Genomic DNA, 57,127 nt, shown 5'->3' on the forward strand with positions numbered 1-57,127 from the left:
TTCCGAACCCGGAAGTTAAGCCTACCAGCGCCGATGGTACTGCACCGGGGACGGTGTGGGAGAGTAGGACGCCGCCGGACAATTTTTTGAGGGGGGTCATCCCGTATGGGATGACCCCCCTTTTTTTGTGTCACCCGGGGATTGGAATGCCGCGATGACCGAGGAGATCCGCCGGTTGCTGGCCCGCCATCTGCCCGGGTACGAGGTCCGGGTGATCGACCGGCTGGGCGAGGGACAGGACAACGCCGCGTACGAGGTCAACGGCGAGCTGGTCGTGCGGCAGAGCAAGGCCGGCGACCCCGATGAACGCGGCGGGACGGTCGAGCGTGAGGCGGCGCTGCTCGCCGTCGTCGGTGAGGTGTCGACTATTCCGGTTCCGCGGCCGGTTCTCGTCGTCCCCGAGGCGGGGATGCTGGCGTATCCCAAGCTGCCGGGCCTGCCGCTGAACCGGCATCCGGTACCCGAGCCGGCCCGCCTGGCGGCACCCCTGGGCGCCTTCCTCAGCGCACTGCACCTGCTGCCCGTCCCGCGCGTGGAGGACCTGGTGCCGCGCGACGCCTACCCACTGCGCGACCTCAGGGAGGAGGCCGAGGGAGACTACGAGGAGATCGCCGGCCGTCTCCCCGCGGAGGAGCGCCGGCTGGTCGAGGAGTTCCTCGCCGCCGAGGCGCCCGCGGACCCCGAGACGCTGACGTTCTGCCACAACGACCTGGGCAGCGAGCATATGCTGGTGGACGTCGCGACGAGCGCGGTGACGGGGGTCATCGACTGGACGGACGCCGCCGTCGCCGACCCCGCGTACGACCTCGCGCTCGTCTACCGGGATCTCGGCCCCGCCGTCCTCGCCCGGACGCTGGAGCACTACCGGGGCGGGCTGGACGACGCGGGCCGTGAACGGATGCTCTTCTACGCCCGGTGCGCGCTGCTGGAGGACGTCGCGTACGGCCTGCGCACGGGCATCAGGCCGTACGCGGAGGCCGGCCTCGCGAACCTCGGCCGCACCTTCTCCTGAGCGGGTGGAACCGGCGGGCTCTCAGCCGCTGACGAGCCGGTAGCCGACTCCGCGCACCGTCTGGATCATTGTGTCCTCGACGTCGCCGAGCCGGGCGCGCAGGCGCTTCACGTGTACGGCGATCGTGTTCGTCGACATGCCGTCGGTCGAGTGCCAGACGTTGCGCATGATCTGTTCGCGGGTGACGGTCCTGTCCGCGTTCCGCATCAGGTAGTGCAGCAACTCGAACTCCCGCAGCGGCAGGTGGACGATGCTCCCGGCCACCTTCACCTGGTACGCCGTGACGTCGAGCTCGACCTCGCCGATCGTCAGCACGGTCCGGTGGTTGTCCTGGCGCCGGAAGGCGGCCTGGACGAGGGGGAGCAGTTCTGGCACCCGGTACGGCCGGGCCACGCAGGCCGTCGCCCCGGCCTCCAGGGCCCGCAACGCCTGCCCGGCATCGCTGCCTAGGTCGATGCCGAGCAGGACGGGCATGGTTCGCGCGAGCCGTACGGCCCGGACGAAGTCCACGGGCCCGACGATGGGGAGGGAGGCGCAGATCAGCACGGCGTCCGGCCGGAGCGCCCCGGCCTGCAGCAGTGCCTGGGCGCCGTCCGGCACGCCGGTGACGTCGACGCCCTCGGCCTGCATGGCGGCCGAGAGCTGCCGCACCAGTCCCGCGTCCGGATCGGCCACCAGGAGCATGGGCGCCGTCCGAGTGTCCCCCTCCACTGCGGGTGCCGTCACCCGGTCCCTCCAAAGCTCGTCGGCAGGAAGTGCGCGTCAGCCGAAGCGGCCGGTGATGTAGTCCTCGGTCGCCTTCTCGGCCGGGTTGGTGAAGATCTTCGAGGTCTCGTCCATCTCGACGAGCTTGCCGGGCTGTCCCTGGGCGGCGAGGTTGAAGAACGCCGTCCTGTCGCTGACCCGGGCCGCCTGCTGCATGTTGTGGGTCACGATCACGATCGTGTAGTCCTGCTTGAGCTTGGAGATCAGGTCCTCGATCGCGAGCGTCGAGATGGGGTCGAGGGCCGAGCACGGCTCGTCCATGAGCAGCACCTGCGGCCGTACGGCGATCGCGCGGGCGATGCACAGGCGCTGCTGCTGGCCGCCGGACAGGCCGGCGCCGGGCCGGGCGAGCCGGTCCTTGACCTCGTTCCACAGGTTGGCGCCCTTGAGGGACTCCTCGACGATCCCGTCCAGCTGGGAGCGGGACACCCGGCCGTTCAGCCGCAGCCCCGCCGCCACGTTGTCGTAGATCGACATCGTGGGGAAGGGGTTCGGCCGCTGGAACACCATGCCGATGGTCCGGCGGACCGACACCGGGTCGATCTCCGGGCCGTACAGGTCCTGGTCCTCCAGGCGGACCTTGCCCTCGACCCGGGCTCCGGGGATGACCTCGTGCATGCGGTTGAGCGTGCGCAGGAAGGTCGACTTGCCGCAGCCGGAAGGGCCGATGAACGCGGTCACCGAACGCGGCTCGATGGTCATCGAGATGCCCTCGATGGCCTTGTGCGAGCCGTAGTAGGCGTCGAGGCCGGCGACTTCGATCTGCTTGGCCATTCCTTACCTCCTCCTCGCGGGCGAACGCCACCAGGTGATGAGGCGCGCGACCAGGTTGAGCAGCATGACGATCAGGATCAGGGTCAGCGCCCCGGTCCAGGCGCGGGCGACGGCCACGTCGGTCGGCAGGATCGTCTGGTTGAAGACGTACAACGGCAGACCCATCTGGGGGCCGTTGAACGGGTCGTTGTTGATGGAGTCGGTGACGAAGACGGTGAGGAGCAGCGGGGCCGTCTCACCGGCGACCCGGGCGACGGCCAGCATGACGCCGGTCACGATGCCGGGGAGCGCCGTGGGCAGCACCACCTTGACGATCGTGCGCCACTTGGGCACGCCCAGCGCGTACGACGCCTCGCGCAGTTCGCGCGGGACGAGGCGGAGCATCTCCTCGGTGGCCCGGACCACCACCGGCATCATCAGGATCGACAGCGCGAGCGCGCCGGCGAAGCCCGAGAACGGCATGCCGAGCACCAGGATCCAGAAGGCCAGGACGAACAGGCCGGAAACCACGGAAGGGACGCCGGTCATGACGTCCACGAAGAAGCTGATGGTTCTCGACAGCCGGCCGCCCTCGCCGTACTCGACCAGGTAGACCGCGGTGAGCAGGCCGATCGGGACCGCGATGAGCGAGGCGAGCAGCACCTGTTCGAGCGTGCCGATGATCGCGTGGTAGGCCCCGCCGCCGGCGTCCCTCGCCCCGATGTTGCGCATCGAGTGGGTGAAGAACTCCATGTCGAACCGGCCGATGCCGTTCTTGACGACGAGCCACAGCACCGACACGAGCGGGATGACCGCGAGCGCGAACGCCAGATAGACGAGCACCTGGACCAGGCGGTCCTTCGCTCGCCGCGTCGCGGAGATGGGCTGGATTCCGGTCTGTACGGTCACGCTGCGGCCCTCGCGTACTCCTTGCGGCGGGCGATGATGAAGCGGGCGGCCATGTTCACCAGCAGGGTGATGAGGAACAGGACGAGACCCGAGGCGATCAGCGCGCCGCGGCCAACCTCGGTCGCCTCGCCGAAGCCGTTGGCGATGTTGGCGGCGATGCTGTTGCCGTACGGGCCGAGGATCTGGAACGAGATCTTGAACGTCGCCGGGAAGATGAGCGCGACGGCGATGGTCTCGCCCATGGCCCGGCCGAGGCCGAGCATCGCGGCGCTGATCACGCCGGGCCGGCCGAACGGCAGCACCGCCGTCCGGATCATCTCCCAGCGCGTCGCGCCGAGCGCCAGCGCCGCCTCCTCCTGCATCTTGGGGGCCTGCAGGAAGACCTCGCGGGAGATCGCGGCGATGATCGGCAGGATCATGATGGCGAGCACGAGAGAGGCGGTGAGCATGCTCTTGCCCACGATCGACTCTCCGCTGAACAGCGGGATCCAGCCGAAGTAGTCGTTCAGGAACTTCGACGGCCCGAGCATGAACGGGACGAGGAAGGCGACGCCCCACAGCCCGTACACCACGCTAGGCACCGCGGCGAGGAGGTCCACGACGTAGCCCAGCGCCGAGGCGAGCCGCCGGGGCGCGTAGTGGGAGATGAACAGCGCGACGCCCACGGCCACCGGAGTGGCGATCAGCAGCGCCAGCAGCGAGCTCAGCACGGTGCCGAACGCCAGCGCGCCGATGCCGAAGATCGGCTTGGTCGCGTTCGGCTGCCAGGTCAGCTCGGTCAGGAAGTGGGAGGTGTTCGCCTGGAGGGCGGGAAGGGCCTTGACGACCAGGAACAACCCGATCGCGGCCATGATCGCCAGCAGGACGACCCCGGCGCCGGTCGAGGCGAAGCGGAACGGGCCGTCGCCGCGGCTGCGCCGGAAGGCGGACCGGCGCACGGCCGGTCCGCTCTCCGTGGTTCTGGTTGGTGTGGCCATGTGGTTAGGAGATGGCCTCGACGGCGGTGCGGACCTTGGTCAGCAGGCTCGACGGCAGCGGCGCGTAGCCGAGGCTGGTCAGCGCCTGCTGGCCCTCGTCGCTGGAGGTGTAGCCCAGGAACGACTTGACCAGCTTCGCGTCGTCGGCCGACAGGCCCTTCTCGCAGGTGATCTCGTACGTCACCAGGACGATCGGGTAGGCGCCCGCGGCCTTGGTGGCGTAGTCGATCTTCAGCTTGAGGTCGTTGCCGGTGCCCTCGACCTGGGCGGCCTCGACGGTCTTGGCCGCGTTCTCCGGGGTGAGCTCGACGAACTCGCCCGAGCCGTTGGCCACCTTGGCCTTCTGCAGCTGCGAGTTCTCCGCGAAGGACAGCTCGACGTAGCTGATCGCGCCTTCGGTGCTCTTGATGCTGGAGGCGATGCCGTCGGAGCCCTTCGCGCCCTGGCCCTGCGCCTCGGCCGGCCACGCCTTCGCCGGCTCGTACGGCCACTCGGCGGTGGCCTTGAGGAACTTCGTGAAGTTGTCGCTGGTGCCGGACTCGTCCGAGCGGTGGAACGCCTGGATGGCGGTCGAGGGCAGCTTCGCGTCGGGGTTGTCGGCCTTGATGGCCGGGTCGTCCCACTTGGTGATCTTGCTGTTGAAGATGCCGCCGATGGTCTTCGGCGAGAGCTGCAGGCCGTCCACGCCCGGCAGGTTGTAGACGACGGCCACCGGGCCGGTCACCATCGGCAGGTTGATCGCCTTGCCGGTCTTGCAGCGGGCGTCGGCCTGGGCGGGCTCGCCCTTGTCCTCCTTCAGCGCGGAGTCGGAGCCGGCGAAGGCCACCGTCCCCTGGATGAACGCCTGGACACCGGCGCCGGAGCCGCTCGGGTTGTAGTTGACGCTGACGCCGGGGTTCGACGACTGGAAGTTCTTCTTCCACTCCGCGATGGCGTTCGCCTGGGCCGAGGAACCGGCGGCGTTGATGGTGCCCTTCAGGCTGTCGTCGCCCTGAGCGGGAGCGGCGGCGCCGGCGGTCGCCCCCGCGCCGCCGGAGTTGTCATCGGTCCCGCATGCGGCGAGCGAGAGCACGCCGGCGAGGGTGGCGGCTGCGAGCCGGCCTGCATACTTCACGGTTGTTCCTCCCCTTGTCTTCTCAACACCAGGGACGGTAGGGAGCCGAGGTGACCTAAAACCTTGGTAAAGGTGAACGCGTAGTGAACGCCCCTGGTCGCTCTTGTGCGGCTTCCAGGAGATAACGGGCAGGTCACGGGCGTTATGGGAGAGACTTGAGTTCATGAAGCGTGTATGTCTGGTCTGCATGGGCAACATCTGCCGCTCCCCGATGGCCGAGGTGGTGCTGCGCCGTACGCTCGCCGAACGCGGGCTCGGCGACGTCGAGGTGGACAGCGCCGGCACCGGCGGCTGGCACGCCGGGGAGCCGATGGACGAGCGGGCGCTGGCCACGCTGGCCGACCACGGGTACGACGGCTCGGCACACCGGGCCCGTCAGTTCGACCCCGCGTGGTTCGCCGAGCGCGACCTGATCCTCGTGATGGACCGCGACAACCTCCGTGCCGTACGGCGGCTCGCGCCGCCGGGAGCCGACGTGCGGCTGCTGCGCTCGTTCGACCCGGCGGCCCCCGAGGGCGCCGAGGTGCCCGACCCGTACTACGGGGGACGGCAGGGGTTCACCGACGTGCTGCGCATGGTCGAGGCCGCCTGCGAGGGGGTGGCGAAGCACCTTGAGGATCACTAGGGATCTGGGCGACGGCCACGCGTGGACTCTGCACGAGGGCCTTCTCGACGACGGCCGCCGCGTGTTCGTCAAGCAGGGCGCCGGTGACGTGGCCGCGGTGCTGGACAGCGAGGCGGCGGGCCTGCGGTGGCTCGCCGAGCCGCGGGCCGTGGCCGTGCCCGAGGTGATCGCCGTCGGCGGGGGGACGCTGGTGCTGGAGTGGATCGACACCGGGCCGGCGACCGCGGCGGCGGCCGAGCGGTTCGGGCGGGACCTCGCCGCCCTGCACGCGGCCGGGGCCGACGCCTTCGGCGCGCCCTGGCCCGGTCACATCGCCGAGTTGCCGATGGACAACGACCCCGCGCCGGACTGGCCGTCGTTCTACGTGTCCCGCCGGGTGCTCCCGTTCGTACGGCTGGCGCGCGACCGGGGGGCCCTGTCGGCGGCCGACGTGGCCCTGGTGGAGGAGGCGTGCGACCGGGTGGCGGAGGTGGCCGGGCCGCCCGAGCCGCCCAGCCGGATCCACGGCGACCTGTGGAGCGGGAACCTGCTGTGGTCCCACGGCGGCGGAGCCGTGCTGGTGGACCCGGCCGCGCACGGCGGCCACCGCGAGACGGACCTGGCGATGCTCGCGTTGTTCGGCGCGCCGCGCCTCGACACGATCCTCGGCGCCTACCGTGAGGCGGCGCCGCTCGCCGCCGGGTGGCGCGAGCGGGTGCCGCTGCACCAGCTTCACCCGCTGGCCGTGCACGTCTGCCTGTTCGGCGAGGCGTACCGCGGCAGCCTGCTCACCGCCGCCGGCGACGTGCTCGCCCTGTGACGGAGCACAGTGACGGGGAGCACAGTCGCCGGAGCACAGTGCTGTGAGCCCGGCGAGGTGAGCCCGGCGAGGTGAGCATGGCCGGTTGCGCCCGGCCGGTTGAGCACGGCCGGTTGCGCCCGGCCGGTTGAGCACGGCCGGTTGAGCACGGCCGGTTGAGCACGGCCGGTTGAGCACGGCCGGTTACGGCCGGTTGAGCACGGTGATTTGAGTACGGCCCTACTCATGCGGCGCCCGGCTCCCCGCGCGCACGCTCGTCTGCGGACGAACGTTGACGAACGGCGGGAGCCTTGCTGTGACGACCGACATCGGAGGGGTGTCCTTCGCGTTCAACGCCGGCGACGGTGATCTCGACCTGGCCGGAATGTTGCCCGAGCTGCCCGGGCTCGACCGGATCCGCGGCGCGCGGATCGGGGACCTCTTCCAGGCTCCGGACAGGCTCGCCGGTGCCGACCGGCTGGGCGTCGGCGTCTCCCTCGGTGAGCTCGACCAGGTCGGCACGGACCTCGGCCACCAGGACCTGGGCCACCAGGACCTGGGCCGCCTGGGCCTGGGCCGCCTCGGCGTGGGCACCGACGAGCCGGGCATCGACGAGCCGGGCATCGACGAGCTGGGCACCGACGAGCCGGACATTGACGAGCTGGGCCTTCACCCCGGCGTCGACGGGCGGGAGCCGCCCGACAAGCCGGGCCTCGCCACCGACCCGCCCATCTTCGTGGACCCGAATCGCCGGCTGCCGTTCGTCTGGCGGGATCCGATCATCATCGACCGGTCCCTGCTGGGCGAGGACTCGCCCGACCCCTGGACGTGGGTGCCCACGCCGCCGCGGAACTCCGTGCAGAGGGGTGACCTGGACGTACCCGTCGCGCCGAGCGCGTCGCCCACGGACGGCGACCTGTTCGAGAGCCCCGACGGAGACACCCGCTACGCGCTGCCGCGATACTCCCTGGCCTTCGAGACGACCGGTGATCCCCGCATCTCGATCGTCGAGCGGGACGGAACGGCGATCCTCGTCATGGCGTTCGCCGAGACGCCCTCCCCGGCGGCGGCACCGGGCGTCGCGAAGCTGCCCCACCTCGTGACCGTGTCGCTGAAGTACCGCGTGCCGGTCATCACCGGCGGGACGGTGGTGCTCGACCTGCCGTTCCCCAGCGTGCGGATCGACGGGACCACCGTCGTCGCCGAGATGCCGCTGACCACTCCGGGGCTGCGGCAGCAGTTGCTCGCGGCCCTCTCCTCGCTGGAGGCGGGCGTCTCGCTCGTCGTCGGCCGCGCGGTTACGGTGGGCGTCCCGACGGGGGAGACGATGGAGGACGGCCGTCCCGGCTACCGCAAGGAGCGGCTGCTGCTGGAATGGACCGCTCCACCGGCCCCACTGGTGATCTCGGAGGCCCACCGGAACCGGCTCGGCGGGGTGGCCGGTGGGATCCAGCCGATGGGACGCACGCGGATCACCTTCGACGGTCGCAGCCACTCCTACTGGCAGGATCCCGCGCGGCCGGAGCGCTTCTACTTCCTGCCCGACCGGTTCCTGCTGGCGCGGCTGCCCGGCACCGGACGCCCGCCCGCTCTGAAAGCGCGGGCGACGAGCGCCGCCTCGGTGGACGACGTCCGGGTGACCTTGGAGTTCTACGCCCAGCCGGTCCTGGTGCGGGAGCGTCTTGAGGCGGCCCGCCCGGTCCTGCAGGAGGAGGCCAAGGCGAGAGGGGTCGACGCGCCCGTGCGCCTGGAGGTGCTCCCGGACCCGCAGCCCTCCCTCCGGCTGGCACTGCCGCGGGGAGGCGCCCCCTCGACCGGCCTCGTCGAGCGGCCGGAGGCCGAGATCGACCTCGAACTGGGCGTGACCCACGCGGAGACCCTCGCGCTGGAGGACTTCCGCCTGGTGTACGACGCGCTCTTCGGCGCCTCGCTGAGCCTGCTGCGAGGGGAGGTGCGGGTCGGCGTCGGCGGCGCGCCCGAGGACGTGCCGCTGGAGCTGCGCTTCGACCGTACGGCGGGCGACGTGCTCACCCTGACCGTCACGGCCGCGTCGGCGGCCCACATCGAGGCCCGTCTGACGAACGCGATCGAGAGCCGCGTCCGCCCGGGGAACCCGGCCGCCCTGGCCGTCTGCGCCGGCCGTCAGATCCCGCTGCGGATCGAGGGGCTCGCGGACGATCTCGTCCTGTCCCCGGGCGAAGGGCTGGACGTCCGGCTGGTCCCGCGGACCCCGCTGCCGGAGACCGGCGCGCAGGGCGTCGTGCTCGACCAGAGCGAGGTCGTCGTCGATCCGGACCGGGACGCGATCTGGGCGCTGGTGTTCGACCGCACCGCCCAGCCGCAGCTCGTCCGCGAGGTCTCCGTCGAGGCCGTTCCCGCGCTCTTCGCCGGCCCTCAGGGAGCCGGCCCTCAGGGAGACCGTGTCGCCGCGTTCGTCGTGACGGTCGAGAGGGGCGGCACCGTGCGTCTCACCGAGGACGTGCTCACCGGCGTCACGACCGTTCGCGTTCCGGTGGGGCCGCTGCTCACCGGGGCCCCGCCGCCTCCGCTGCGCTACCGCACCGAGACGTGGTGGCAGTCCGGCGGGATCGGAGTGAGCGACTGGCGGGAGACCGAGGCCACGATCCTGCTGCCGGTGCGCACGGCTCCCAGCCCGTCACCACAGGGAGGTGGCGGGCGATGACGATCCTGCGCGGGCTGCCCGACCTCGGGGCGCCGCTGGTTTCCCTGCCCGGCACGGTCTTCCGCGGCTACGAGGACTCCGGCCTGGCGATCGCCCTGCCGGACCGGCTCGACCTCGAACGCGCGGCGGACGGCACGCCCGTCCTGCTCGTGACCCTGGTCAGAGGCGAGCAGGAGCCGTACGGCCGGATCGAGGCGGGCTTCGCGATCGGCTCACCGCTGAGCGAGATCGGGGAGGCCGCGGCACGCCAGGCCGAGAAGCAGGGGGAGCTTCTGCGGGTGGCGGCCGCGGACCTGCGGGGCGGCGTGCTGGAGGTCACGGCCCGTCTGGGGCCGGTGGCGGAGGAGGTGCTGACGCCGCCGGTGGAGCTCGCGCCCGACCTGCTGACGCGCGCCCGGGTTTCCGTGGCCCTCGCCCCGCGCGCCGCCGTGGCCGCCGCCCGGCTGGTCGAGGACGCCACGCTGCCGGTGACCGCGACGCTCCGGCTCACGCTGCGGGCGGTGGCGCCGCGGCTGCCCCTGGCCACCACGGTCGACCCCCACGAGATCGCGGTACGGCTGGCCGCGCGCTTCGGCGCGCAGGCCGCGCTGACCGTGGAGGATCTCGCGGGCGGCCTCGGCGAACTGCTGGCGGGCTCGCTGACGCCGTCGGCCCCCGGCCCGGGGGACGAGGCCGGCGGACCGGTGACGGACGAGGCCCGGGGGCGGGCGCTCGCGCTGCGCCTGAAGGAGATCCTGGCCCGCCCGGAGGTCTCGGCACAGGTCTCAGCGCAGGGCCGCTACCTGCTCCGCCACCCCGACGAGGTGCTGCCGGGCCAGGAGCGGGTGGACCTGGCCGTGCCCGCCGCCGTGCTCGTCGACCGGGTGGTCACCCTCGATCCGTTCGCCGCGGCCCGGGCCCTGTCCGGCGGCACGCTGGACCGGCACGTGCGCCGGGTGACGACGCCGCCGCTGCCCGCGGGCCACGTCGTCGTCGAGTTCGCCGCCAACCTGCCCGAGCCGGTGGCCGGGCTGCTCGCCCTCCTCGCCGACCTGCGGATCCCGCCCGCCCCGCCGCTGCGTCCGCAGCCCGTCACGGCCGGGGCCGCGCTCGACGGGCCCGGCCGTACGGGGACCGCGGGCGTCGTGCTCGCGGCCGGGGAGGAGCCGAGCGGGGAGGCGCGGCTGCGGGCGCTGCTCGACCTGCCCGGCGGACCGGCGGAGGTCGCGGGTCCGTGGCGGCCCGCCTCGGACCGGCACGTGCTGCTCGGGCCCGCGGATTTCCCGCTGCCGCTCACGGTCGTGCGGGCCCCGGCCGAACTGACCCGCCTCGCCACGGCGGAGGTGGTGACGGCGGACGGGCGGGTGGCGGCCCGCCTGGACGGCGCCACCCCGATGACCGCCGTCCCGCTCCGGCCGGAGGACCTGCCCGCCCGCGTGGTGATCCGGCCGACCGGGCCCGGGCGGGTGATCGAGCTCCCGCTCGGCGGCCGGGACCGCCTCGACCTCGATCTCGTGACCCTGCCCGGATACGGCGCGCAGCGCGCCACGATCGCCTGCCGCAAGCCCCCCGTGCGGGTCGAGTGGCGGGCGGAGGGCGCGGACGACCCGCCCCGGTCCGTGCGGCTCGACCGGGACCGGCCGGCGGCCGAGATCCGATGGATCGCCACCTCCCCCTTCCAGCCGGGTCTGGTGTGGCGGGTGGCCGACGGCGACCAGGCCGGTCCCTGGTCCGCACCCGTGGCTCCCGCGGAGCGGCTCGTGATCGTCGCGGACGAGGCGAAGCCGATCGTGGTGAACGGCGTCGAGATGCGGCCGGACGACGCCGAGCCGGGCGTGTGGACCTACCTGCCGCCGGGGCCGTTCCTCGAACTCGGCCAGGACGGCCGTCCGGCGATCGGCCTCATCGAGGCGGGCGCGACCGCCTTCCTGCAGGTCACCACCCGGCTCGACCTGCCCGAGGCGGCGCGGGCCGCCCTACTGGGCGAGTTGCGCCGCAGGGCGTCCGGCGAGCCGGAGCGGGTGCGTCCCGCGCCCGTCGCCGTACGGCGGGTCGCACTGGAGGCGAGGCCGCCGGACGGCGCGTGGGCGCCCGTCGCCGAGGGGACCAGTTCGGGCCTTCCGCCGTGGACCACGGCGCTGGCGGCGACGCTCGACCCCGGGCAGGCCGCCGCCGTGAAGGCCGCCCTGTCGGGGACCAGGGGCCGCCTGCGCCTGGTCGGGGAACTGGACGCCCCCGCCGGCCCGGAGATCCGCGTCCGCGACGTCGCCGACCTGCTCGAACCCACTCGGTGATCGAAACATCAGCCAGCGAAACCCAGGAGGGGATTCCATGCTTCTGCTCTACGGGGCCGTCGACCTGCCCGAGGCGACCGCCTATCTCGACGACGAGAGCGAACTGCGGTTCCACGTTCTGCCCAAGGTGCCCATGCTGCGGCGCGACGGGGGCCTTCCGGTCTTCAAGTTCGTCAAGTACCGGACGCTCAAGCCGCTGCCGAACGGAGACGTGGGGGCCGCGCTGGCCTTCATGGACATCGAGCTCGGACTCGACGCGCAGCAGGAGCAGTCGGTGCGCGGCCGGCTGGCCCAGATGGTCTCCGCCCGGCGGGGGCCCGGCGCCCAGCCGGTCGACCCGGCCACGATCGTCCTGGTCAAGCCGCAGGTCCTCACCGCCGCCGTCACGGTGGACGTGCTCGGCGACAGCGGCAACCTGGTCCAGAAGGTCAACCACGCGGGCACCCCGTCGATGTACGGGAACAACGTCGTCGCGGTCTCCGCGGAGCTCAACCAGTTCGGCGCGCCCGTCTTCGAGGCCGTGATGAGCAGCAAGGGGGCAGGCGGCGTCCGGGTCGTGTACGACCTGACGTTCGCCGCCCGGCTGCCGCCGGTGCGCGCCGTCGGCACCTGGACGGCGACCAAGTTCTACAGCTTCGTCCAGGAGGTCGACTTCGAGGAGAACTTCTGGTCGGAGGACGACTTCAGCGAGCGGGTCAGCGAGATCTTCCGCAACTCGGAGTCCCGGACGATCGAGATCGACTCCGGAGCGCTGCCCGGCGACGACCCCGCGACCGCGAAGGTGCTGGACACGATGCGCAGCGCGGTCACCCAGCAGTTGGACGAGGCCGTCAAGCGGAACCTGCTGGAGGCCGTCCCGCCGGAGAACCGGGACTTCTCGAAGATCCGTGACGACGACTTCGAGAACATCCGGCGCAGCGTCATGGTGGACAAGCGGTCGGACGTCCGCATCGAGTTCAGGGAGAACCAGGTCGCCTCGGTCGGGGTCCATCCGCAGGCGAACATGCCGTCGCTGGTCAGCCAGGGCTTCGCCTGGGACGACTTCGCCATGGAGGTCGACCTCGACGACCCGTTCTTCCGGCAGCTCAACCTGGTCATCCAGGTGAACGCCGATTTCGCCGACCTGCCCATCTTCAGCGTCGACGTGAAGATCGACTATCCGCCGCACACCGCGACGCACGGCGTCCAGACCTTCGGCTTCCGCAAGGCGGACGACATCGGGAAGTTCACCGCCTTCACCGAGGGCGGGCCGACCAAGTTCAAGTACCAGTACGTCGTCAACTACAAGGGGGAGAGCCGGGTCTTCACCTCCCAGTGGAAGGAGGACGACACCACCGACCTGAAGATCAACGTGGACGAGCTGGGCCTGTGGCTGGTCGACGTCGAGATCGGCGACATGAACTTCGAGCAGGTGAGCAGGGCCGTGCTCACGCTGGAGCACCCTGAGATCGCGCCCGGGGTCCCGGCGGTGCAGCGCTTCCAGATCGACCAGAACACCAAGAAGGCCACCGTGCGGGAGCTGCTGCTGGAGCCGGTCCAGCCGTACGGCGGCTCGATCAAGTACTTCATGAAGGACGGGCGCGAGTACGTCAAGGAGCTGACCGGCCTCAAGGGCCGGCGGTTCTACGTCGACGACCCGTTCTCGGCGACCCGGACGGTGCAGCTGCGCACCCGGGGGGACTTCGAGCGGCGGATCGACAGCATCTTCGTCGACCTCACCTACGCCGACGCACGCAACGACTACCGCCAGACCTCCTCGATGGCCCTGGACAAGGACAACCGGTCCGGCGACTGGTCGTTCCCGGTGATCGACGAGGGGCAGGGCGAGGTCACCTACCGCGCCATCACCACCTACCGCGACGGCACGTCCACCGACAGCGGCGAGCTCGCCGTCACCGGGCGCACCCTGCTGCTCGGAGAGGAGTCCGTCACGCTGACGGTCACGGTGGTGCCCGACCTCATCGACTGGACCCTGGTGAAGCTGGCCACCGTCGAGATCCACTACACCGACCCCGCCCACGGCATCGACGAGAGTGAGACCCTCACCTTCCGCAAGCCGGGCGCGGAGCAGAAGTTCGAGCTGGCGATCCAGGACCGCACGCACAAGAGCTACATGTGGAAGGCCAGGTTCTTCATGGCCGACGGAACCCGCAAAGAGGTCGCGTCGCCCGGAGCGGTGACCGACGAGACGCTCGTCGTCGAGCTGCCGGCATGAGCGAGCGGAGCGAGCGAAGGGGCCACTCATGCTGATAGAGGCACCGCCGTACTACCTGATCGACGGGGTGTCGATCATGCGGGACCACGCGGACCCGCTGCAGTTCTACTACCTGCCGCTCGCTCCCCGGTTTTCGGCCCGGACCGAGGACGGCGTGGAGGTCCCCGCGTTCCTCCTGCTCAAGATCCGCTCGCAGTCGCTCAACGGCGGCTTCGCCGAGTTCGACGTCGATCTCGGCATGCCCCCGGGCGAGATGGAGACCGTACGGCGGGAGCTCCAGCGGCTGGCCGGTCTGGCCGAGCCGCCCAGGCTCGCCCCGGTGCCCGTCGTCGACGGCTCCGTGCAGCTCATGATCTTCGGGGCCACGGACGGGGACACGGGGAGCGCGGGGTTCGTCCGAGCCGTCCGGCACGCCGCCAAGCCCGCGCTGTTCGGCGACAACCGCGCCGCGTTCTCCGTCGAGCTCGACGAGCGCGGGGTCACGGTCCTCGACCAGGCGATGGCGGGGGATCTGGCGCCCATCGGCGTCGTCTACTCCCTCGACTACCTGGCGCTGCGCCCCGCGTACCACGTGCGCCTGTCGATCGACTGGGACCGCACGCAGGACATCCTGGACGAGACGTTCGGCCACGAGGGCCAGTTCACCGACATCCAGATCCAGGACGTCGTGGAGCGCCTGGAGGACGAGCGGGCCGTCACGTACGAGGTGGACACCACCGTCCCCGAGGACGACGACACCGGAGGCGTCCTCGACCGCAGGAACGCCGCGGCCGCCCGGGTCCGCGACATGATCACCGACGCCTTCTTCGAGAGCTCGCTGGACCCCTTGCGGCGGCCGCCCGACGGCTGGGACCGGGCGCGTGAGGTGATCAAGTCGTTCGCCCCGGAACGCACCACACCGACCGGCGTCTTCACGTACAAGAAGCTCCACTACACGCGGATCGACGCCAAGCGGCTCGACGTGAACTTCTCGGAACGGACGACGGCGCGGCGCACGATCTATCCGCAGGGGCACCTCGACGGCCTGTTCCGCGTGTTCGGGGCGGGTCTCGACCGCGACCGGCTGGTACGGAGGATCGACGCCGACGACCCCTGGTTCAAGAGGCGGAAGGTCCAGGTCGTCTCCCACGCCGACTTCGCCCACGACCCGGTCCGCTCCATCACCGCGACCCTGACCTACCAGGGGCAGCCCAGAACCGTACGGCTGGACGCCGGCGCGCCGTCCGCCGTGGTGGAGTGGCCGTCCGTCGTCGCCGACGGGCAGATGATCCAGCCGGTGGACCTCACGTTCGCGGTCGACCTGGAGCCGGCCGAGGCGGGGGAGCGGCCGGCCAGGCTCGTCTCGGAGGCGGCCACCCAGGTGCTGGGCGAGATCCAGGGGATCGAGCCGCGCGACCTGTTCTCCCTGGAGACCATCCCGGTCCTCACCCTGCCGAGCTTCCCGTTCGACCGCTATCCCCGGATCGACGTGCAGCTCCGGTACGACGATCCGGCGCACGGGATCCGGCAGGACGACGTGGTGCACCTCACGTCGGACGAGCCGCAGACGGAGTGGCTCCGGTTCCTCGTCGGGCCGCCCGCCGGGCCGGTCATGGCACGGCTCACCTACCGCGCGGCCGACAACCGCGATCACGTCACGCCGTTCGCGCCGCTCGCCGGGCCGCAGCTCGACGTGCTTGATCCCTTCCCCCACCGGCTGAAGGTGACCATCGTTCCCGTGCTGGACTTCGCCGTGGTGGACCGGGCCTGGGTCGACCTCGTCTACGACGATCCGGCGAACGGGATCCGCGCCGAGGACTCGATCGAGATCGTCTCGGGCCGGTCGCCGCGGACCTTCGTCGCCGAGCGGACCGACCCCGGCGCCGGTCACACCCGCTACCGCGTCACCGTGCTCATGAAGGACACCACGCTCATCGAGGGGCCGTGGTCGACCACGGTGGGCACGAGGATCTTCGTCCGGGCCGACGTGCGCGGCCATCGGGCGGTGACGCTGCGGGCCCCGGCGGACTTCGCGACGCAGGGCCTCAAACGGATCCACGTCGAGGCCCGCGCGAAGGACGAGCCGGCCGGGCTCTCCTTCGAGGACGCCGTCGACCTCTCCGCTCCGGACGCGACCGCCGTGTTCGAGTTCGACTTCGCCACCGCCGACGCGTACGAACTCAAGATCCGCCGGTTCTTCCGCAACGGGCTCAGCCCGGAGCAGGACTGGAGGCGCTTCGACCAGGACGACGTCACGATCCCGGCCAGGCCCTGAGCGAGAAGGGACGGACCATTGCTTCAGCTCGGCTCCGACACGTTCGAGGTCGACGGCGTGACGGTGTTCCGCGACCACGCCGACCCGACCCAGTTCTGGTACCTCGCGACCCAGGTCGCCCTCGGCCGGCGGCCGGACGGGCGGCCGGCGTTCAGCTTCATCAAGTTCCGCCAGGAGGTCGCGGACGCGGGGATCGAGGGCGGCGGTTTCCTGATGTTCGAGGCCGTCGTCCAGCTGCCCCAGCGGACCCGGGACACCATCATGGGGCGGCTCGCCGGGTTCGTCCCGGACGGCGGAGCGAGGCTGGCCCCCGCCCCCGTCGAGCGGGGCACCGTACGCGTCGTGGCGCTCAACCTGGAGGGGCCGGGCGGCACCACGGCCGCCGAGGCGCCTCCGGGCGGCTTCACCGCCGTCACCAAGATCCTGGGCGCGACCACGCCGTCCCTCACAGGTGAGGAGACCGCGGCGTTCTCCCTCGTGCTCGACCGGGAGGGCGCGATCATCCTGGAACAGGCCTTCGCCCACGGCCTCACCCCGATCGGGGTCGTGTACGAGCTGGAGTACTCGGGTCTGACCCCGGACCTCAAGGTCGAGATCACCGCCGATCTCGAACGCGTCTACACCCACTTCTCGGCGAGCCTGGAAGCGCAGGTCTACTGGGTCCGGGCGGGCATCGACGCCGGATTCGAGAAGCTGGTCCAGGACGGGGCGATCCAGATAAAGGTCATCGACTTCGACGGGACGGCGGACCGCGAGGCCAAGGAGAAGTGGGCCCTCGACTTCTTCAAGAACGACCTGCTGGCCAAGTGGTTCGAACCGTCGCTCGACCTGGGGCGGCTGCAGGGCGCGGACCAGCCCGAGGGACTCGACGCGGTGCTGGAACGCCTCAGGAAGCTGGGCCAGTCCACGCCGTCACCCACCGGCGCCGCGGGCTCGCCAGGTACGAGCCCCGGTACGAGCCCCGGCGCGGGCGCCGGTGCCACGGGACCGGCGGCCACGGCGGCCACAGGGGCCGGGACCGGGGCGCCGCCGGCCGCCACCTTGACCGTCATCCGGTCGGCCCCCTCGCCCCTTCCCACCGGGTACGGAGTGTCGCTCGTGCCGGGTTCCCACGAGCAGACGGAGACCCTGCGCGTCGAGGGGCCTCCCGGCGCGACCGTCACCGTCGGCGGCCGGGCCCTCGTCCTCGACGGCGCGGGGACGGTCAGCGTCGACGTTCCCGCCGGCACGACCCTCCCGGTGACCGTGGACTGGCCCGCCTCCCCGCCCGCCGACGAGACGTTCACGCTGGGGTTCACCTTCGACCAGCCCCGGGAACAGGGCTTCTCCGCCGCCCCGGGCAACCCGGTCTACACCTCCTACCTGCTCGACGCCCCGACGCCCCCGGACGCCCGCTTCTCGCAGAGCACGGCCCCCGGTCGTACGGCTCCGCCGTCCGGCGCGGCCGCGCTGCGCGACTGGCTGGACCACCGGCTCGTCCCGCCGAAGAACGTGACCGTCGTCGCCCACGCGAGCTACGAGGGCGACTCCTCGCCGGGGACGACCGCGCTCAACCAGCGCCTTTCCGAGCGGCGGCTGGCCGTCGCCCGCGGTGTCATCGCAAACCGGGCCACGATCGTGGCGAGCGAGGCCAAGGGTTTCTCGCGCGCCCAGGCCGCGGGACGCGTGGGCCGCGACGAGGACCGGGTCGTCGAGATCACGGGCAGGGTGCAGGGCGCGGACCCGGCGGTGTCGATCCAGGCCGTCCTGGCGCGGTCGGCGGCCCCGGTGACGCCGCCCACCCCCACGCCGACGCCCACTCCCACGCCCACTCCCACGCCCACACCGACTCCCACCCCCACCCCCGCGCCCTCCGGCGGCGGTGGGGGGATCCCGGCGCTCGTGTCCTTCCGGCTCAGGTTCGTACGGCAGGAGGAGCGCAAGCGGCTCACCGTCCTGTACGACCGCAGGAAGGCGGTGAAGCGCGTCTACGCCCCGCAGGGGTTCATCGGGCTCCTGCTGGACCAGCTACCCGACAAATCCGCCCACTTCCTCAATGTGGATCTGCGCGACCCGTTCTTCCAGCAGTTGCAGGTCGACGTGGTCACGCCGGTGGACTTCGAGCGCATCGGGCTCTTCGCCACCGACGTGCGCATCGACTACGGCGACCCGCACGACCATCGCGACGCCGACTTCCGGCTCACCGCGCTCGATCCCGGGCCGAAACGGTTCACCACCTTCCTCGACGAGGCGCGCGACCTCGGGTTCCAGGTCGGGTTCCAGCACCACTTCCGCGCCGACTCCGGCTGGGCGGGGGAGAGGCTCAGCTACGACATCACCCCCAGGCGGAGCACGGACCGCACGCTGAAGGCCGACCCGAACGACGACCTGGGCTTCCTGGAGCTGGAGATCTTCCCCAACAGGATCGACGCCGGTGCCGTGGACGCCGTCGACGTCGAGGTGTCGTACGACGACGGGGCGACGTTCCAGCGGCGCGACGTCTTCCGGGTGCGGCCCGGCAGCGCGGCCCAGACGTGGCGGTTGCGCCTCACCCGCCCGGACCGGCGCGGCTGGACGGCCCGCTTCACCCACCACCTCAGGAACGGCTCGGTCCGCACCTCGGGACCGATCGCCGGTGACGCGTCGTTCCTCCCCGTCGACGATCCGTTCCTCGACGCCCTCGACATCCGCGCCGTCCCCGTCTTCGAGCCCGGCACGATCCGGATGGCCTTCCTGGACGTCGAGTACGACGATCCCGGCAACGGCTACCACCGCAGCGAGCGGCTGGAGATCCCGGCGGACGCCCGCGTGCCCCTGCGGCTGCGCATCGCGCTGCTGGACCCGGCGGTGCGGACCTTCCGGCACCGCGTCACGATCGTGACGGCCGAGGGCCACCTGGTCCAGGGACCTCCGGTGGACGGGGAGGAGACGCTGATCCCCATCGGGCCGGCGTCATGAGACGGACGCTTGAGCGGCTGGTTCGCGAGGCCGCCGGTCTGCGTGCGCTGCCGCCGCCGCTCGACGCCGCCGTCACCCGGCTGGAGGAGAGCACCTGGCCGGAGGTGGTCACCCGCTGGAGCCGCCTCACCCCGTCCGGGTTCCCGGTGGAGCTGACCATCGGCGGCGACGCGTTCCGCTGGACCGCGGAGGTGGCTCCTCCGGAGGTGGCGGACTCCGCCCGGCTGGACCTGGCCGTCGCGATTCTGGCGGCGCACGGCCAGGCCCCCGACCCGGCGCTCGCCGGCGCCCTGCGGCACGCCCAGGCGGGGGCGGGCCTGCGCTTCGGCGCGTGGATCGGCGGGCGCGAGTCCCCGGCCCGCGCCGGGTCCTCCCGGCTGAAGCTCTATGCCGAGATCCCCCCGGAGCTCCCCCCGCCCGGCCTGCCGGTTCCGTCGTCGTTCCCGTGGGGCCTGCTGCCGCACGGCGCCCGCGCGCGCATGCTGGGCGTCGAACCGGCGCGCGGCCGGACCGAGGTCTACGTGCGCCTGCCCGAGGTCGATCCGCTCGACCTCCTGCCGTTCCTGCACGCCACCGGCCACGGCGCCGCCCTCGGCGCGGTCGAGCGCGGCCTCGCGGACGGGCTGGGGCGGCTGAGGGGCCGCCGGCTCGGGCTGAGCGTCGCCCGGGGGAGCGACGGCGCGACCGAGCTGGCGCTGTTCGCGTCGGCGCGCACGCTCTTCCCCGCCGGGCCCGCGATGCTCTCCGCCCTGGTGAACGGCATGGTGAGCGGCATGGTGAACGGCCCGGTGAACGCCATGCTGTCAGGCGCGGCGGGCACCGGGGCGTGGCGCGCCGGTCTCGTCACGCTCGGCCTGGACCCGGAGGGCCGGAGCCTCCGTACGAGCGTCGGGATCTCGCCCGGAACACCAGCGCGAACAGGAAAATCGCCGCGAATCGGAGTAGGGGCCTACTCATGTCCGGACGCGCGTCCGCGCGGTGCCATTGACGTATGACCGGTGACACTCTCCCGCCCGTCGAGCCCAGGCCTGAGCCCGGGCCCGCGCCGGGCGACCCGCCCCAGATCTTCGAGGAGCCCGACTACGACGCGATCGACGAAGAGGTGACGCGCGATGCCCAAGGCCAGCGAGCTGCTCCGTGAGATGAGCAGGTATCTCGGCTACCACGAGCCGCCGAGCCGCGAGACCGTGTTCGGGGTGACCTTCCGCAAGCGGAAGAACCTGCGGCCCGCGGAGGCGTTCGACCGGGGGCCGTGGTGCGACATGTTCGTGGCGCAGTGCGCGCTCGCGGCGGGCGGGCCGGACATGCTGCGTCTCGTGGGCGACTTCAGCCTGACCACGGCCCACGCCGCCTGGTTCCGGGACAACGGGCGCTGGCGCCGCGGCGCCGCGGGCATCCGGCCGGGCGACATCGTCTTCTTCGACTGGCACGGCGAGAAGGAGCTCAAGTTCATCGACCACGTCGCCGCGGTGGAGAAGGTCTTCTCGCCCGACGACATCCAGACGATCGAGGGCAACATCGGCGATTCCTGTGTCAGGCGCCGCCGGACGAGCGCCTTCGTCGCCGGGTACGGCCGCCCGGCCTACGACGGACTGCCGTCGGAGCCCGACGTCTCGCTCATCTCCGTTCTCGCCGAGCTGGGGGACGCCCCCGCGTTTCCCGGCGTCGTCCAGCTCGGCCGGAAGGGCGCGAACGTCCGGCGGGCGCAGGAGAAACTGCGGCGGCGCCGGTTCGGCCTCGGGCCGTCCGGGATCGACGCCGACTTCGGCCCCGCCACCAGGTCGGCGGTCATGGACTTCCAGAGGAGTCAGGGGATCGAACCGACCGGCATCGTCGACGCGAAGACCTGGAAGGCGCTGTGGGAGGCCCCGATCGCCGTCTGAGCCGTACGCCGTCGAGGTCGTCGCCCTCTCCCGCTTCAGGAGTCGCGGGGGAGGGCGACGACGTGTCGCCGCCGGAGGTCAGACGGTGACCCACTCGGTCGTGAACGCGGTGTCACCGGCCCGGCAGCGTACGCTGAACGGCCCGGACGGCACGTCGCCGATGAGGAAGCGGCCGAGGCCGTCCGTGGTCACCGTGCGGGGCGCGGCCCCTCGCACCTCCACGGTCGCCTGCTGCGCGGGCATCACCTGGCCGACGACACGTCCGCCCGCGCCGGACGGGGTGATCTCCAGGTCGATCGACACCCCGGGGCCGTCGAAGGTCAGCAGCCGGGGTTGCGCACCGCCGCGCACCGGGGCCGGTCCGGCCAGGGAGTCGAAGGTCAGATCGGCGAGCTCGGCGTCGGCCGTGCGGAAGGCGTAGGCTCCCCTCGCGACGCGCAGGAGGCTCTCCGGCACCGGGTCGAAGAGCTCGGCGGCCCGGCGCAGCCGCCCTTCCAGCTCGGTGTCCTCGTTCACGCCGCGCCTCCTCGAATCCGGCGGCTCATCCGGCGAGCAGCTTCCGCAGATGTGCCAGGCAGCGGCCCCGGGTCGGTCCGATGCTCCCGATCGCGATGCCGAGGCCGGCCGCCACCTCGGCGTACGACGGCGGGGGCGAGGCCATGAGCACCCGCAGCAGGCGCCGGCAGTTCTCCGACAGCCGCTCGTACGCCTCCCAGACGCTCCGCAGCAGCGCCTCCTGGCCGTCGGCCTCCTCGGCGTCCAGGACCGCCCGTTCCGGCGACCGGTCGTCGGCGCCGGGGGACAGCACGTCCAGGTCGCTCGTCGGGATGACCCGGCGGGAGCCCCGGATGACCTTGAGGCACTCGTGCCTGGCGGTCGTGGCCAGCCACGAGCCGACCCGGTCCGGCTCCTTGATCCTCCCGAGGTTGTCGGCGAGCCGGAACCAGCAGGTCTGGAAGACCTCGTGGGCGTCGGCGTCGATGAGCCGGTAGGACCGGATGACCGACCACACGAGCGGGCTGAGGCGCCCGACGAGCGCCTCCCAGGCCGCGCCGTCGCCGTCGGCCGCGGCCCGGAAGAGGTGTTCCGTTGAGTCGCTGTCCACGCGGCCCGTCCTCACATCCGGGGGTGAGCATGGTACGCAGTATCCCCGGCCCGGTGCTACCGGACTTCCTGGTCCACGAGCAGCCGCGGCAGCGGCCTTCCGTCCCCGTCCCGGACGGCCTGGGCGTGGGCCCGGCCGAGCAGCCATCGGGCGGCGTCCCCGCTCGACTCCCCGGCGGCCGACATCCGGGCGACGATCAGACCGGCGACGAGCGGCGTGGCGAACGACGTGCCGCTCCACCGGGCCAGGCCGTGGAACAGCCCGTCACCGGGGTCGTCGTAGCCGTCCTCGTCCACCGGCCTCTCCCCGAAGATCTCGTCGTCGGGGTGCAGGGGGGTGTAGGAGCCGAACGCGAAGGCGTTCACCAGGTAGGAGCCGCGGGCGTAGACGCTGACCCAGGGGCCGTGGTCGCTGTACACCGCCCGGCGGCTCTGCGTGGCGTCGAGCGCTCCGACGGCGATCACGCTCGGGTCGTGCCGGGCGTACGCCGCGGGGTAGAAGGGCTGATCGCTCGCGTCGTTCCCGGCGGCGGCCACCAGCACCGTGTTCTCGTGCCTGTGCAACTCCTCCATGAAGGCGTCGAGGCTGCGGAGGGACTCGCCGGGCAGGGGACGCACGCCCGCGGAGAGGCTGATGACGTCGGGCCAGGCGCCGTTGCGGTCCTCGTAGTCGGCGAGGGCGTCGAGCAGATGGCGCCCGAATCCGTCCGCGTCCGTGGTACCCGCCCACTGGAGCCGGTTGTAGGTCCGCACCCTGGTCCTGGGCGCCACGCACCGCACCACGCCCGTGATGAACGTCCCGTGGCCGACGTACTCGTGGACGACGCCGCTCGCCGCCTGGCCCCTCAGCTCACCCGCCACCTGTCCGGTGGGGAGCGACGTCGAGTCCCAGGGCTCGCCCGGCAGCACGCGCGGGGGCACGTCGTCCAGAAGGTCCGAACCGTCCCGCTGCTCCAGCCTGCCGGTCACGCGGCCGTCCTCGTCCCGCAGCCAGGGGTAGACCTCAAGGCGCTCGTCCAGGTCCCAGTTCACCACCAGGCCGGTGTCGATCACGACGACCGACGTGCCGAGCCCGGCGCCGGCGTCCCTGTTCACCGGAGGGACGGGAAGCCTGCGGGACGGCACGCGGGGCTCGTCCGCCGGGCAGAGGTTCACGTTGCAGATGGAGACGAGGTAGTTGGGGCTCACCCGCGCGCCGTCCGGGAGGCCGCGCAGCGCGTCCAGCACGCGCGACCCGCCCGTCCCGGGCTCCGCGGTCAGCCGCATGACGGTCCCCGCGGACGACTCGCGGCTCCGCGCGACGTCCTCCTCCACCCCGGGCACGAGGCGCCGCAGCTCGTCGCGGCCCTCCTCGTCATGGCAGACCAGCACGTCCTTCTCGTAGACGTATCCGGGCTCGAAGTCGTCGAGGGGCGGAGGAGCGAGCGTCGTGAGCCCCGCGGCGAGCGCCTCGCGATACCCGCGGTCCTCCGGAGACCGGACCACGTGGCATCGGGCGACGGGGCCCTCGGGGTCGCGCGTGGCGGACGCCTCGGCCACCTCCAGCCACATCCCGGCCGGCAGTTCCGCCAGGACCAGCCCGAACTGCCGCCAGAACCGGCGGTGGAGGGCGTCCCTGGAGGGCTGCTCCGGCGTCGTGTCCATGACGGTCCCTTTCCTGTGGTCGCTCGGATCCTCTATCAGGAGCGGCGTCACCCGGCGCTGATACACCGGCCGGCGAGAGCCCGGGCGGAACCGCGGGCAGGAGGCGGGCCCCGATGGGCAGCAGTGTGGACGAACCGGCGGGCCCGCGTCTAGCATCCCTTCCGTGGCCGGGGACCCCCGAGATCCGCTCGACCTGCTGCCCCTGGTCTTCTCCCAGCCGCGGAAGGCCCTCGCGGGCGCGCGTGCCCTGCTCGCCAATCGGCCCGGCCCGTTCGAGGCGTCGGTGGCCCACCACGTCCTCGGCCTGTTCGAACGGGACTTCGGCGACCTCACGACCGCCCTCGGGCATCTGCGGCGGGCCCGCGCGCTGGCCCGGAGGACGGGCTCGGCCACCCGCGAGGCCGACGTCCTGGCGACTCTGGGCATCGCCCTCGTCCACTCCGGTCGTACGCGGCCGGGCCTGGCCGCGCTCGACCAGGCCCGCGAACGGTCGGCGGGCGTGTCCGCGGCCAAGATCCTGTTCCTGCGGGCGGGGGCGCTGTGGATCCTCGGCCGGCACCGGGAGGCCCTCGACGACCTGCGGCGGGCGCTCCCGGAGCTGCGCGGGGCGGGCGACACGATCTATACGGCCCGGGCGCTCACCCTCCGCGCCACCCTGCTGCTCGCGCTCGGTTCCGTGGAGCGCGCGGACCAGGACTTCCTCGTCGCCGAGCGGCTGTGGGCGACCACGGACCAGGAGCACGACAAGGTCGTGGCGCTGGAGAACCGCGGTCGCGCCGCCTTCCGGTCGGGAGACCTCCCGGCCGCGCTCGGCCACTTCGACGAGGCGGCCGGACGCTACCTCGCCCTGGGCACGCCCGCCTTCGTCCTGGAGATGGAACGCTGCGCCGCGCTCATGGCGGCGGGGTTGCCGCGCGAGGCACTCGAACGCGCGGACGCCTCGATCGACCTGCTCGACCGGACCGGCGGGCAGCCCACGAGGCGGGCGCAGCTCCTGTTCACCGCCGCGGGCGCGGCGCTCGCGGCGGGCGACCCCGACACGGCCATCGCGCGGGTACGGCCGGCGATCCGGCTGTTCGCGGCGCAGAAGCGGGAGTGGTGGGAGACGCACGCCCGCCTGACACTGTGCCAGGCCCGCTTCGCCTCGGGGCGGATCTCCCCGAGCCTGGCCCGGGACGCCGCGGCCCTCGCCGCGACGTTGTCCCGGCTGGGCTCACCCGAGGACGTCCAGGCGTTCCTGCTGGCCGGCCGGGCCGCGCTCGCGCTGGGCCGGGCCGAGGAGGCGGCGCCCCACCTGGCGCGAGCCGCGCGGGGGCGGTTCAGGGGACCGGCCTTCGCGCGGGCCGACGGCTGGCTCGCCCACGCGTTGCGGGCCGAGTCCGAGGGGCGGCCCCGGGGCGTGCTCGACGCGTGCCGCCGGGGGCTCGACGTGCTCGACGAGCACAGGCTGACGCTGGGCGCGTCCGAGCTGCGGGCCCGCGCCACGGCCCGGGGGGCGGAGCTGGCCGCGCTCGCGCAGCGGGTCAGCCGCCGGTCCGGGGACGCGCGGCGGCTCCTCGCGTGGAGTGAACGCTGGCGGGCGACCGCCCTGGCGGTGCCGCCCGCGCGCTCGCCCGGCGACCGGGAGCTGCTGCGCGATGTGACGGCCTTCCGCGAGATCGCGAGCCGGGCCGACGCGGCCCGCTCCGCCGGCGCCCCCGTCGCCTCGCTCGATCGGGAACGGGCGCGGCTGGAGCGGGAGATCCGCGGCCGGACGCTGACCATGCGCGCCCGGGGAGAGCCGGGTGGCGACCGTTTCGACGCCGGGGCGATGCTCCGCAGGCTCGGCGGCACCAGGCTGGTCGAGATCGCCGAGGTCGACGGTGACCTGCACGTGCTGCTGTGCGGCGAAGGGCGGGTCCGCGGGTACGGCGCGGGGCGGATCGCCGACGCGGCGGCCGAGGTGGAGCATCTGCGCGCGGGGTTGCGGCGGCTGGCCTACGAGGGAGCGCCCCGGCGGCTCGCGCTGGTCGAGGAGGCCGGCCGGCGTCTCCAGGACATGCTCTTCGGGCAGGCCGCCCGGCATCTCGGGGAGGGGCCGATCGTGATCGTCCCGCCGGGGCGCCTGCACGGCGTGCCGTGGGCCGTGCTCCCCGCGCTGCGCGACCGCGTGGTGAGCGTGTCGCCGTCCGCCCGCGCCTGGCTGCGGGCGGTCGATCTCGTCCCTCCGCCCGCCGGTGGCCCGGCGTCGGGAATCGTGCTCGTCCGGGGCCCCGGCCTGGGCAGCGGCGGGGGAGAGGTGCCGCCACTCGCCCGGCTGTACGGCGGCGCCGCCGTCCTGGAGGAGGGTGGCGCGACGGCCTCGGCCGTCCTCAAGGCGATCGACGGCGCCCGGCTCGCGCACATCGCCGCCCATGGGATCTTCAGAGCCGACAGCCCGATGTTCTCCAGTCTTCGCATGGCCGACGGTCCGCTGACCGTGTACGAGTTCGAACGGCTGGGCCGGGCACCCCACCGGATCATCCTGCCGAGCTGTGACTCCGGCGGTCTGCAGCCCGTGGGCGCCGACGAGCTGCTCGGCCTCGCGGCCGCGCTGCTCCCGCTGGGAACGGCCGGCATCGTCGCGGGTCTCGTCCCGGTGCACGACGAGGCCGTGATCCCCCTGATGCTGGCGCTCCACGCCGGGCTGAGCGCCGGGCGTTCCACCGCGGAGGCCCTGCGCGACGCCAGGCGGGAGATCCCGGACGATCCTCTCCACCAGGCGACCGCGTGGTCCTTCACGGCGATCGGCGCGGCCTGACGGGAACGTTCCTACGCCAGGCCGATGAGCCGTCCCAGAGAGCTCCTGTCGCTGCTGCCGAGCCTCTGGTAGGCGCGGCACAACTGGTTGCCGACGGTGCGGATCGACAGGCCGAGCCGCTGGGCGATCTCCCGGTTGGTGAGACCGGCCGCGGCGAGCGCGGTGATCTGCCGCTGCCGCGGGGTGAGCCGAGGGGTGGCGAGGCCGGTCAGCACCGGGGTGCGGGCCCCCTGGCAGGCGCGGGCCAGCGCCGACGCGTGCGCCAGGGACGCCGCGGCGGCGCGGCCGTTCCGGTGGGCGTTCGCGGCGTGCCCGGCGGCCTCGGCCGCGTGCAGCAGCAGGCCGAGGTCGGCCAGCCTGCGCGCCGCCTTGTCGAGCGCCGCCCCGTCCCGTGCGGCCAGCGCCGCCGCGTGCTCGGCGAGCACGGCCGCGAGATCGCCGCTCATCGTCTCGGCCAGGCGGTCCAGCCGCTTCGTCACCAGTTCGGGCGCGCCGAGCCGGGCCACATCGTGCAGCGCGAACAGGTCGTCCGCACCGTCACGTCTCACACTCCCCGCCGCCGCGAGCGCGCACCGCAGCGCCCCGTCCAGGTCGCCCCGCGCGGCCAGGACCCACGCGCGGGCGGACGCGTCGTCTTCGCACCGGCCCAGCGCCTCCTCGGCGGTGCGCAGGTCACCGATGTGGGCGGCGGCCCGGGCGAGCTCGGCGGAGCAGGCGTGGTGCCCGGGGGCGCGCCGGGTCCCCTCGCCGCTCCAGGCCACCGCGTCCCGGACCTCCCCCCGCAGCCGGGCGAGCCACGCCCTGCGGGCGCAGAACTCGGCCATCCCGGGCTGCTCCCAGCCCGCGTCATCCTCGGTGAGGCGTTCGCCCGCGCCCGGGACGAGCCCCGTGAGATCCCCCGCGTAGCCGCGTGCCGTCAACTCCGCGACCTGCGCGGAAAGGGCACGCGCCACATCCCGCGGCGGCCGGGCCGTACCGGCGAGCCGCCGTGCGCGCAGGCGGCCGACACCGGCGCGCAGAGCGGCGCCGAACAGGGGGTGGGCCAGCCGCACCCGTAAGTCGTCGTCGATCACGACCAGCCCCCTGGCCTCCAGCCGTTCCAGCACGGGAGCGGCGGCGGCCCCGGCCTCCAGCGGTTCGGCGAAGGCGACGAGCTCCAGGGCCTCCCGCTCCGCGTCGTCGACCTCTCCGATCTCCGCCGACACCAGATCGCGCAGCGTCGCCGTGACCGGCACCTCGCCCCGCCAGCGCCACACGCCGTGGGCCCGGTCCAGGGCGGACGCCTCACGGGTGGCGGCGACCAGCTCGCGCAGCAGCCGCAGGTCGCCTCCGCAGACCCGGTGGAACCGCCGTACGGTGAGCTCTTCGACGTGGGCCCCGAGCACGTGGGCGAGGAGCTCGCCCGTCCGGGGCACGGACAGCGGCGTGAGGTCGAGACGGGGCAGCAGGTGCCGCCGCCATAACTCCGCCACGGCCTCGGGCGCCGGTTCGTCCGCGCGGACCGTGACGAGCAGATGCGCGCCCCCGTGCGCGGCCAGGTGGTGGACGAGGGCCGCGGACGCGTCGTCGAGCAGGTGGGCGTCGTCGATCACGAGCACCCGCACCCGATGCAACGCCTGTACGGCCCGGCTGAGCGAGTCGGCGGCCGATCCCGGCAGCAGATGGGCGAACGCGCCGAAACGGAGTGACGCGCCCCCGCGGGTCCCCGACACCCGGACGTGCGCCAGATCCGCGACGGCCTCCGCGGCCAGCCTGCTCCTCCCCGTGCCCGCCTCACCGGCGACGACGATGCCGCGCCTGACGCCGCGTACGGCGGCGCGCACCGTCTCCAGCTCCTCCGCCCGGCCGCAGAACCGCCATCGGTCTCGTGGATCGTTCATGTCCTCATGAGCCCTGTGGCGTGCGCCTGATACATCCGCTCTTGTGAGTAGGGGGCTACTCTTGGCGGGCCCTCGCGGCGTTCTTACCGTCGCCCCATGGGACGCCGCAGGACAGCGATTCGCAGAGCCGTTCAGGCGCGGGCCGGGACGAGCCCGCGACACCGGTGGGCATGGATCCTGCCGATGGCGCTCGTCGTGATCGCGCTGGCCGGCTGTGATGATCCGCAGACGGACGGGGGAACGGCCTCGGCCGCGACCGGTGCCGCGACCGGCGCGGCGGCCGGCGGTGGGAAGGGGCTGAAGGGCGGGACGGGGCCCGGAGGCGGCGGGGGAAACGGGCGCAAAACCGGGCACTTCACCCTCACGTCGGGCCCGACGCTCGACGGCGACTTCAGCGGCCCCCAGGGTACGGGGGGCGGCGGCAGCACCTGCATGACGCTGTCCAGCCCCGTCCCCGGCGAGGTGCGGGTCGTGCGGGTGCGCCTGGTGCAGGACGGCCCGGGAGAGATGACCGCCGCTCCCGGAGGTTATCCGTGTACGTTCGACGGCCCGGCCGCTTCCTGTGAGGGGACGGTGCTCACCCCGGGGGGATCCGTCTGCCCGTTCGGGCTCGACGGAGCAGGAGACGCCGACTCGAAGGCACGGCTGGTCCTGACGCTGGAGCGGACGTGCGTCGACCACGAGGCCCCCGTCTGCGACGGCATCCCAGCGTCCCCCTCGCCCGCCGATCCGGCCATCGTGACCTGGAAATACGCCCTCACGTACTACTACTGCCCCAATCCGTCCGAGGGCTTCCCCGGCATCCGCAGCAACCCCTGCCCCCCGCCGTCGGGGCCGCCGTCCACCACGCCGATCCCCACCGACGAACCCACCGATCAGGTGCCGACGGACGAGCCTACGCAGGGGTGAGGCCATGACCGAGGAGAGGGAGGAGGAGGCCCCGCAGCCGAGCCCGCTCGAACGCAGGTTCGCCGCGTTCGCCCAGGCCGTGGGCATCGGCGCGCTGCCGCCCAGCATCGCCGTCGGCCTGCTCTTCTACTTCGGTTACGTGTCGAGCCGCCGCCGCTTCGCCCTGTTCGGCCTGGATCTCGACATCCTCGACCTGCCGACGCAGGCGGTGCTGCTGTACGGCTCCGAGGCGCTGTGGTTCCCCCTGGCCGCGCTGTTCCTCGTCGCGCTCCTGGCCCTGTGGGGCCACGTCGAGATCAGCCGCCTCGTACGGCGCCGCCGGCGCGCGTCGATCGACGATCCCGCCGTGCGGTCGCCCGCGCTGACGGTGACGGGATGGGCGTTACTCGTGGTGGGCGTCCTCCTGGTCGCCAGGGGCGTGGCGGGGACGCTCGCCCCCGACGTCGCCGCCCGCGAGGCGCCCGGAACCAGCGCGCTCTGCCTCGGCGCCGGGACCCTGCTCGGCGCCTACGGCCGCTGGCTGGTCACGTGGCGCCGCGTCCACCGGCAGCGGCTGGTCGAACGCGCGGCGGCCGTGGCCGTCGTCTCGCTGGCGGTCGCGAGCCTGTTCTGGGCCAGTGCCGGCTACGCGATCGCGTACGGCAGGAGCCGCGCGGCCGACTTCGTCGCCGGCCTCGACCGCCGGCCCGAGGTCGTGCTCGACACCACCGAGCCGCTCGACCTGGGGCCCGAGTTCGCGGGAGCCACCGAGTCGAGGCTCCCCGAGGCCAAGGGCCGCCGGTTCGCCTACCGGTACCACCACCTGCGCCTGCTCACCGAGTCCGGCGGCCGCCTGTTCCTGATCCCCGCCGAATGGCCGACCGGCTCACGGTGGCCTCTCGTCTGGCGGGGCGGCGGCACGCTCGTCGTGCCGTACGACGAGCACGTCCGGCTGTCGTTCCTGCCGTACGCCGGTCCCTGAGGTTCAGATACGGTTCAGCGGGGGGACAGGCGCTTGAGCACCTCGTCGTGCAGCAGTCCGTTGGTGCAGACGAGGTTGCCGCCGTCGAGCGGGGAGGCGCCGTCGAGCGAGGTGCAGGAGCCGCCGGCCTCCTCCACGATGATCGTGAGCGCCGCCATGTCCCACGGCGACAGCTCGGGCTCGGCGGAGACGTCCACCGCGCCCTCCGCGACCATCATGTGGGACCAGAAGTCGCCGTAGCCGCGGCTGCGCCAGCATGCCCGGGTCAGGTCGAGGAACGGTTCGAGCCGCCCGGCCTTCTCCCATTCCTCCAGGTCGGAGAAGGAGAACGAGGCGTCGTCGAGCCGGCCCACCGACGAGACCTCGCAGCGGGACGCCTTGCTCAGGCTGCGGCCGGTCCACGCGCCGCCCTCCTTGGCGGCCCACCAGCGGCGGCCGAGCGCGGGGGCCGAGACCACGCCCGCGACGACCCTGCCGTGCTCCATCAGGGCGATCAGCGTGGCCCACACGGGGACCCCGCGGACGTAGTTCTTCGTCCCGTCGATCGGATCGATCACCCACGAGCGCATGCCGTACCCGGTCGTGCCGAACTCCTCGCCCACGACGGCGTCGCGGGGCCGGGCGCGGCGGAGGGTGCCCCGGATCGCCTCCTCGACGGCCCGGTCGGCGTCGCTGACCGGGGTGAGGTCGGGCTTGGTGTCGACCCGCAGGTCGACGGCCTTGAAACGGCGCATCGTGATGTCGTCGGCGGCGTCGGCCATCAGGTGCGCGAGGTTCAGGTCGTCGCGATACTCCGTCACATGCCCCAAGGTATCGCGACCCTCCCCGTTCGCATCGGCGGACGGATCACTCCGGGTCGTACCAGTCGGTAACATCTCGGCCATGGACATCGCCGCCTTTCTCCTCGACAGCGTCCCGTTCGCCCGGCTGCTCGGCATCACGTTCGACTCGGTCGGCTCCGGCACGGCGGTCGCCCGCCTGGCCGACCGGGAGGACCTGCGCAACCACGTCGGCGGCCCGCACGCCGGCGCCCTGTTCACGCTGGCCGAGACGGCTTCGGGCGCGGCGATGCTGTCGGCGTTCGGCGACCAGCTCACGCGGGCCGTGCCGCTGGCGACCGGGGCCGCGATCCGCTACGTGAAGCTCGCCACGGGCGAGGTCACGGCCGCCGCCACCCTGCGGGCGGGGCGGGAGGAGGTCGTGGCGCGCCTGGACGCGGGCGAACGGCCCGAGTTCGAGGTCGGCGTCGAGATCCGGAACGCCGAGGGCGTCGTCGTCACCGAGATGACCGTCTCCTGGACCCTCCGCCCCAACCGGGACGCCTGAGCCGGTCCGCCATCAGTCCGCGGTCAGTCCGCGAGGACCTCGTCGGGAGAGGACCTGGCGAGCCGGGCGAGGGTGGCCAGGGCGAGCTCCAGCGTCTCCGCCGGAGGGGAGGCGAGGCCCAGCCGGACGGCGTTCGGCGTGCGGTAGTCGCCGACCGCGAACGCCGCCGCCGGGGTGACGCCGATGCCGTGCCGCGCCGCGGCGGCCACGAACGTGTCGGCCCGCCACGGGGGCGGCAGCTCCCACCAGCAGTAGTACGACCTCGGGTCGGCGCGCACCGCGAACCCGCCGAGGTGACGAGCCGCGATCTCCTGCCGGGCCTCGGCGTCCCGCCGTTTGCCGCGGCCCAGCGCGTCCAGCACACCGCCCGCGGCGAGCCGTGCCGCCGCGTCCAGCGCGAACCGCGAGGGCGCCCAGCCTCCCGAGTGCAGCGCGGCGGTCACGCTGGGGACGGCGGCTTCGGGTACGACGGCGAACCCGATGGTCAGACCGGGCGCGACCCGTTTGGAGAGGCTGTCCACGAGGATCACGCGTTCGGGCGCCACGGCGGCGAGCGGGGGCGGATCGGGCCGGAGGAACGACCAGACGCCGTCCTCCACCGCGGGCAGGTCCAGCCGCGCCAGCACGTCCGCGAGTTCGGCGCGGCGCTCGACCGGCATGCTGACCGACAACGGGTTGTGCAGCGTCGGCTGGAGGTAGAGCGCCTTCAGCGGGGCCCGGCGCGCGGCGGCCTCGACGGCGCCGGGGACCAGGCCCGCCTCGTCGGCCGCCAGGGGCACGAGGGTGACCCCGAGCCGGGCCGCCATCGTCTTCAGGACGGGGTAGGTGAGCTCCTCGACGCCCAGCCGCGAGCCGGGAGGGGCCAGCGCGGCGACGGCGGCCGCGATCGCCTGGCGTCCGTTGCCCGCGAACAGCACCCGCGCGGGATCCGGCCGCCACCGCGCACGGGCCAGCAGGTCCGCCACGACCTCACGGGCGTCGGCGGTGCCCGCCGCGCCCACCGGCCGCAGGGACGCCTCCAGCAGGTCGGGGCGCAGCAACGGCCGGATGCCCTCCCCCAGCAGACGGGCCTGCTCGGGGATGAGGGGATGGTTGAGCTCGAGGTCGATCCGGGTGGCGGCGGGCTCGGCCAGGACCGTCCCGGCGTGCCGGGCGGAGGCGCGGACGAAGGTGCCCCGGCCCACCTCTCCGACCGTCAGGCCGCGACGGGTCAGCTCCGCGTAGACCCGTGCCGCCGTGGACCCGGCGATGCCGCGCCGCCGGGCGAAGTCCCGCTGCGGCGGCAGCCGGTCACCCGGCCTCAGCCGCCCGGCCGCGATGTCGGCGGCCACCTCGTCGGCCAGCTTCCGGTAGTCGTCCACGGTCTCCTCCTCTCAATTGCTCCGAGAGCAATATAAATATTGCACTCGGTAAAGCGCGTGAAATAGCCTGAAAAAGCCTTCCGGACCGGCATCAGAGACTTTTTCGACGAAGAAGGCGGCATCGATGGTGGAACGGAACGCGGTGCTGGGCGTGGTGTCCGTGGCGCTCGGAATGGTGCTCTCCCCAGGCCCGAACATGATGTATCTCGTGTCGCGGAGCATCGGCCAGGGACGCCGGGCGGGCCTGGTCTCCTTGAGCGGCGTCGTCGCGGGCTTCCTCGTGTACCTGGCCGCGGCGAACCTCGGCCTGGCGGTGCTGCTCGCGGCGTTCCCCCAGGTCCTCGCCGCGATCCGGCTGGCCGGGGCGGCCTACCTGCTGTGGCTCGCCTGGCAGGCCGTCCGGCCCGGCGGCGTCTCGGTGTTCGCCGTACGGGACGTGCCGCCCGACCCCCCGCGGCGGCTCTTCGCCATGGGCCTGATGACGAACCTGCTCAATCCGAAGATCGCTGTCCTGTACGTGTCCGTCATCCCGCAGTTCGTCGACATGAACCGGGGAGACGTGCTGCTTCAGGGCGTCGTTCTCGGCGCTCTCCAGATCGCGGTGGCCGCCACGGTGAACTGCTCGATCGTGCTGGCCGCCGGCGGCGTCGCGGGCTTCCTGGCGCACCGGCCGGGGTGGCTGCGGGCGCAGCGGATCGTCATGGGGGGGATGCTCGGAGTGCTCGCCGTCGCGCTCGCCGTCGGCGGCGCCTCGTCCTAGTCCTCGTCCGGGGCGCCCTCACGGCTGGCGAGCAGCCGCCGCAGGGACTCCAGGCGCGTGGGATCGGCGTGCCCCTCGGCGACGTAGCCGACGAGCGCGCAGTCGTCGTCGAGATGGGTACAGCCCTTGGGACAGCCGGCCGTGGCGTCCACGAGGTCGGGGAACGCCGCGAGCACGGTCTCCACCGAGACGTGGGCGAGCCCGAAGCTGCGCACGCCCGGCGTGTCGATGATCCAGCCGCCCTCGGGCAGTTCCAGCGCGACCGCCGAGGTGGAGGTGTGCCTGCCCCGGCCGGTGACCGCGTTCACGTGGGACACGGCCCGGCGGGCGTGCGGCACCAACGCGTTGACCAGGGTCGACTTGCCGACACCCGAGTGGCCGACCAGCACGCTGATCCGGTCCGCGAGCACCCCGGCCAGCTCGTCGAGCGCGCCGCCCCTGCGGACCACGACGTACGGCACGCCGAGGGGCTCGTAGAGGGCCACGAGGTCGCCGGCGGGGGCGAGGTCCGACTTGGTGAGGCAGAGCAGCGGTTCGATGTCGGCGTCGAAGGCCGCGACGAGCATCCGGTCGATCATGCGGGGACGCGGCGGCGGATCGGCGAGCGCGGTCACGATCACCAATCGGTCGGCGTTGGCGACGATGGGCCGCTCGATGTCGTCGGTGTCGTCGGCGCTGCGGCGCAGCATCGACGTCCGCTCCTCGACGCGGACGACGCGCGCCAGCGTGTCGGGCTGCCCGGTCACGTCGCCCACCAGCGCGACGCGGTCGCCCACGACGATGCCCTTACGGCCGAGCTCGCGCGCCTTCATCGCGACGACGAGCGTCCGCTCGCCCCTCCGCCGCCCGGACGTCTCGGTGCCGGGCACGCCCTCACCGACCAGGCAGGTGTAGCGCCCGCGGTCGACGGCCACCACGAACCCCTCGACCGCCTCGCTGTGGGCAGGCCGGATACGCGTCCGGGGCCGCGAGCCCTTGCCCGGCCTGATCCTGACGTCGTCCTCGTCGTAGCGCCGTCTGCTCAGTTCCCGTGCCCCGATCGTCCCAGTGCCGCCATCAGCGCCCCTCGCCGAGGCCTTCGCTGCCCAGCATCGCGGCCCACATGCGCGGGAACTCGGGCAGCGTCTTGGCGGTCGTCGCGATGTCCTCGACCTCGACGCCCGGCACGACCAGGCCGACGACGGCGCCCGCCGTGGCCATGCGGTGGTCGGCGTAGGAGCGGAAGACACCGCCGGTCAGCGGCCGGGGACGGATCTCCAGGCCGTCGTCGGTCTCCCGCGCGTCGCCGCCCAGCCGGTTGATCTCCGTCGCGAGAGCGGCGATCCGGTCGGTCTCGTGCCCCCGGATGTGCGCGACGCCCCTGATCCGGGAGGGGCCGTCGGCCAGCGCGGCGAGAGCGGCGATCGTGGGCGTGAGCTCGCTGACGTCCCGCAGGTCGGCGTCGATGCCCCGCAGGGATCCGGTGCCGGTCACCCGCAGGCCCTCCGGCACCCGCTCGACCCGCGCGCCCATCTCGGCGAGCAGCCCGCGCAGCGCGTCGCCGCCCTGCGTCGTCTCCTCCGGCCAGTCCGGCACGACGACGGCGCCACCGGTGACCAGGGCGGCCGCGAGGAAGGGCGCGGCGTTGGACAGGTCGGGCTCGACCGTGACGTCCCCGGCCCGGACCGGACCGGCCTGCACCCGCCACACGTCGGTCTCCGTGTCGTCCACCTCGACCCCGGCCCGGCGCAGCATCTGCACGGTCATCTCGATGTGCGGCATCGAGGGGACGGGCGGGCCGTCGTGCCGCACCGTCACGCCCTTCTCGAAGCGCGCGCCGGCCAGCAGCAGGCCCGAGACCATCTGGGAGGAGACGGACGCGTCGAGGACGACCTCCCCGCCCGAGATCGGCCCGCGGATCGTGAACGGCAGCGCGTCGTTGTCGACCGACGCGCCGAGCGCGCGCAGCGCGCCGAGGATCGGGCCCATCGGGCGCTTGCGCGCGTGCGGGTCGCCGTCGAAGAAGACCGGCCCGCCGGCGAGCGCGGCGACCGGAGGCACGAAGCGCATCACGGTCCCGGCCAGCCCGGCGTCGATCGACACCCCGCCGCGTACGGGACGCGGGGTCACCGACCAGTCCACGCTGTCGGCGCTCTCGTTGGACGGCGTCATCTCGGCGCCGAGCGCGCGCAGCGCCGCCGCCATGAGGTCGGCGTCGCGGCTGCGCAGCGCGAGCCGTACGGTGCCGGGGGCGTCGGCCAGTGCGGCGAGCACGAGCGCGCGGTTGGTCACCGACTTCGAACCGGGCAGGCGCACCGTCGCGCGGACCGGCCCGGCGGCCACCGGAGCCGGCCAGAGCGGTGCGTCGACCCTGTGCTCGTCGACCCTGGACCCGTCGACCCTGGGCCCGTCGACGTCGTGCTGACGGGTGGCATGCGGCTCGGCGCCGCCGGACGCGGACTGCGGAGAGGCCATGCGGGCAAGCTTATCGGGCCCCTCTCCGGCGGCCGCACGCCGCGCGGAGCCCGCCGTGACGGCGGTCTTTGTGCCAGTCTTGATGCCATGTGCGGGAGGTACGCGTCTGCGCGCAAGAAGCAGGAGTTGCTGGAGGAGTTCGAGGTCGAACTGGACGGCGTGCCCGACCAGGAGCTGCGGCCCGACTACAACGTCGCGCCCACCAAGACCGTCTACGCGGTGATGTGCCGGGTGCCGAAGGACGAGGGCGGCGAGGGCGCCGGAGACCGGCCGGTCAGGCAGCTCCGGCTGGTCCGGTGGGGGCTCGTGCCGAGCTGGGCCAAGGATCCGTCCGTCGGCTCCCGGATGATCAATGCCCGGGTGGAGACGGTGGCGGAGAAGCCGTCCTACCGCAGGGCGCTGAAGTCGCGCCGCTGCCTGCTGCCGGCGGACGGCTACTACGAGTGGATGCCGGTCGAGGGGAAGAAGAAGCAGCCCTTCTTCATCCACCCGGCCGACGGCGGCGTGCTCGCGATGGCCGGGCTGTACGAGTTCTGGAAGGACCCCGGCCGGGCGGACGACGACCCGCTCAAGTGGCTGTGCACCTGCACCGTGATCACCACCACGGCGGAGGACAGGCTGGGCCGCATCCACGACCGCATGCCGATGATGGTCGAGCGGGAGCGCTGGGCGGAGTGGCTCGACCCCGGCGTCACCGATCCCACCGGGCTCCTCGTCCCGGCCGGCCCGGACCGGCTGGAGGCGTACGCCGTGTCCGACGTCGTGAACAACGTCCGCCACAACGGCCCCGAGCTGGTCGAGCCGCTGGAAGGCGACGACGTCCCGACGCTCGGCTAGAGGGTGTAAGCGGCGCGGGAAGTGGGAATCCGTTCGAGAAAGCGGTTGCACGGTAAGTGAGCGGCCGCTGACCGACCGGGAGGCCGGGGGCTCCTGGACGGATGACTCCCCACTCCCGGAGGTGCGGATTCGTGGACGTCGCGACCGCGCGTATGCGCCTGGAAAGCATGCTGCACGAGCTCGACCGGTCGATCGGCGTGCTGCGCGCGGGCACGGACCGGCACGGCGGGTCCTCGGCCGACGCGGGAGCTGGCCTCACCGACGCCGACCGCGCCCGGGCGATGCTCGACGCCGCGGGCCGGCAGCGTACGGCCGTGCTCGCGGCGCTGCGCCGGCTTGACGACGGCGGTTACGGGCGGTGCGTCGACTGCGGGTCGGCCGTGCCGGACGGCAGGCTGGAGGCCCGTCCGGAGGCGGCGCGCTGCGTGCAGTGCCAGTCGCGGGCCGAGCGCCGGCGCTGACCGGCCGGCCCGCCCTGCCGGCCCGGGCAGCTGACCTGCCCTGCCGACCCGGACGGCTGACCGGGCGGCCGCGCTCAGGACGGCTTGCGCACGCTGGCCACGAGGTGGATCCCCACCGTGTCGTCGCCGTCCGCCTGGGTCTCGAGTTCGGTGCGCACCAGCCAGGACAGCGACTTGCTCTCCGAGCTCAGCACGTGGTCCACGGTGGACGGGGACAGCACGGTGCGGGGGCGCACCCACTCGACCTCCAGCCCGGCGCCGGTGACCAGTTCGCGCACCTGCTGGGTGGTGAAGCAGCGCGTGATGCTGCCGTCCGGCCAGGGGATCAGCATGACCTCCCCGGTCTGGCACAGGTGCGCCCAGTAGTTCTGCTCGGCCAGGATCGCCATCCCGAGGACCAGCGAGTCGACGCACAGCAGAGCACGCCCGCCGGGCCGCAGCACCCGGGCCACGTCCTCGACGACCGACTCCGCCATGATCTCGACAGACAGCACGCGCTCCTCGGCGATGACGCCGTCCACGCTGCCGTCGGGCAGGAAGCCCAGATCGTCGGCGCGCACCTTCTGGATGCGCTCGGAGGCGTCGCGCAGCCAGGGATCCGCCGGCCTGCGGAAGTCGACGACCTCGACCACGCGGTGCCCGGCGCGCGCCGCCTGGGCCGGCCACCGCCCCCGTCCGCCGGACAGGTCCAGCAGCAGGGAGGGACGGGCGGGCAGCCACCGCCGGAGCTGCTCGGCGACCACCGCGTGATAGAAGGTCCAGTACGGCCCGAGTGTGCCCGGGCCGTTGAGTTCGTTGGCCGGTATAGGCAACACGAGCGGCTCCTGCACTCTGGCCGTCCCCGCGCACTCGCGTGGAACGGCGAAACTCGGTCTCCGGGCCACCTCGGTCGTGTCCGGCACACGCACGCGACGGACGGCATCGGCCGGACACTCCCTCGCCGGTGCCTGGTTTTTTCCCCGCACCGGGTCGTTCGTCACCTCAATCTGCACCGGGAACAGACTCTACGCCCGCCCTGTTGCAGTTGTGCATGAAGACGTTGGTGCTGTCAGAAGGCCTCGACTGGCCCGGCCTGGGCGGACCGGTATCCTCGGCTGGGTACGGCGTCCTGAAGGGGGTGGGTCCGGTCTCCAAGACAGCCGAGGAGACTCTGGAGCAGCGCAGCGAGCGGTTCGAGCGCGACGTCATGCCGTTTCTCGACCAGCTCTACTCCGCGGCGCTCCGGATGACCCGTAACGCAGCGGATGCGGAGGATCTCCTGCAGGAGACCTTCGCCAAGGCCTTCGCCTCCTTCCACCAGTTCCAGGAGGGGACGAACCTCAAGGCCTGGCTCTACCGCATCCTCACCAACACCTTCATCAACAGCTATCGGAAGAAGCAGCGGGAGCCCAAGCAGGCGGGCACCGAGGAGATCGAGGACTGGCAGCTCGCGCGGGCGGAGTCGCACACGTCGAGCGGGCTGAAGTCGGCCGAGATCGAGGCGCTTGAGCATCTTCCCGACAGTGACGTGAAGGATGCTCTCGCCGCACTTCCCGAGGAGTTCCGCATCGCCGTCTACCTGGCGGACGTGGAGGGCTTCCCGTACAAGGAGATCGCCGAGATCATGGGCACGCCCATCGGGACCGTGATGTCGCGCCTCCACCGCGGCCGCCGGCAGCTCCGCAACCAGCTCGAGGACTACGCGCGCGAGCGCGGCCTCGTACGGCCGGACTCCCGCGGCGCGGATCAGGGCGGGACGGTTGGCGAGGAGGAGCGATGAGCTGCGGGAAACACCACGACACGCCGTGTGGCGAGGTGCTCGACAAGGTCTACACCTACCTGGACGGCGAGCTCGACAACGACCGGATCGCCGAGATCAGGAAGCACCTCGACGAGTGCGGCCCCTGTCTTGAGGAGTACGGCCTGGAGGAGGCCGTCAAGCGCCTCGTGGCCAAGCACTGCGGGTGCGATCCCGTGCCGCAGGACCTGCGCGCCAGAGTCCTGACCCGCATCCAGCAGGTACGCGCCGAGATGGCCGAATAGGCCGCGTCCCCTGGGCAGTGTGAGGACCGGGCGGTCGCGAGGCCCGGGCCGCGGCGCGGCCCGTTAGGATCTTCCCCGTACGGGGCCGGGAGGGGGCGGGGCATGCGTGCGCTGGTCACGGGCGGAGCGGGCTTCATCGGGTCGACCCTCGTCGACCGGTTGCTCGCGGACGGACACGAGGTCGCGGTGGTGGACGACCTGTCGTCCGGGCACCCGCGCGACTCCGACGCCCCCCTGCACGTCATGGACGTGCGCGACCCCGCGCTCGCGGAGGTCGCCGCCCGGTGGCGGCCGGAGGTCGTCTGTCACCTCGCCGCGCAGATCAGCGTGCGCCGGAGCGTCGCCGACCCGGTGACCGACGCCGCGGTCAACGTCGAGGGCACCGTGAACGTTTTGGAAGCCGCCTGCCGCGCCGGCGCCCGCAAGATCGTCTACGCCTCGTCCGTGGCCGTCTACGGCAGGCCGGCCGTCATCCCGGTCCCCGGCGACGCGCCCGCCGATCCCCGTTCGCCGTACGCCGCCTCAAAACTCGGCGGGGAGCTCTACCTCGCGACCTACCGCGCGCTGCACGGCCTCGAATACACCACGCTCGTGCTGTCGAACGTCTACGGGCCGCGCCAGTCGCCCGAGGGCGAGGCCGGGGTGGTCGCCATCTTCACCGACGCCCTGCTGACCGGGAAGCCCACGGTCGTCTACGGCGACGGCTCCCAGACCCGCGACTACGTGTTCGTGGACGACGTGGTGGACGGCTTCGCCCGCGCCTGCGGCCCGGACGGCGACGGCCGCCGGTTCAATCTCGGCACCGGCGTGCGGACCAGCGACCGGGAGTTGCACACCCTGGTCGCCGCGGCGGCGGGCGTCCCCGACGAGCCGCGCTTCGAGCCCGCGCGACTCGGCGACCTCCCCGACATGGCCGTCGACCCGGCGCCCGCGCTGGAGGGCCTCGGCTGGCGTCCCCGCCACGATCTGGCCACCGGCCTGAAGGCCACCGTCGAATGGGCCCGCGAGGCGCCGGCCTGACGCGAACCCCTGCAATTGCACGCGGTGTGATTGCTTGGTTACGTTTTGGCTGCGATGGTCGCGACATCCCGGACCGGCCCTCGCCCCTTCTGTAGCCTGAGGGCGCAATCGACGTGGAGGCGGCGCAATGTTTGGGAAGACCGTCGTCAGGCTGATAGTGGCGCTGGCGCTGCTCACTCCGGTGGTCGCTCTGGTCGGCCTCGCTGCCGGCACCCCGGGGATCTCCTGGACGTAGTCACTGCCTGTGGGCCGGTCACGGAGGCCGGCCCACAGGTCCGATCCGCATTCGAGGTGGCCGCCAATGCGGGAACTTCCATGGCCCGCCAGGGTCTATTTCGCCGCGCTCGTCGGGACCGCCGGCGTCGTGATCGCGCGTGGCCTGCTCGCCCGTCACGGGCTCACGCCGGAGGACTGGTCCACGCTCCTCGTCCTCGCACTGCTGTTCCTGCTGTGCGAGTCGGTGCCGACGCTGCTCAGCGTGCCGAACGTCGCCGTGTCGGTGAGCTTCTCCGCCGCCCTGGCCGCCGTGGTGCTCGTCGGCCCGGAGGGGGCCGCCCTGGTCGGGCTGGCCGCGGTGGTGAGCGCGCGCCCCGGCCTGCCGCTGGTGAAGCGGCTGTTCAACGGCGCGCAGTACGCGCTTTGCGGATACGCCGCCGGGTGGGCCTACGAGAGCGCGGGCGGGGTGCCCGGGCTGCCGGAACCGGCCGACTTCCCGGGCGTTCTCGTGCCGTACGCCGCCGCGACGGCGGCCTTCGTGGCCATGAACTTCGCGCTGACCGCGGTCATCCTGCGGCTCGCCGCCATGGTGCACCGCGACCAGGTCTCGCTCCGCGTGATGGTGCAGTTCCTCAGCTCCTACGTCGGCTTCGCCACCTTCGGCCTGCTGATCGCGGCCCTGTGGTCGACCGTGCAGTCGATCTCCGCCGTGCTCGTGCTGCTGCCGCTGTTCGTCGCCCGGTGGGCGCTCGGGCACTACCACGCCGAGCAGCGCGCGTACGACGCGACCATCGCGGCGCTGTGCCAGGCGGTGGAGACCAAGGACTACTACACGCGCGGGCACTGCACACGGGTCTCCGCCGCCTCGTCGATGATCGCCGAGGAGATCGGCATGGGCACCGAGCGGCTCCGCGCGATCCGGTACGCCGGCATGCTGCACGACGTCGGCAAGCTCGGCGTGCCGACCAAGGTGCTGCAGAAGGAGGGCAGGCTCACCGAGGAGGAGTACGCCGCGATCCAGCTGCATCCCATGCGGGGGCTGGAGATTGTGCGGGGCATCGACTTCCTCGACGAGGCGTTCGCCGGGATCATGCACCACCACGAACGGCACGACGGCAAGGGCTACCCGATGGGGCTCGCCGGGTCCGAGATCCCGGAGTTCGCCCGGATCATCGCGGTGGCCGACGCCTTCGACTCCATGACCTCCGACCGTTCGTACCGGAAGGCCAAACCGATCGAGGTCGCGGTGGCGGAGCTGCGCAAGAACGCGGGGACGCAGTTCGACCCCGACATGGTGGTCCGGTTCGTCAGGGCGCTCGACCGGCACGGGTGGCAGCCGGCCCAGCCGGCGCCCGTCCCGCCGGACGACGCCGTGGAGACCACGGCCAAGGACCACGACGACCCGACCACCCCCATCCAGGTGGTGTCCGAGCGGTGAGGACACGCCGGCCGGCCACCGCGCAACTGGGACTCGACTCGGGTCAGCTCCTGCTGATCTGCGCGGCCGGGATGCTGACCGTCGCGGGCATCGCCCACACGGCGGCGCGGGGACTGACCGACCCGCGGGTCGCCATCGGGTTCGGCGCGCTCATCGCGGCCGGAGAGCTGGCCCGGCTCACCATGCCGGGCAACCGCGAGGTCGCGCCGGTCTCCACCGCGGCCTCCCTCGGGTACGCCCTGCTGCTCGACGTGGGCGGGCGGCCCGCCGGCCACTCGGCCCTGGAGGTCGTGGCGGTGATGTCGGTCGGCATGATCGCCGGAGGGCTGCCGCATCTGGCGGTCGGCCGGCCGCCGCGGCTCGACGCGATGGCCCGGAGACTGCTCGCCGGGTCGCTGCTCGCGTTCGCCTACCGGCCGCTGACCGGCTCGCTGGAGGCGACCGCCCGGGACACCGGCGACGGCCATGGCAACTGGTGGCCGGCGCTCGGGGTGATGGCCGTGCTGGTCACGGTCATGCTCGCGGCCGACGTGGTGATCGCGGCCATGCTCCGGGCCAACCAGGTCAGGACCGCGTTCGGCGTCGCCGTACGCGACGAGATCAGGATGGCCGCGCCGCTCGGCGCCGCCGTCGCGGCGTCGGGCATCCTGCTCGCGCTCGCCTCGCACAGCATGGACATGACCGCCCTGCCCGCGTTCGCCGCGCCGCTGCTCGTCACGCAGGTGGCCTTCCGCAAGTACGCCGGCATCCGCGCGACCTACCTGCAGACGGTGCGCGCGCTGAGCCGGGTCACCGAGGTCGGCGGATACGTGGAGCCGGGCCACTCGCGCCGCGTCAGCCGGCTGTCCGTCGGCGTCGGACGGGAGCTCGGCATGTCGGAGCCCCAGCTGCTGGAGCTGGAGTACGCCGCGCTCATGCACGACATCGGCCAGCTCTCGCTGCGCGATCCGATCCCCGGCGGGGCCACGGTGCTGGCCGACGCCGACCAGGCCCGGCGGATCGCCGGTCTGGGCGCCGAGGTGATCAGGAAGACCGGCGTGCTGCACGGCGTGGCGGAGATCGTCCGGCGGCAGTGCGACACGCTCGGCGAGTCGCCCCCGATGGCCAGCCGGATCATCAGGGCCGCGAACGCGTACGACGACCTGGTGGGCGCGTCGACCGACCGGGACAGGGCGGCGGCGGCGCTGGAGCGGCTGCGGCTCGACGGTGGTTCGGCCTACGATCCGGGTGTGGTGGAGGCTCTGGCGCGTGTCGTCGACCGGCTCGTGCTCGTTACCCGGTTGTAGCAGACGTAACACTGCGGCACCGCCGGCGCCACGCCGATGACATCATCGTTGTCGCGACCCTACAGATTCACCCGCCGGGTTCAGTCGGAACGGGCGGAGGGTCCGGGCGGGTGATCCCCCTAGAGTTGGCAACGTGCTCGACTCAGTTCTGATCGCCAATCGCGGTGAAATCGCCCGGCGGATCATCCGTACGGTCCGGGGGATGGGGCTGCGCGCGGTCGCGGTCCACTCCGAGGCGGACGCCGACCTGCCGTTCGTCCGCGAGGCGGACGACGCCGTGCTCCTCGGCCCGGCGAACCCGGCCCAGAGCTACCTCGACATCGACAAGGTCCTCCAGGCCGCCCGTACGACGGGAGCGCGGGCGGTCCACCCCGGTTACGGGTTCCTCGCGGAGAACGCCGCGTTCGCCCGTGCGGTGATCGACGCCGGGCTCGTCTGGATCGGCCCGGACCCCGAGGCCGTCGAACGGATGGGCGACAAGATCAACGCCCGGAACCTGATGGAGGCGGCGGGCGTCCCGGTCGCCGCCGGGACCAGGGAACCGGTGTCCGACCTCGCGCAGGCCGAGCGGGCCGCCAAGGAGATCGGCTACCCCGTCATGGTCAAGGCGTCCGGCGGGGGCGGCGGAATCGGCATGGGCGTCGCCCGCGACGACGACTCGCTGGCGAAGGCGTTCGAGCAGGCCTGCCGGGCGGCCGCCCGGTTCGGCGGTGAGCCGGCCATCCTGCTGGAGCGGTACGTCGAGCGGGCCAGGCACGTCGAGGTGCAGATCCTCGGCCTCGCCGACGGCACGGTGGTCGCGCTGGGCGAGCGGGACTGCTCGGTCCAGCGGCGGCACCAGAAGGTCGTGGAGGAGAGCCCGTCTCCCGGCGTCACCCCGGAGCTGCGTGAGCGGATGCTCGCGGCCGCCGTACGGGCGGGGGAGGCGGTGGCCTACCGCGGCGCGGGCACGGTCGAGTGCCTGGTGGACGCCGACGCCCAGGACTTCGTCTTCCTGGAGATGAACACCCGCCTCCAGGTGGAGCATCCCGTCACCGAGCTGGTCACCGGCCTCGACCTGGTGGAGCACCAGATCCGGATCGCCGCCGGGGAGGTCTACTCCGTGGAGCCGCGGAGCAGCGGCCACGCGATCGAGTTCCGGGTGTACGCCGAGGACCCCCGCCGGTTCCTGCCCGGCCCTGGCAAGATCGGTGTGTGGGAGGAGCCGGAGGGCGAGGGGGTGCGCGTCGACTCGGGATACACGGCGGGCAACACGGTCACGCCGTTCTACGACCCGCTGATGGCCAAGCTCTGCGTCGCCGGCGCCACCCGCGAGGAGGCGCTGGAACGCGGACGGGCGGCCGTCGCGGCGTTCCGCGTCGAGGGTCCCAAGCACAACCTGCCCTTCTGCGCCGAACTGCTCGATCATCCCGAGTTCGTGAGCGGGGACTACGACACCGGTCTGGTCTCCCGGATGAGAAAATCCTGATCTGCTGAATCCATGTTGAGGGGAGTGTCCGGGTGGCCGAGGTGCACGCCGAGATGGTGGCGAACGTCTGGAAGATCGTCGTGAGCGAGGGCGACGTCGTCGACGAGGGCGACACGCTGGTGATTCTGGAGTCGATGAAGATGGAGATCCCGGTCCTCACCGAGGACGCGGGGACCGTCACCAAGCTCCAGGTCAAGGAGGGCGACGTCGTCCAGGAGGGCGACCTCATCGCCGTGATCGACTAGAGACGGGCGAGGAAGCGCTCGCGGTCGACGACGACCCGTTCGATCGTGCCGGTGGCCACCTGGGCGCCGGTCTTGTCGACGGCGCTGACGGAGAAGACGAGCCGCCTGCCGTCCACCTCCGTGAGTTCGGCGGCGATCCAGACGTGCATCCCGACGGGGCTGGGCAGGCGGTGCTCGATCAGCACCCTGGTCCCCACCGAGGTCTGCCCGGGCTCCAGGTGCTGGTGGACGGCCTTGACCGTGGCGCCCTCGGCGAACGAGAGCAGCCGGGGCGTCCCCAGCACCGGCACGTCACCGCTGCCGACCCGGATGGCCGTGTCCCCACGCTCCACCATGATGAGGACCTCGGCGCGCAGACCTGGAGCGAGACTCATGCCGTGAGCCTATTGGTTCGGCTTCCGATTGGAAGCGGCCGCAACTTTTCGCGGCGCGGAGACGTCTTAGAGAGGGGCGTCGCAGGAAGCGGCGTCTTGGACAGCGGTGTCTTAAGAAACAGCGGTGTCTCAAGAAGGGGGAAGAGCAGGCGGCCACCGGCTAGGGTGATGCACCGTGGACCTCTTCTGCGATCACTGCGGCCGTCCGGCCGAGGACGGTGATCACGCGGCCTGCCTGGCCGCGAGGACGATGGAGCCACCGCGCTACTGCCCGCAGTGCCGCCGGCGGCTGGTCGTCCAGGTGACGCCGAGGAGCTGGTCGGCTCGGTGCTCGGTGCACGGTGCCAGCGGCGGATAACAGGTAAGCTCGACATCCGGCCCCCGAGCCCGGATCCCTCGCCTTACAGGGTTCCGTGATCCTGTCGTTATCTTCCCGCGACGCGAGCCTGCTTTGTTGGACACCTTCGGGGGTCGAGTGACTTAGGGGGTACGGGGCGCAAATGGTGGCCCAAGGGATGACCCTGGCCGGGCGCTACCGGTTGGACGCCCGGCTCGGCGCCGGGGGCATGGGCGAAGTGTGGCGTGGTGAGGACACGGTCCTCGCGCGCACGGTCGCGGTCAAGGTGCTGCTCCCCGGCCGCCTCGACGACCCCGGATTCGCCGTGCGCTTCCAGGGCGAGGCGCGGGCGATGGCGACCGTCAACCACCCCGGCGTCGTCGACGTCTACGACTACGGCGTGACGGACGTCCCCGGTGACGGCTCGACCGCGTACCTCGTGATGCGGTTCGTGGACGGCGAGCCGCTCGACCGCCTGCTGACCCGGATCGGCCGCATCGGCCCCGAACCCGCGATGGAGCTCATCGCGCAGGCCGCCTCCGCGCTGCAGGCCGTGCACGAGCGGGGGATCGTGCACCGGGACATCAAGCCCGGCAACCTGCTCGTCCGCCCGGACGGCACGCTGGTGCTCACCGACTTCGGCATCGCCCGCGCCGACTCGGGCAGCCGCCTCACCGACGCGGGCATGGTGCTCGGCACCGCGGCCTACTGCGCGCCCGAGCAGGCCGAAGGTGCTCCGGTCACGCCCGCCGTCGACATCTACGCCCTGGGTGTGGTGGCGTACGAGTGCCTGGCGGGCCGGCGCCCCTTCGACGGCGACTCGCCGGTGACGATCGCGCTCAAGCACATCCGCGAGGAGCCGCCGCCGCTGCCGCCGGACGTGCCGCCCGCCGTGCGGGCCGTCGTCGAGCGGGCCATGTCCAAGGACCCGGCGCTCCGCTGGCCGTCGGCCGCCACGATGAGCCAGGCGGCCCGGCAGGCGGTGCAGCCCGGCGCCCAGATACCCGGTGCTCAGACACCCGGCGCCCAGATGCCCGGCGCAGGCATGTCCGGCGAGGTCTCCCGGGCGATGGCCGTCCCCCCTCCGCCAATCGCGGCGACCCAGGCCGGTCCCTACCCGGGCGGGCCCGAACCGGTCCCCTCCACCGGCCACACCTACCGCGTCACCCGCGAGTCGTGGGACGACGCCCCCGCCGTGCCGCCGGCGACCGTCGCGGCGCCGCAGCAGGGCACGCGGGTGTCGCGGCGCGCGGCGGCGAGAGACGCCGCCCAGCGGTCCAGACGGGGCCGCGGGCTGCCGCTCGCGGCCGGAGTGGCGGGAGTCGCCGTCGTCGGGGCCCTGGCCGTCCTGGGGATCAACATGGCCTCGGCCGGGTCCGGCACGCCCGAACCCTCGAACACGGGGCCCCTCATCGTGGAGACCCCCACGCCCAGCCCGTCGCCGTCCCGTTCCCGCCCCCGCAGGACGCCGACCCCGACGGCGGCCGTGCCGTCGGTGCGGCCCAGTTCGCCCAGGCCGAAGCCGAGCCCGACGCCCACCCCGTCGCCGAGCCCGTCCGCCTCTCCCTCGCCCTCTCCCTCGCCGAGCCCGGCCGAGGATCTCGTCGAGGTCCCGTCCGTCGTGAAGGTGACCGAGAGCGTCGCGCTGGCGCGGATCAACAAGATGGGTCTCAAGCCCGCCGGCACCACGACGGGTGAGGGCAAGTGCCGGGGGCTCGTCGTCAGCCAGAGCCCGGCCGCCGGGACGAGGAAGCCCGAGGGCTCTGTGGTCAAGTTCGTCGTGCAGCTGAAGCCCTGCCCGTCCGCCTCGCCCAGCGCCACGCCGAGCCCGTCTCCGGCCCGCACGCCCGCCCCCTGACGGTCACGCCCCGCCCGCCGGAGCGGGCGGGGCGCTCATGCCCGTAAGACGTCAGGCGCCCTCGTCAGACGCCCGAGGTGGTGCGCGGGTAGGCGACGGCCGGGTCGGTCGCGATGTTCACCATGTACGGCACGCCGGAGTCGAAGGCGCGGCGCAGCGCCGGGCCGATCTCGTCCGGCGACGTGACCAGTTCCCCGCCGCCGCCGAGCGCGGTGACGACCTGGTCGTAGCGGCACTCCGGCTGGAGCTCGGCCGCCACGTCGTAGCCGTACAGCATCTGCATGGGGTGCTTCTCCAGCCCCCACATGCCGTTGTTGCCGCAGATCATCACGACCGGCAGCCGGTGCCTGACCAGCGTGTCCACGTCCATCAACGAGAAGCCCGCGGCGCCGTCGCCGAGCAGCAGCACGACCTGCGACGACGGCCGGGCCAGCCGGGCCGCGATGGAGTAGCCGAGCCCGGTGCCGAGGCAGCCGTACGGCCCGGGGTCGAGCCAGCTGCCCGGGCGGCGCGGCTCGACGTACTTGCCGGCGTAGGAGACGAAGTCGCCGCCGTCGCCGATCACCACCGCGTCGTCGGCGAGCACCTTGTTCAGCTCGCCGTAGATGCGCATGGGATGGATCGGGTCGGAGCCGGACTCCAGCAGCGGCACGTCCTCGGCGATCGCCGCCGCCGCCGTCTCGCCCAGCCGGGTCACCCAGGGCTCGTACGCCTTGGGGTTCACCCCGGCCGTGCCGCACGCGGCGCCGAGGCCCCAGAAGAGGAGGGACAGGTCGCCGGACGCCGAGCCCGACAGGCCGGTGTGGGTCGCGAGCTGGGAGGGCGCGTCGACGATGTGCACGACCCGGGCCAGCGGCGCGCCCTCCTTGCCGCCGAACCAGCCGTACGCGAGGCGGAAGTCGAGCGGGGTGCCGACGACGACGACCAGGTCGGCCTGGCTGAACGCGAGGCCGCGGGCACGGGTGACGAGCAGTTCGTGCCCGGCGGGCAGGATGCCCCGCCCCTGCCCGTTGGGCACGACCGGCAGGCGCCACTCCTCGGCGAAGTCCCGCGCCGCCTCCTCCGCGCGGTCCATCCACACGTCCGAGCCCAGCACGAGAAGCGGGCGCTCGGCCTCGGCGATCAGCCGCGCGATGCCGGCGAGCGCCTCGGGGTCGGGCTCCAGCGGCGACGGGGTCAGCGTCTCCGAGTCGTACTCGGCCGACGGCGCGAACAGGTCGTCCATGTGGACGTCCAGGAACACCGGTCCGCGGTGCGGGGCGAGCGCGGTCCGGAAGGCCATCTCCACGTCCTGCCCGATGGAGTCCGCGCCCGATCCGGTGAAGGCGAGCTTGGTGATGGGCTCGAACAGCGGGGGATGATCCATCTCCTGCAACGCCCCGGAGCCCCAGCGCGAGCGCGGGGCGCGCCCGCCGAGGACGACGACAGGGGAGCCGTTGAAGTGGGCGGTCGCGACCCCCGAGACGCCGTTGGTGACGCCGGGACCGGCGGTGAGCACCGCGAGGCCGGGCCTGCGCGTCAGCCGGGCCGTCGCCTCGGCGGCGAACACCGCGCTCTGCTCGTGGCGCACGTCGAGGATGCGCATGTTCTGATGGACGGCCCCGTCGTAAAGGGGGAAGACGTGCCCGCCGGAGAGCGTGAACATGGTGTCCACGCCGTAGGCCTGGGAGACGGCGACGGCGATGTCGCCTGCGTGTTTGGGGGACTCCATAGGGTGAAACCTACCAGTCGGTCACTTTTGCCAACAGACGGACGGCCAATGCCCTCCCGCCACAGGAGAACGTCGGTCACCTCCGCTGATGCCCGTTGCCGCCCGGGATAAGCCAGTCAGAGGGTCTGGGAGAGCGCCTTGATGGGCATCTTGAGATCGGCGAGCAGCTCCAGGTCACGTTCGGGCGCCCGGCCCAGTGTGGTGAGGTAGTTTCCGACGATGACGGCGTTGACGCCGCCCAGCATGCCCTCCCTCGTGCCGAGGTCGCCGAGGGTCAGCTCACGGCCTCCGGCGTACCGCAGGATGGTGCGCGGCAGAGCGAGGCGGAACGTGGCGATCGTCTTCAGCGCCTCGGCGCCGTCGACCAGCGGGTGATCGGCGAACGGCGTGCCCGGCCGGGGGTTGAGGAAGTTGAGCGGCACCTCGTCCGGCGCCAGCTCGCCGAGCTGGGCGGCGAACTCGGCCCGCTGCTCCGGCGTCTCACCCATGCCCACGATGCCGCCGCAGCACAGCTCCATGCCCGCCTCCCGGACCATGAGGCAGGTCTCCCACCGTTCCTCCCAGGTGTGGGTGGTGACGACGCGGGGGAAGTGCGACCGGGCGGTCTCCAGGTTGTGGTTGTAGCGGTGCACCCCCATCTCGGCCAGTTCGTCCACCTGCGCCTGGGTGAGCATCCCGAGCGAGCAGGCGACGTTGATCTCGACGGCCTCCCGGATCGCCCGGACGCCCTCGCGCACCTGGTCCATCAGCCGCTGGTCCGGCCCGCGCACGGCGGCCACGATGCAGAACTCGGTCGCCCCGGTCCGCGCCGTCTCGACGGCCGCCTGGACGAGGGAGGGGATGTCGAGCCAGGCCGCGCGGACCGGAGAGGAGAACTGCCCGGACTGCGAGCAGAAGTGGCAGTCCTCCGGGCAGCCTCCGGTCTTGAGCGAGACGATCCCCTCCACCTCGACCTCGGGACCACACCACTTCATCCGCACCTCGTGCGCCAGGGCGAGCAGGTCCGGCAGGCGGTCGCCGGGAAGCGTCAGGCACTCCAGCGCCTGCGCCGCGTCGAGCCCCCTGCCCTCGTCGAGAACCTGAACGCGGGCGATCTCCAGGATGTCGGTCTTCACGCGGCACTCCCGTCGGTCCGTTGGGGCACTGCTGTCACAGGGGCAGCTTAAAGGTCGAACGGAACGCGGCCGGGTTGAAACCGCCGCCGAACGCGGGAGCCAGGCCCGCCCGCGCCACGCGGGCGAACGCCTCGGGGCCGAGCGACCCCGCGCCCTCCGGCAGCGCGCCGGACAACGGGCGGGCGGCGAGCATCTCCAGGTCGGCGACGTTCGAGCGGTCCGCGAGGCCCGGGACGGCGGGCCAGGAGCCGATCACCACGCCCGCGAGGTCGAGGCCCCGGCCCGCCATCGCCTCAAGCGTCAGAGCGGTGTGGTTGAGGGTGCCCAGACCGGCGCGGGCCACCACGAGCACCGAGGCGTTCAGGCGCCGGGCGAGGTCCGCGAGCGTGCCGCCCTCCTCGTCGTACCGGACGAGCAGTCCCCCGGCGCCCTCGACGAGCACCAGCCGGTGCGACTCGGCCAGTTCCCCGATCCGGGCCGCCGCGGCCTCGATCGACAGCGGCGGCAGGCCGGAGAGGCGGGCGGCGGCCGCGGGGGAGAGGGGGTCGGGATACCGCGCCATCTCGAAGGTCGAGGTCACCCCCGACAGGCGGATCACCTCGTCGAGGTCCCCGGGCTCCCCGGCCGCGACCCCCGTCTGCGCCGGCTTCACCACGGCGGCCGTCGCGCCCCGCGCCACCGCCAGCGCCGCGAGCGCGGCCGTCACCACCGTCTTCCCCACCCCGGTGTCCGTCCCGGTCACCACGAGAATGCTCATGCCGGCAGGCTAGAGCCCGAGCGAGCCGGAAGGGCGCGCCGCCGATCTGGACTGAGGAGCGTGCGGGAGCGAAGCGACCAGAGCGCGACGAGGGAAGGCGGCGGAAGTGAGCGCCCCGATGAGCGAAGCGGGAAACACAGTCAGGGCCTGCGGAGGCGGGTGACGAACTTGTAACGGTCGCCGCGGTAGAGCGACTGGGCGTACTCGACCGGGTTGCCGTCGGCGTCGAAGGCGTGCCGGGTCAGCAGCAGCATCGGCAGGCCGACGTCCACCCCGAGCACCTGCGCGTCGTACGGCGTGGCGAGCACGGTCTCGATGACCTCCTCCGCGTCGGTCAGCCGCACGTTGTAGGCGTTGTGCAGCGTCTCGTACAGCGAGGCGTGCACCTCCAGCTCGCGCCGCAGCCGGGGGAAGCGGCGGGCGGAAAGGTGCGTGGTGTCGATCGACATCGGCTCGCCGTTGGCCAGACGGAGGCGGTGGATGCGCAGCACCCGGCTGCCGGGGTTGACGGCCAGCCGCCGGCCGAGCGTCTCGTCGGCGGTGACGTAGCTGATGTCGAGGATCTTGGTGTCCGGTTCCAGGCCGACCGTGCGCAGGTCGCCCGTATAAGAGGTGAGCTGGAGCACCTGCGCGACCTTGGGCTGCGCGACGAACGTGCCCTTGCCCTGGATGCGCAGCAGCCTGCCCTCGACCACCAGCTCCGACAGCGCCTGCCGGACCGTCGTCCGCGAGGTCTCGAAACGTACGGCCAGGGCGCGCTCGGGCGGGAGCGCGCTGCCCGCGGGGAGGCTCTTGGTGAGCTCCAGGAGACTCCGCTTCACGTCGTAGTACTTCGGCACCCGCGGAGAGTCCTCGCTGTGCTCCGTCACCTGTCCCACCCTCGACCCGGCCCTTTCGTCATCTCGGCCACAGCGGTGAGCGCACCCCGGACCACCACGAGATCATCGGACCGCAGATCGGCACGTGCGGTCAACCGCAGACATGCGCGGCCCTGGGGCACCGACGGTGGGCGGAAGCATCCCACGCGCACCCCGTGATCCGCACACAGGGCCGCCGCGGCGAGCGCGAGCCGGGGCGGGCCGAGCACGACCGGCACCACGGCGGCGGCGGGGTCGGCCGTCTCCAGGCCGAGCCCGCGGGCCAGCGCGGCCAGCTCGCGCGCCCTCTCGCGGGCGCGGGCGGGCAGGCCGGGAGACGCCTCCAGCAGGTCGAGGGCGGCCAGGGCGGCCCCCGCGCACCCGGGCGCGAGGCCGGTGTCGAAGATGAACGACCGTCCCGTGTCGACCAGTGTGCCGATCACCTCGGGGGGGCCCAGGACCGCGCCGCCCTGGGAGCCCAGCGACTTCGACAGCGTGACGGTCCGCACGACGTCCGGCCGGTCGGCGAGACCGGCCGCGTGCGCCGCGCCCCTGCCGTGGTCGCCGACGACGCCGAGCGCGTGGGCCTCGTCGACCACGAGCAGCGCGCCGTGCCGCACGGCGGCCTCGTACAGGGCGCGCAGCGGCGCGACGTCTCCGTCGACGGAGAACACGGCGTCGGTGACGACGAGGGCGTGCTCCTCGTCCCGCTCGGCCAGGACCTTGGCCACCGCCTCGGCGTCGCCGTGCGGCGTGACCACGACCCGCGACCGCGACAGCCGGCAGGCGTCCACGATCGAGGCGTGGTTGCCGGCGTCGGAGACGATGAGCCCGTCCCGGCCGAGGGCGGCGACGGCGGCGAGGTTGGCGAGGTACCCCGATGAGAACACCAGGGCGCGGGACGCCCCCGTGAAGGCGGCGAGCCGGTCCTCCAGCTCGGCGTGCAGCCGGGTCGAGCCCGTCACCAGGCGCGACCCGGTGGAGCCCGCCCCCCATTCGCGGGTGGCGCGGACGGCCGCCTCGACGATCCGCTCGTGCCGGGCGAGGCCGAGGTAGTCGTTGGAGGCGAGGTCGAGCAGCCCGTCGTGGTCGGGCGTGCGCGGGCGCAGGGCGCGCCGCAGGCCCGCCGCCTCCCGCCGCGCCGCGGCCGCGCGCAGTCTGTCCATCGGCCCTGTGCTGCCGGCCCCGTCATGCGGCCCTGTCATGAGGTGCATACTGCCAGGTGACGAAGGTCGATTCGCTTTCGGCCCGGAAGGCGGCGCATCATGCACACGTGCCGACTCTCAGCGACCTGGTGTCTCGTCACACCGCACTCGAATCCGCCGACCTCGACTGGATTCACTCACTGGTCTCGGACTGGCAGCTGCTCGCCGACCTGTCGTTCGCCGATCTGATCCTCTGGGTTCCCGACCAGGGCGGCACGAGGTGGCTGGCGGTGGCCCAGATGCGTCCCACGACCGGTCCCACCGTCTACCACGACGACGTGGTGGGGATGTCCGTGGCGGCGGGAGAGCGGCCGCTGATCGACGTGGCGTGGGCCGAGCGCCGCATCTGCCGGGAGGGCGACCCCGACTGGTCGAGCGGCGTGCCGGTGCGTGAGGAGACCATCCCCGTACGGAGGGGCAGGGAGGGCCCGATCATCGGGGTGATCCAGCGGTCCACCAACCTGTCGTCGGCGCGCACCCCCTCCCGCCTGGAGCTGACGTACCTGCAGAGCGCCTCCGACCTCGCGCAGATGGTGGCGGAGGGCAGGTTCCCGTTCACGGAGGAGGAGCCGCTCCTGGTCAGGTCGCCTCGCGTGGGCGACGGCCTGCTCCGGCTGGACAAGGCCGGCCGGGTCACCTACGCCTCGCCGAACGCCCTGTCGGCGTACCGCCGTCTCGGCCTGCACGCCGACCTCGTGGGCGCGGACCTCGGGAAGACGACCGCCGACCTGTGTTACTCCGACGAGCCGATCAACGAGGATCTGATGCTCGTCGCCAGCGGCCGGGCGCCCCGGGAGACCGAGGTGGAGAACGGCGGCACGGTCGTGCAGCTACGGGCGATCCCGCTGATCGTCGGGGGCGGCCGCATCGGCGCGCTGGTGCTGATCCGCGACGTGACCGAGCTGCGGCGGCGTGAGCGCGAGCTGCTGACCAAGGACGCGACGATCCGGGAGATCCATCACCGGGTGAAGAACAACCTGCAGACCGTGGCGGCGTTGCTGCGGCTCCAGGCGCGCCGCCTGAACAACCCGGAGGGGCAGGAGGCCCTGAACGAGGCCGTGCGGCGGGTCGGCTCGATCGCGATCGTCCATGAGATCCTCGCGCAGATGCCGGAGGAGATGGTGGAGTTCGACGACATCGCCGACCGGGTCATCGCGATGACGGCGGAGGTGTCGGTCGCGCACGTGGCGATCAAGCGGACGGGCGGCTTCGGTGTGCTTCCCGCGGCGGTCGCGACTCCGATCGCGATGGTGCTGACGGAGCTGCTCCAGAACGCGGTCGAGCACGGCTTCGCGCATTCCTCAGGCAACGTGCAGGTCGTCGTCAGGCGGGACGCCGACCGGCTGGAGGTGGTGGTGGCCGACGACGGCAGGGGCCTGCCCGCGGACTTCGACCTGGAGGCGACCGGAAGCCTCGGGCTCCAGATCGTCCGCACGCTGGTCGTCGGCGAACTGTCGGGCCGCCTGGGCGTGGCCGGGAGGGACGGCGGGGGGACCGAGGTGAGCATCAGCATCCCGGTGCAGCCCGCCTGAGGGGTGCGTGAGGGGCACCCCGCTTCGCCGCGGCGGTGTGGGGGATGCCATAGTGGACGCGATGACCGACCGCAATGACGACCGCGACGACCGACATGCTGCGATCGACGTGATGCGACCCACGTGACTCAGATGAAGCGTGACTCGCCTGCAGCGAACGACGTGATGACCGCGACGAGGGTGCGCCGCCGTCCGGTGAACGCCGCTAGGGCATTCACCGAGGACGGTCGCGTACGGCGGCCGGACGGCCGGGGGTCAGACGGCGGCGCGGGCGCGGGCACGAGCCGTGCGGCGCTTGAGCGCGCGGCGCTCGTCCTCGCTCAGTCCGCCCCAGACTCCGGCGTCCTGGCCGGACTCCAGGGCCCACTTCAGGCAGGAGTCGGCGACCGTGCATCGCCGGCACACCTGCTTGGCCTCGTCGATCTGCATGAGCGCGGGACCGGTGTTCCCGATCGGGAAGAACAGTTCGGGGTCCACGTCACGGCAGGCAGCGCGGTGGCGCCAGTCCATGCGTTCCACTCCTTCGTCAGATGGAGCCTTCGTGGCTCCGCTGGCCGTCAACTTTGTGAACTCTTTCACTAACTAGGCCGGACGTTTACCCGGATCCAGGGTTAGGGGCCGGGAAGCGTCCACGCGATCGCCGGGGACCCTTGCGGAGGCTGTGGTCTCCGTAAAGGTCCTACGTTCCGACGTCGTGATTCAGCTTTTCAGCCGTACCAACACCACACAAGAGGTTTGGGACAAGGTTTTGCCCGTCGTGGCTGTCGGATGCGTCACACTATGACTACATGTAACAGGTTAGACGAGGACTTGTAACGCGTCCGGGATAGCGCGAAAGATCACCCACTCGTGTTCTCCCAGGTAGTCGCCGTCGAGCTGGAAGGCTACCGGCCGGGAGGCGAGGAGGGTGAACTCCTCTTCGTCATGCGTCTGAATGAGGTGTTTACCGCGCGGCAATCCCCGGTGTTCTCCGATGATCTGCCGGACCAAGGAGAGCACGGCGGGTGAATTCAACCTGCGGAGCCCGAGCAGATCGAGCCCCGTCTCGAAGCCGGCCCACGGTGTCGGGTTGATCGGACGTGCGCCGGCGTACGTCCACGGCGCCGTGTTCGACACGATCGCCATGAAAATCCCATCCTCTGTCGGCAGGCCGGGACGCGCCAGCCGGATCGCCGGACGCCGCCGGTCGGTCACGAAGAAGTGCCGCACCGCCGTGCTCACGTAGAGGGCGGGCAGCGCGCGGTGTCCCGCGCTCCGCAGACCCTCCACGGCCCGGATGACCTCCGCGTCGTATCCCAGTCCTGCACAAAATGTGAAATATCGGGACCTTTGTTGGTCAGGGCCCGCTCCTGCCCCCGGATCGGGGCCCGAAACCTCGTCGTGCCAAATCGCCTGTCCCAGACCGATGACACGGCGCCGGTCCTCGCGCAGCGCCTCCAGGACGGCTCCGGTCGCCTCGACCGGGTTGTTGGGCAGCCCGAGGGCGCGGGCGAAGACGTTGGCGCTGCCCCCGGGGATGACGATGAGGGCCGGCCGTTCGGTCGCGTGCCCGCCCGGATGCGCCTGGAGCAGCCCGTTGACGGTCTCGTTGATCGTTCCGTCGCCGCCGAGCACCGCCACCGCGTCGAACCCCTTGGCCCGCGCCGTCGCGGCGAGCGCGGTCGCGTGGCCGCGGTACGCGGTCTCCTCGACCGACAGGTCCACGGCGGCGCCGAGCGCCCGGATCAGCACGTCCCGCGTGCGCCGGTGCGTCGAGGTGGCCTTGGGATTCACGAGGAGGAGAGCCCGCATGCCTGAAGGTTAACGAACCGTTTACCGCTTCCGCCGGGTGACGCCTCTCCGGGGAGGGCGACCATCCCTGCGGGTAGGGTTGGGCGTTGTGATCAGCAGTTCCGCCGGCCGTCCCGCCACGCTCACCGTGGCCGCCGCCGTCCTGGCCGCCGAGGGCCTGCTCGCCGTCGTCATGGGCGGCTACGTCGGCGTCGAGACCTTGATCGGCAAGCCCACCGACCTGGTGACCGGCCTCGCGGTG

At 72.7% G+C, this 57,127-nt stretch carries 51 protein-coding genes and 1 rRNA gene (1 of these 52 cut by a window edge); 30 read left to right on the forward strand and 22 right to left on the reverse strand.

The genetic code is table 11. The features are described 5' to 3' along the window. Positions 1–80, forward strand: a 5S ribosomal RNA gene (gene rrf, locus FED44_RS33500); the annotation flags it as partial. A 74-nt stretch (positions 81–154) separates the two neighbouring features. Further along, the gene (locus tag FED44_RS33505; RefSeq protein WP_208759316.1) at positions 155–1,012 is read left to right on the forward strand and encodes a phosphotransferase family protein; all 858 of its coding nucleotides are present in this window, start codon (positions 155–157) and stop codon (positions 1,010–1,012) included. A 21-nt stretch (positions 1,013–1,033) separates the two neighbouring features. On the opposite strand, the gene FED44_RS33510 is transcribed toward FED44_RS33505, so the two are convergent. From FED44_RS33510 to pstS, 5 genes are read right to left on the reverse strand one after another with little or no spacing between them, the layout of a single operon-like run. Continuing rightward, positions 1,034–1,738: a response regulator transcription factor gene (locus FED44_RS33510; RefSeq protein WP_244302486.1), complete on the reverse strand. Its 705-nt coding sequence runs from the start codon at positions 1,736–1,738 to the stop codon at positions 1,034–1,036. A 36-nt stretch (positions 1,739–1,774) separates the two neighbouring features. After that, positions 1,775–2,551 carry a phosphate ABC transporter ATP-binding protein PstB gene (pstB, locus tag FED44_RS33515; protein ID WP_117408841.1) on the reverse strand — a complete coding sequence of 259 codons (777 nt, stop codon included), beginning with the start codon at positions 2,549–2,551 and terminating at the stop codon, positions 1,775–1,777. 3 nt (positions 2,552–2,554) lie between these two features. After that, positions 2,555–3,439 carry a phosphate ABC transporter permease PstA gene (gene pstA, locus FED44_RS33520; RefSeq protein WP_117408840.1) on the reverse strand — a complete coding sequence of 295 codons (885 nt, stop codon included), beginning with the start codon at positions 3,437–3,439 and terminating at the stop codon, positions 2,555–2,557. Beyond that, positions 3,436–4,416 carry a phosphate ABC transporter permease subunit PstC gene (gene pstC / locus FED44_RS33525; protein ID WP_117408839.1) on the reverse strand — a complete coding sequence of 327 codons (981 nt, stop codon included), beginning with the start codon at positions 4,414–4,416 and terminating at the stop codon, positions 3,436–3,438. Before pstC ends, pstA begins: the two co-directional genes overlap by 4 nt. 4 nt (positions 4,417–4,420) lie before the next feature. Beyond that, on the reverse strand, positions 4,421–5,530 hold the full coding sequence (gene pstS, locus FED44_RS33530) for a phosphate ABC transporter substrate-binding protein PstS (protein ID WP_117408838.1): 1,110 nt from the start codon (positions 5,528–5,530) through the stop codon (positions 4,421–4,423). 163 nt (positions 5,531–5,693) lie between these two features. Here pstS and FED44_RS33535 point away from each other — a divergent pair, with 163 nt between their 5' ends. The 10 genes from FED44_RS33535 to FED44_RS33575 all read left to right on the forward strand — a co-directional run bounded on the left by FED44_RS33535 (position 5,694) and on the right by FED44_RS33575 (position 21,178). After that, positions 5,694–6,155: a low molecular weight protein-tyrosine-phosphatase gene (locus FED44_RS33535; RefSeq protein WP_117408837.1), complete on the forward strand. Its 462-nt coding sequence runs from the start codon at positions 5,694–5,696 to the stop codon at positions 6,153–6,155. Then, the gene (locus tag FED44_RS33540) at positions 6,142–6,954 is read left to right on the forward strand and encodes a fructosamine kinase family protein (RefSeq protein WP_138463184.1); all 813 of its coding nucleotides are present in this window, start codon (positions 6,142–6,144) and stop codon (positions 6,952–6,954) included. Before FED44_RS33535 ends, FED44_RS33540 begins: the two co-directional genes overlap by 14 nt. A 295-nt stretch (positions 6,955–7,249) precedes the next feature. Next, the gene (locus tag FED44_RS33545) at positions 7,250–9,616 is read left to right on the forward strand and encodes a hypothetical protein (protein ID WP_138463185.1); all 2,367 of its coding nucleotides are present in this window, start codon (positions 7,250–7,252) and stop codon (positions 9,614–9,616) included. Further along, on the forward strand, positions 9,613–11,889 hold the full coding sequence (locus FED44_RS33550; RefSeq protein WP_138463186.1) for a hypothetical protein: 2,277 nt from the start codon (positions 9,613–9,615) through the stop codon (positions 11,887–11,889). Before FED44_RS33545 ends, FED44_RS33550 begins: the two co-directional genes overlap by 4 nt. Positions 11,890–11,926: 37 nt before the next feature. Beyond that, on the forward strand, positions 11,927–14,104 hold the full coding sequence (locus FED44_RS33555) for a hypothetical protein (RefSeq protein ID WP_138463187.1): 2,178 nt from the start codon (positions 11,927–11,929) through the stop codon (positions 14,102–14,104). Positions 14,105–14,132: 28 nt separating this feature from the next. Further along, positions 14,133–16,358: a hypothetical protein gene (locus tag FED44_RS33560; RefSeq protein WP_138463188.1), complete on the forward strand. Its 2,226-nt coding sequence runs from the start codon at positions 14,133–14,135 to the stop codon at positions 16,356–16,358. A gap of 18 nt (positions 16,359–16,376) precedes the next feature. Beyond that, positions 16,377–19,295, forward strand: coding sequence for an OmpA family protein (locus FED44_RS33565; protein WP_138463189.1), 2,919 nt, complete (start codon positions 16,377–16,379; stop codon positions 19,293–19,295). Then, a complete protein-coding gene (locus FED44_RS33570) occupies positions 19,292–20,290 on the forward strand; it encodes a hypothetical protein (RefSeq protein WP_138463190.1) in 999 nt (332 codons plus the stop codon). Before FED44_RS33565 ends, FED44_RS33570 begins: the two co-directional genes overlap by 4 nt. Further along, positions 20,287–20,436: a hypothetical protein gene (locus FED44_RS36170; protein ID WP_165900820.1), complete on the forward strand. Its 150-nt coding sequence runs from the start codon at positions 20,287–20,289 to the stop codon at positions 20,434–20,436. The genes FED44_RS33570 and FED44_RS36170 overlap by 4 nt, the downstream gene beginning before the upstream one ends. Continuing rightward, the gene (locus FED44_RS33575) at positions 20,408–21,178 is read left to right on the forward strand and encodes a peptidoglycan-binding protein (RefSeq protein ID WP_117408829.1); all 771 of its coding nucleotides are present in this window, start codon (positions 20,408–20,410) and stop codon (positions 21,176–21,178) included. Before FED44_RS36170 ends, FED44_RS33575 begins: the two co-directional genes overlap by 29 nt. 78 nt (positions 21,179–21,256) lie before the next feature. Here FED44_RS33575 and FED44_RS33580 read toward each other — a convergent pair whose 3' ends face one another. Genes FED44_RS33580 through FED44_RS33590 form a run of 3 tightly spaced genes read right to left on the reverse strand, consistent with a single transcriptional unit; the run spans position 21,257 to position 23,926 of the window. Beyond that, positions 21,257–21,694, reverse strand: coding sequence for a peptidase associated/transthyretin-like domain-containing protein (locus tag FED44_RS33580; RefSeq protein WP_138463191.1), 438 nt, complete (start codon positions 21,692–21,694; stop codon positions 21,257–21,259). Positions 21,695–21,719: 25 nt separating this feature from the next. Beyond that, positions 21,720–22,283 carry an RNA polymerase sigma factor gene (locus FED44_RS33585; protein WP_208759317.1) on the reverse strand — a complete coding sequence of 188 codons (564 nt, stop codon included), beginning with the start codon at positions 22,281–22,283 and terminating at the stop codon, positions 21,720–21,722. Between the two features lie 56 nt (positions 22,284–22,339). Further along, positions 22,340–23,926: a S8/S53 family peptidase gene (locus FED44_RS33590; protein ID WP_138463193.1), complete on the reverse strand. Its 1,587-nt coding sequence runs from the start codon at positions 23,924–23,926 to the stop codon at positions 22,340–22,342. A gap of 163 nt (positions 23,927–24,089) precedes the next feature. On the opposite strand from FED44_RS33590, the gene FED44_RS33595 reads away from it, so the two are divergent. Then, positions 24,090–26,705 carry a CHAT domain-containing protein gene (locus FED44_RS33595; RefSeq protein WP_208759318.1) on the forward strand — a complete coding sequence of 872 codons (2,616 nt, stop codon included), beginning with the start codon at positions 24,090–24,092 and terminating at the stop codon, positions 26,703–26,705. An 11-nt stretch (positions 26,706–26,716) separates the two neighbouring features. Here FED44_RS33595 and FED44_RS33600 read toward each other — a convergent pair whose 3' ends face one another. Beyond that, a complete protein-coding gene (locus FED44_RS33600) occupies positions 26,717–28,585 on the reverse strand; it encodes a LuxR C-terminal-related transcriptional regulator (protein WP_138463194.1) in 1,869 nt (622 codons plus the stop codon). A gap of 183 nt (positions 28,586–28,768) precedes the next feature. On the opposite strand from FED44_RS33600, the gene FED44_RS33605 reads away from it, so the two are divergent. Continuing rightward, a complete protein-coding gene (locus FED44_RS33605; RefSeq protein WP_138463195.1) occupies positions 28,769–29,494 on the forward strand; it encodes a hypothetical protein in 726 nt (241 codons plus the stop codon). Positions 29,495–29,498: 4 nt separating this feature from the next. Further along, positions 29,499–30,455 (forward strand): hypothetical protein, encoded by a 957-nt coding sequence (locus FED44_RS33610; RefSeq protein ID WP_138463196.1) that lies wholly within the window; start codon positions 29,499–29,501, stop codon positions 30,453–30,455. A gap of 14 nt (positions 30,456–30,469) precedes the next feature. Here the strand turns inward: FED44_RS33610 and hisN are convergent, their stop codons facing one another. Further along, positions 30,470–31,255, reverse strand: a complete 786-nt coding sequence (hisN, locus tag FED44_RS33615) for a histidinol-phosphatase (protein ID WP_117408823.1) — start codon at positions 31,253–31,255, stop codon at positions 30,470–30,472. Positions 31,256–31,337: 82 nt separating this feature from the next. On the opposite strand from hisN, the gene FED44_RS33620 reads away from it, so the two are divergent. Then, positions 31,338–31,781: a DUF4442 domain-containing protein gene (locus FED44_RS33620; protein WP_117408822.1), complete on the forward strand. Its 444-nt coding sequence runs from the start codon at positions 31,338–31,340 to the stop codon at positions 31,779–31,781. A 23-nt stretch (positions 31,782–31,804) separates the two neighbouring features. Here FED44_RS33620 and FED44_RS33625 read toward each other — a convergent pair whose 3' ends face one another. Continuing rightward, positions 31,805–33,142, reverse strand: a complete 1,338-nt coding sequence (locus tag FED44_RS33625) for an aminotransferase-like domain-containing protein (protein ID WP_138463197.1) — start codon at positions 33,140–33,142, stop codon at positions 31,805–31,807. A gap of 124 nt (positions 33,143–33,266) precedes the next feature. Between FED44_RS33625 and FED44_RS33630 the strand changes: the two genes are divergently transcribed. Continuing rightward, on the forward strand, positions 33,267–33,902 hold the full coding sequence (locus FED44_RS33630; RefSeq protein ID WP_138463198.1) for a LysE family translocator: 636 nt from the start codon (positions 33,267–33,269) through the stop codon (positions 33,900–33,902). Here FED44_RS33630 and rsgA read toward each other — a convergent pair. Both rsgA and aroA read right to left on the reverse strand, forming a co-directional pair. Next, positions 33,899–34,927, reverse strand: a complete 1,029-nt coding sequence (rsgA, locus tag FED44_RS33635; protein WP_138463220.1) for a ribosome small subunit-dependent GTPase A — start codon at positions 34,925–34,927, stop codon at positions 33,899–33,901. The two genes, FED44_RS33630 and rsgA, sit on opposite strands and share 4 nt — an antisense overlap. A 31-nt stretch (positions 34,928–34,958) precedes the next feature. Then, complete coding sequence (gene aroA, locus FED44_RS33640) at positions 34,959–36,356, reverse strand: 3-phosphoshikimate 1-carboxyvinyltransferase (protein WP_138463199.1); 1,398 nt, start codon at positions 36,354–36,356, stop codon at positions 34,959–34,961. A gap of 87 nt (positions 36,357–36,443) precedes the next feature. Between aroA and FED44_RS33645 the strand changes: the two genes are divergently transcribed. Together FED44_RS33645 and FED44_RS33650 are read left to right on the forward strand one after the other, a co-directional pair. Continuing rightward, complete coding sequence (locus FED44_RS33645) at positions 36,444–37,193, forward strand: SOS response-associated peptidase (protein WP_138463200.1); 750 nt, start codon at positions 36,444–36,446, stop codon at positions 37,191–37,193. Between the two features lie 131 nt (positions 37,194–37,324). Next, the gene (locus FED44_RS33650; RefSeq protein ID WP_117408817.1) at positions 37,325–37,654 is read left to right on the forward strand and encodes a TraR/DksA family transcriptional regulator; all 330 of its coding nucleotides are present in this window, start codon (positions 37,325–37,327) and stop codon (positions 37,652–37,654) included. A gap of 74 nt (positions 37,655–37,728) precedes the next feature. Here FED44_RS33650 and FED44_RS33655 read toward each other — a convergent pair whose 3' ends face one another. After that, a complete protein-coding gene (locus FED44_RS33655; protein WP_117408845.1) occupies positions 37,729–38,469 on the reverse strand; it encodes a class I SAM-dependent methyltransferase in 741 nt (246 codons plus the stop codon). A gap of 302 nt (positions 38,470–38,771) precedes the next feature. Here FED44_RS33655 and FED44_RS33660 point away from each other — a divergent pair, with 302 nt between their 5' ends. The 7 genes from FED44_RS33660 to FED44_RS33690 all read left to right on the forward strand — a co-directional run bounded on the left by FED44_RS33660 (position 38,772) and on the right by FED44_RS33690 (position 45,349). Continuing rightward, the gene (locus FED44_RS33660; RefSeq protein WP_117408844.1) at positions 38,772–39,413 is read left to right on the forward strand and encodes a sigma-70 family RNA polymerase sigma factor; all 642 of its coding nucleotides are present in this window, start codon (positions 38,772–38,774) and stop codon (positions 39,411–39,413) included. Continuing rightward, positions 39,410–39,676 (forward strand): mycothiol system anti-sigma-R factor, encoded by a 267-nt coding sequence (gene rsrA / locus FED44_RS33665; RefSeq protein WP_117408816.1) that lies wholly within the window; start codon positions 39,410–39,412, stop codon positions 39,674–39,676. Before FED44_RS33660 ends, rsrA begins: the two co-directional genes overlap by 4 nt. A gap of 102 nt (positions 39,677–39,778) precedes the next feature. Further along, positions 39,779–40,696, forward strand: a complete 918-nt coding sequence (locus FED44_RS33670; RefSeq protein WP_138463201.1) for an NAD-dependent epimerase/dehydratase family protein — start codon at positions 39,779–39,781, stop codon at positions 40,694–40,696. Positions 40,697–40,997: 301 nt separating this feature from the next. Next, on the forward strand, positions 40,998–42,350 hold the full coding sequence (locus tag FED44_RS33675; RefSeq protein WP_138463202.1) for an HD-GYP domain-containing protein: 1,353 nt from the start codon (positions 40,998–41,000) through the stop codon (positions 42,348–42,350). Continuing rightward, positions 42,347–43,636, forward strand: a complete 1,290-nt coding sequence (locus FED44_RS33680; protein ID WP_167521662.1) for an HD-GYP domain-containing protein — start codon at positions 42,347–42,349, stop codon at positions 43,634–43,636. The genes FED44_RS33675 and FED44_RS33680 overlap by 4 nt, the downstream gene beginning before the upstream one ends. A 133-nt stretch (positions 43,637–43,769) precedes the next feature. Beyond that, positions 43,770–45,104 carry an acetyl-CoA carboxylase biotin carboxylase subunit gene (locus tag FED44_RS33685; RefSeq protein WP_117408813.1) on the forward strand — a complete coding sequence of 445 codons (1,335 nt, stop codon included), beginning with the start codon at positions 43,770–43,772 and terminating at the stop codon, positions 45,102–45,104. A gap of 32 nt (positions 45,105–45,136) precedes the next feature. Further along, the gene (locus FED44_RS33690; protein WP_117408812.1) at positions 45,137–45,349 is read left to right on the forward strand and encodes a biotin/lipoyl-binding carrier protein; all 213 of its coding nucleotides are present in this window, start codon (positions 45,137–45,139) and stop codon (positions 45,347–45,349) included. On the opposite strand, the gene FED44_RS33695 is transcribed toward FED44_RS33690, so the two are convergent. Further along, positions 45,346–45,723 (reverse strand): thioesterase family protein, encoded by a 378-nt coding sequence (locus tag FED44_RS33695; protein WP_117408811.1) that lies wholly within the window; start codon positions 45,721–45,723, stop codon positions 45,346–45,348. The two genes, FED44_RS33690 and FED44_RS33695, sit on opposite strands and share 4 nt — an antisense overlap. Positions 45,724–45,898: 175 nt before the next feature. Here FED44_RS33695 and bsaP point away from each other — a divergent pair, with 175 nt between their 5' ends. Continuing rightward, positions 45,899–46,081, forward strand: coding sequence for a biotin synthase auxiliary protein BsaP (bsaP, locus tag FED44_RS38635; RefSeq protein ID WP_117408810.1), 183 nt, complete (start codon positions 45,899–45,901; stop codon positions 46,079–46,081). A 142-nt stretch (positions 46,082–46,223) separates the two neighbouring features. Next, entirely contained in the window at positions 46,224–47,918 is a 1,695-nt protein-coding gene (locus FED44_RS33705; protein WP_187406046.1) for a serine/threonine protein kinase, read from the forward strand. A 64-nt stretch (positions 47,919–47,982) separates the two neighbouring features. On the opposite strand, the gene FED44_RS33715 is transcribed toward FED44_RS33705, so the two are convergent. The 5 genes from FED44_RS33715 to FED44_RS33735 form a co-directional block, all read right to left on the reverse strand. After that, a complete protein-coding gene (locus tag FED44_RS33715) occupies positions 47,983–49,629 on the reverse strand; it encodes an acetolactate synthase (protein WP_117408808.1) in 1,647 nt (548 codons plus the stop codon). Positions 49,630–49,745: 116 nt separating this feature from the next. Continuing rightward, the gene (gene bioB, locus FED44_RS33720) at positions 49,746–50,744 is read right to left on the reverse strand and encodes a biotin synthase BioB (protein WP_117408807.1); all 999 of its coding nucleotides are present in this window, start codon (positions 50,742–50,744) and stop codon (positions 49,746–49,748) included. Between the two features lie 34 nt (positions 50,745–50,778). Continuing rightward, on the reverse strand, positions 50,779–51,501 hold the full coding sequence (bioD, locus tag FED44_RS33725) for a dethiobiotin synthase (RefSeq protein ID WP_117408806.1): 723 nt from the start codon (positions 51,499–51,501) through the stop codon (positions 50,779–50,781). Positions 51,502–51,641: 140 nt separating this feature from the next. Then, on the reverse strand, positions 51,642–52,370 hold the full coding sequence (locus tag FED44_RS33730; RefSeq protein WP_208759319.1) for a GntR family transcriptional regulator: 729 nt from the start codon (positions 52,368–52,370) through the stop codon (positions 51,642–51,644). Next, complete coding sequence (locus FED44_RS33735) at positions 52,367–53,524, reverse strand: 8-amino-7-oxononanoate synthase (RefSeq protein ID WP_244302488.1); 1,158 nt, start codon at positions 53,522–53,524, stop codon at positions 52,367–52,369. The genes FED44_RS33730 and FED44_RS33735 overlap by 4 nt, the downstream gene beginning before the upstream one ends. 107 nt (positions 53,525–53,631) lie before the next feature. Here FED44_RS33735 and FED44_RS33740 point away from each other — a divergent pair, with 107 nt between their 5' ends. Next, positions 53,632–55,095 carry a PAS domain-containing sensor histidine kinase gene (locus tag FED44_RS33740; protein WP_111700806.1) on the forward strand — a complete coding sequence of 488 codons (1,464 nt, stop codon included), beginning with the start codon at positions 53,632–53,634 and terminating at the stop codon, positions 55,093–55,095. 255 nt (positions 55,096–55,350) lie between these two features. Here the strand turns inward: FED44_RS33740 and FED44_RS33745 are convergent, their stop codons facing one another. Together FED44_RS33745 and FED44_RS33750 are read right to left on the reverse strand one after the other, a co-directional pair. Next, positions 55,351–55,605 (reverse strand): WhiB family transcriptional regulator, encoded by a 255-nt coding sequence (locus tag FED44_RS33745; protein ID WP_111700805.1) that lies wholly within the window; start codon positions 55,603–55,605, stop codon positions 55,351–55,353. Positions 55,606–55,893: 288 nt separating this feature from the next. Beyond that, positions 55,894–56,886, reverse strand: coding sequence for a diacylglycerol/lipid kinase family protein (locus FED44_RS33750; RefSeq protein ID WP_111700804.1), 993 nt, complete (start codon positions 56,884–56,886; stop codon positions 55,894–55,896). A gap of 88 nt (positions 56,887–56,974) precedes the next feature. Here FED44_RS33750 and FED44_RS33755 point away from each other — a divergent pair, with 88 nt between their 5' ends. Continuing rightward, positions 56,975–57,127 carry the start of a hypothetical protein gene (locus FED44_RS33755; protein ID WP_244302490.1) on the forward strand. It continues 246 nt past the right edge of the window, so 153 of the gene's 399 nt are visible here — the first part of the coding sequence; the start codon lies at positions 56,975–56,977; its stop codon lies off the right edge, out of view.

Source organism: Microbispora triticiradicis, assembly GCF_005864065.1.
Classification (GTDB): Bacteria; Actinomycetota; Actinomycetes; order Streptosporangiales; family Streptosporangiaceae; genus Microbispora; species Microbispora triticiradicis.

Excerpts from the sequence above, each read along its gene's own strand:
- FED44_RS33620 (WP_117408822.1), top strand. The coding sequence starts at position 31,338 with ATGGACATCGCCGCCTTTCTCCTCGACAGCGTCCCGTTCGCCCGGCTG.
- FED44_RS33695 (WP_117408811.1), bottom strand. The coding sequence starts at position 45,723 with ATGAGTCTCGCTCCAGGTCTGCGCGCCGAGGTCCTCATCATGGTGGAG.
- pstB (WP_117408841.1), bottom strand. The coding sequence starts at position 2,551 with ATGGCCAAGCAGATCGAAGTCGCCGGCCTCGACGCCTACTACGGCTCG.
- FED44_RS33630 (WP_138463198.1), top strand. The coding sequence starts at position 33,267 with ATGGTGGAACGGAACGCGGTGCTGGGCGTGGTGTCCGTGGCGCTCGGA.
- FED44_RS33575 (WP_117408829.1), top strand. The coding sequence starts at position 20,408 with ATGCCCAAGGCCAGCGAGCTGCTCCGTGAGATGAGCAGGTATCTCGGC.
- FED44_RS33550 (WP_138463186.1), top strand. The coding sequence starts at position 9,613 with ATGACGATCCTGCGCGGGCTGCCCGACCTCGGGGCGCCGCTGGTTTCC.
- FED44_RS33735 (WP_244302488.1), bottom strand. The coding sequence starts at position 53,524 with ATGGACAGACTGCGCGCGGCCGCGGCGCGGCGGGAGGCGGCGGGCCTG.
- FED44_RS33605 (WP_138463195.1), top strand. The coding sequence starts at position 28,769 with ATGGCGCTCGTCGTGATCGCGCTGGCCGGCTGTGATGATCCGCAGACG.
- FED44_RS33535 (WP_117408837.1), top strand. The coding sequence starts at position 5,694 with ATGAAGCGTGTATGTCTGGTCTGCATGGGCAACATCTGCCGCTCCCCG.
- rsrA (WP_117408816.1), top strand. The coding sequence starts at position 39,410 with ATGAGCTGCGGGAAACACCACGACACGCCGTGTGGCGAGGTGCTCGAC.
- FED44_RS33705 (WP_187406046.1), top strand. The coding sequence starts at position 46,224 with ATGGTGGCCCAAGGGATGACCCTGGCCGGGCGCTACCGGTTGGACGCC.
- FED44_RS33645 (WP_138463200.1), top strand. The coding sequence starts at position 36,444 with ATGTGCGGGAGGTACGCGTCTGCGCGCAAGAAGCAGGAGTTGCTGGAG.
- bioD (WP_117408806.1), bottom strand. The coding sequence starts at position 51,501 with ATGAGCATTCTCGTGGTGACCGGGACGGACACCGGGGTGGGGAAGACG.
- FED44_RS33600 (WP_138463194.1), bottom strand. The coding sequence starts at position 28,585 with ATGAACGATCCACGAGACCGATGGCGGTTCTGCGGCCGGGCGGAGGAG.
- pstC (WP_117408839.1), bottom strand. The coding sequence starts at position 4,416 with ATGGCCACACCAACCAGAACCACGGAGAGCGGACCGGCCGTGCGCCGG.
- FED44_RS33675 (WP_138463202.1), top strand. The coding sequence starts at position 40,998 with ATGCGGGAACTTCCATGGCCCGCCAGGGTCTATTTCGCCGCGCTCGTC.
- FED44_RS33570 (WP_138463190.1), top strand. The coding sequence starts at position 19,292 with ATGAGACGGACGCTTGAGCGGCTGGTTCGCGAGGCCGCCGGTCTGCGT.
- FED44_RS33670 (WP_138463201.1), top strand. The coding sequence starts at position 39,779 with ATGCGTGCGCTGGTCACGGGCGGAGCGGGCTTCATCGGGTCGACCCTC.
- FED44_RS36170 (WP_165900820.1), top strand. The coding sequence starts at position 20,287 with ATGACCGGTGACACTCTCCCGCCCGTCGAGCCCAGGCCTGAGCCCGGG.
- FED44_RS33555 (WP_138463187.1), top strand. The coding sequence starts at position 11,927 with ATGCTTCTGCTCTACGGGGCCGTCGACCTGCCCGAGGCGACCGCCTAT.
- aroA (WP_138463199.1), bottom strand. The coding sequence starts at position 36,356 with ATGGCCTCTCCGCAGTCCGCGTCCGGCGGCGCCGAGCCGCATGCCACC.
- FED44_RS33750 (WP_111700804.1), bottom strand. The coding sequence starts at position 56,886 with ATGCGGGCTCTCCTCCTCGTGAATCCCAAGGCCACCTCGACGCACCGG.
- FED44_RS33560 (WP_138463188.1), top strand. The coding sequence starts at position 14,133 with ATGCTGATAGAGGCACCGCCGTACTACCTGATCGACGGGGTGTCGATC.
- FED44_RS33745 (WP_111700805.1), bottom strand. The coding sequence starts at position 55,605 with ATGGACTGGCGCCACCGCGCTGCCTGCCGTGACGTGGACCCCGAACTG.
- FED44_RS33590 (WP_138463193.1), bottom strand. The coding sequence starts at position 23,926 with ATGGACACGACGCCGGAGCAGCCCTCCAGGGACGCCCTCCACCGCCGG.
- FED44_RS33715 (WP_117408808.1), bottom strand. The coding sequence starts at position 49,629 with ATGGAGTCCCCCAAACACGCAGGCGACATCGCCGTCGCCGTCTCCCAG.
- FED44_RS33505 (WP_208759316.1), top strand. The coding sequence starts at position 155 with ATGACCGAGGAGATCCGCCGGTTGCTGGCCCGCCATCTGCCCGGGTAC.
- FED44_RS33610 (WP_138463196.1), top strand. The coding sequence starts at position 29,499 with ATGACCGAGGAGAGGGAGGAGGAGGCCCCGCAGCCGAGCCCGCTCGAA.